Below are 54,850 nucleotides of genomic sequence, written 5' to 3'. Positions count from 1 at the left end.
ACATCACCACGCTTGAGAAAGGCGTGAGCAAGATGGTTGGCCAGTACATGCGCGATGGCCGCCCGGCGCAGCTCGATTGCACCTTGGCCTGGCTGGGCACTTGGGCGCGCGCCGACGCATTGCTGTCCACCGACTACAACCACACCGGCAAGTCGATGCGCAAATGGGCACTGGGCAGCATGAGCGGCTCGTGGCTGCGCCTGAAGTTCTCCCACTCGCAGCCGCTGGCCGCGCACCAGGCTGAAGCCGAAGTCATCGAAAAATGGTTCGCCCGCCTGGCTGAACAGACCGTGCGCGACTGGAGCGACCTGCCGCTGGAGAAGATCAACAACCACAGCTACTGGGCGGCCTGGTCGGTCATGGCGACCGCTGTCGCCACCGACCGTCGCGACCTGTTCGACTGGGCCGTGAAGGAATACAAGGTGGGCGCCAACCAGGTGGATGACCAGGGCTTTCTGCCCAACGAAATCAAGCGCAAGCAGCGCGCACTGGCCTACCACAACTATGCCCTGCCGCCACTGGCGATGATTGCCAGCTTTGCCCAGGCCAATGGCGTGGACCTGCGCAAAGAGAACAACTTCGCCCTGCAGCGTCTGGGTGAAGGCGTACTGGCCGGTGCCCGCGACCCGAGCCAGTTCAAGGCCCGCACCGGCGAGAAGCAGGACATGAAGGACCTCAAGGTCGACAGCAAGTATGCCTGGCTCGAACCCTGGTGCGAACTGTACCACTGCGTCGGCGACACCCTGCAGCGCAAGCACGGCATGCAGCCGTTCAACAGCTTCCGGCTGGGCGGCGACCTGACCCGGGTCTACGACCCGAACGCAGAGAGCAAGAAATAGATGTCGCCTGGGTTAGGGCCGCTTTGCGGCCCATCAGGAATGAAGTGACAACGGTTTCCTCCAGCTTTTTGCTGGGGGGTTTGGGGGGCGCTTTGCCCTGGATGCTGTGAACAAATTAGGAGAACCGGGATGGTCTTCTCGTCCAACGTGTTCCTGTTCCTGTTCTTGCCGATCTTCCTCGGCCTGTACTACCTGAGCGGGCAACGTTATCGCAACCTGCTGCTGCTGATCGCCAGCTACATCTTCTATGCCTGGTGGCGGGTGGACTTCCTGGCCCTGTTCGCCGGGGTCACCCTGTGGAATTACTGGATCGGCCTCAAAGTGGGTGCCGCCGGTGTGCGCACCAAGCCCGCCCAGCGCTGGCTGCTGCTTGGCGTGGGTGTCGACCTGGCGATTCTCGGCTACTTCAAGTACGCCAACTTCGGCGTCGACAGCCTCAACGCGATCATGGCCTCGTTCGGCCTTGAGCCGTTCATCCTCACCCACGTGCTGCTGCCGATCGGTATCTCGTTCTACATCTTCGAGTCGATCAGTTACATCATCGACGTCTACCGTGGCGACACCCCGGCTACTCGCAACCTGATCGACTTCGCCGCGTTCGTGGCCATCTTCCCGCACCTGATCGCAGGCCCCGTGCTGCGCTTCAAGGACCTGGTCGAGCAATTCAACAACCGCACCCACACCCTGGACAAGTTTTCCGAAGGCTGCACCCGCTTCATGCAGGGCTTCATCAAGAAAGTGTTCATCGCCGACACCCTGGCCGTGGTCGCCGACCACTGCTTCGCCCTGCAAAACCCGACCACGGGCGATGCCTGGCTGGGCGCGCTGGCGTACACCGCACAGCTGTACTTCGACTTCAGCGGCTACAGCGACATGGCCATCGGCCTGGGCCTGATGATGGGCTTCCGCTTCATGGAGAACTTCAAGCAGCCATACATCAGCCAATCGATCACCGAGTTCTGGCGGCGCTGGCACATCAGCCTGTCGACCTGGCTGCGCGACTACCTGTACATCACCCTGGGCGGTAACCGCAAAGGCACCTTCAACACCTACCGCAACCTGTTCCTGACCATGCTGCTGGGCGGCCTGTGGCACGGTGCCAACTTCACTTACATCATCTGGGGCGCCTGGCACGGCATGTGGCTGGCCATCGAACGCGCGCTGGGCATCGACACCAACCCGCAGCGCTTCAACCCGGTCAAATGGGCCTTCACCTTCCTGCTGGTGGTAGTCGGCTGGGTGATCTTCCGCGCCGAGAACCTGCACGTGGCCGGCCGCATGTACGGCGCCATGTTCAGCTTCGGCGACTGGCAGCTTTCGGAACTCAACAGTGCCCAGCTGACCGGCCTGCAGGTGGCGACCCTGGTCATCGCCTACCTCACCCTGGCGTTCTTCGGCCTACGCGACTTCTACCGCAATGCCAAACCGACGCCCAAGGCAACCCCGGTGCAGGTGAACAGCGATGGCTCGATCGGCCTGGACTGGACCCGGGTGATGACCCGCGCCCTGATTCTGCTGCTGTTCGTCGCCTCGATCCTCAAGCTTTCGGCGCAGAGCTACTCGCCGTTCCTGTACTTCCAGTTCTGAGGCCGATGACATGAACCGCACATTACGCATCACTTATTCCCTGTCGTTCCTTGGCTTGCTGGTGGGCATGGGCGTGTGGTCCACCGGTGGCCTGCAAAGCTTTCAGCGCACCGAGCAGATGACCCTGCTCAACGGCAAGCTGGCCAAGGCCGCCGAGACCCACTACGACGACGAGTTCCCGATCAAGCGTCTGGGCACGAACCTTTGGGCGGCCATGGACTTCAAGCTGTTCAACGAGGGCCGACCCGGTGTGGTACTGGGCCGCGACCAGTGGTTGTTCAGCGACGAAGAGTTCAAGCCCACCGCCGGTGCCGAACAACTGATGCAGGAAAACCTGGCGCTGATCCGTGGCGTGCGCGACACCTTGCAGCAGCACGGTAGCCAGCTGGTGCTGGCGATCATCCCGGCCAAGGCGCGCCTCTATTCGGAATACCTGGGCAAAGAGCAACCGGCCAGCCTGCACGATGACCTGTACAACCAGTTCCACGCCCAGGTACGCCAGGCCAACGTGTTCGCCCCAGACCTGCAAGCGGCCATGGAACAAGCCAAAGCCCGCGGCCAGGTATTCCTGCGCACCGACACCCACTGGACACCAATGGGCGCCGAAGTCGCCGCCCAGACGCTGGCCGAGGCGGTAAGCCGGCAGAACCTGCTCAACGGTGACCCGCAAACCTTCGTCACCGAAGCTGGCAGCACCGCGCCCTACAAAGGCGACCTGACCAACTTCCTGCCACTGGACCCTTTGTTCAGCAACCTGTTGCCGGCCCCGGACAACCTGCAGCAGCGCACCACCCGCCCGGTCGATGCCGAGGGTGACGCGGGGGACGCACTGTTCGCCGATAAGCAGATTCCGGTTGCGCTGGTGGGTACCAGCTACAGCGCCAACCCGCACTGGAACTTCCTTGGTGCCCTGCAGCAGGCCCTGAACAGCGACGTCGCCAACTACGCAGAAGACGGCCATGGCCCGCTGCTGCCAATGCTCAAGTACCTGCAAAGCGATGCCTTTAAAAACGCCGCACCGCAAGTGGTGGTGTGGGAATTCCCCGAGCGTTATCTGCCCATGAAAAACGACCTCAGCAGTTTCGATCCGCAGTGGATCGCGCAGCTGAAGAACACCCGTAAAACCGAAGAAAACCTGGCCTTGTCGTCCAACCAGACGCGCCACTGATCGATAGAGAGGAAACGCACATGACTACCAAGACTTCCATTGCCAAAGCCCTCACCCTCGCGGCCGGCCTGTCCCTTGCTTCCATGCAGGCCTTCGCCGGCGCGGATGCCGCGCTGTATGGCCCGAGCGCGCCGAAAGGCTCGACCTTCGTGCGCCTGTACAACGCGGCCAGCGCACCGGCCGCCGCCTCGGTCGGCAACACCCAGATCAAGCAGGTTGGCGCCCAGGCCAGCAGCGACTTCAGCTTCCTGCCAGGCGGCGACTACACAGCCCAGGTCGGCGGCAAGAGCGTGCCGGTCAAGCTGGCCTCGGACAAGTACTACACCCTGGTCAACAGCAGCAGCGGCAACCCGCAGTTGATCGAAGAACCACCGTTCAAGAACAAGCAGAAAGCCCTGGTGCGCGTGCAGAACCTGAGCGACCAGCAGCTGACCCTGAAAACCGCCGACGGCAAGACCGAAGTGGTCAAGCCGGTGGCCGCAAACGGCCGGGGCGAACGCGAAATCAACCCGGTCAAGGTCAACCTGGCGCTGTACCAAGGTGACAAGAAAGTGGGTGACGTGAAACCCGTCGCCCTGGAGCGCGGCGAAGCCGCCGTGCTGTATGTAACGGGTTCCGGCAACGCCTTGTCGCCGGTGTGGGTAACTCGCCCCGTGGCTAGCAACTGATCCCCCTGCCTTTAACGACTATTGGAGAAACATGATGATCCCGGTAATTCTTTCTGGTGGTAGCGGTTCGCGTCTGTGGCCTCTGTCGCGCAAGCAGTTCCCAAAACAGTTCCTGGCCCTGACCGGCGAACACACCCTGTTCCAGCAAACCATCGAGCGCCTGGCGTTCGAAGGCATGGACACACCGATCGTGGTCTGCAACAAGGACCACAAGTTCATCGTCCAGGAACAGCTGGCTGCGCTGAAGCTGGAAACCCAAGGCATCCTGATGGAGCCGTTCGGCCGTAACACCGCGCCGGCCGTGGCCATGGCCGCCATGAAACTGGTCAACGAAGGCCGCGACGAGCTGATGCTGGTACTGCCAGCCGACCACGTGATCGACGACCAGAAGGCCCTGCAGCGCGCCCTGGCCCTGGCCACCATCGCCGCCGAGCGTGGCGAGATGGTGCTGTTCGGCGTGCCGGCGACCAAGCCGGAAACCGGCTACGGCTACATCCGCTCCAGCCAGGATGCCCTGCTGCCCGAAGGCGTGGCACGCGTGGCCCAGTTTGTCGAGAAACCCGATGAGAAACGCGCCGCCGAGTTCGTCCAGGCCGGTGGCTACTTCTGGAACAGCGGCATGTTCCTGTTCCGCGCCAGCCGCTTCCTCGAAGAGCTGAAAAAGCACGACGGCGACATCTACGACACCTGCGTGCTGGCGCTGGAGCGCAGCGAGGAAGACGGCGATGTGCTGAGCATCGACGAAGCCACCTTCGCCTGCTGCCCGGACAACTCCATCGACTACGCGGTGATGGAAAAAACCCAGCGCGCCTGCGTAGTGCCGATGTCGGCCGGCTGGAGCGACGTGGGCTGCTGGTCATCGCTGTGGGAAGTGCACGAGAAGGACGACAACGGCAACGTCACCAAGGGCGACGTGGTGGTGCAGGACAGCCGCAATTGCATGATCCACGGCAACGGCAAGCTGGTGTCGGTGATCGGCCTGGAAAACATCGTGGTGGTCGAAACCAAGGACGCCATGATGATTGCCCACAAGGACAAGGTCCAGGGCGTCAAGCAGATGGTCAAGACCCTCGACGAACAGGGTCGCACTGAAACCCAGAACCACCTGGAAGTGTATCGCCCGTGGGGCTCGTACGACTCGGTGGACATGGGTGGCCGCTTCCAGGTCAAGCACATCACCGTCAAGCCGGGTGCCAGCCTGTCGCTGCAGATGCACCACCACCGCGCCGAGCATTGGATCGTGGTGTCCGGTACCGCCGAGGTCACCTGCGACGAGAACGTGTTCCTGCTGACCGAAAACCAGTCGACCTACATCCCGATCGCGTCGGTGCACCGCCTGCGCAACCCAGGCAAGATCCCGCTGGAGATCATCGAAGTGCAGTCCGGCAGTTATTTGGGCGAGGATGACATCGAGCGCTTCGAGGATGTGTATGGACGGACATCGACGCCGGTGGAGCGAGGTGTTTCGGTCAAGACGATTGCGCAGTAAGTAAACCCCTGGGGCCGCTTTGCGGCCCTTTCTCGACACGAGGGCGAAGCCCTCGCGCTTTTGAGCCCTCCCCCATTTCAGGCTACGATGGTCAGACCCCGCGCAACCAAGGTCTTCAAGCCCAATGATCATCGGTGCCTTCCTCATCCTCACCTGGCTGGTGCTGCTGTTGCGCTACCCGGCCAAGGCCTTGCCGATTTCGCTGGCCGCCGTTTGCGGCCTGGGCCTGGTAGCCCTGTTCGTTGCCTGGCAGGAAAACCGCGAAGCCTCGCAATTGGCCCGCCTGGACCTGCGCCTGAGCTACGCTCCCGAGCAGTGCCCTGCCGACCGCGCCCTGCAGGTACGCATGAAAAACGGCAACAAGGCCCCGCTCACCGAGCTTCGTTGGCGGGTAGCGGCGTATGCGCCGGGCGATACCGTGAACCTGGCCGAGAATACCTACAACGCACCGCGTTACCGTGGACCGGGTGAGTTGCAGCCGGGAGCCGAGTGGAAAGATTGCCTGCCGGTGCCGCCGCTGCGCTCCGGGTACCGGCCACAGACCCTGGAATTTCGTGCCGAGCATCTGCAAGGTACATTCGCCAATTAATCGAAGGCCTCTCCCATGCCCACTGTCCTGATCACAGGTTGTTCCAGCGGCATCGGCCGCGCCTTGGCCGATGCTTTTCGCGATGCCGGCCACCACGTCTGGGCCACTGCCCGCAAGCCTGAAGATGTCGAGCAACTGAGCGCCGCCGGCTACACCGCCCGGCAGTTGGATGTGAACGACGGCGAGGCGCTGGCCCGCTTGGCCGACGAACTGGAAAGCCTCGACATCCTGATCAACAACGCCGGATACGGCGCCATGGGCCCGTTGCTCGATGGCGGCGTGGATGCCCTGCGCCAGCAGTTCGAAACCAACGTCTTCGCCGTAGTCGGCGTTACCCGTGCGCTGTTCCCGCTGCTACGCCGCTCACGGGGCCTGGTGGTGAACATCGGCAGCGTCTCCGGTGTGCTGGTCACGCCATTCGCCGGTGCCTACTGCGCCTCGAAAGCCGCCGTGCATGCGCTGAGCGATGCCTTGCGCCTGGAGCTGGCGCCGTTCGGTGTGCAGGTAATGGAAGTGCAGCCTGGGGCAATTGCCACGCAGTTCGCCAGCCATGCCCAGCGCCAGGCCGAGCAGGTGCTGGCGGCGGATTCACCGTGGTGGCCGCTGCGCGAGCATGTGCAGGCACGGGCGCGGGCTTCGCAGGACAGGCCGACTTCGGCGGCGGTGTTTGCCCGGGGGGTGTTGGCGGCAGTCGGCAAGTCGCCGGTACCGGGGGTGGTGCGGTTGGGCAATGGCAGTACCGCGCTGCCGCTGATGGCCCGGTTGCTGCCACGGCGGTTGCTGGACTGGGCGTTACGCAAGCGCTTTGGGCTGCTGCGGCCGCTCTGAGTTTTCGGATGCCCTGGGGCTGCTGTGCAGCCCATCGCGACACAAGGCCGCTCCTACAGGCAGTCGCGGTCTCCTGTAGGAGCGGCCTTGTGTCGCGATGGGCCGCACAGCGGCCCCGCTTTCTAGGCTTTGTTCGCTGGCTGCTCATCAAACGCCTGCCAGCCACCCCCCAAGGCCTTGTACAACCCCACCAGCGCCTGCGACACCGCTGCCGAGCTGTCGATCCACTGCTCCTCGCTGGCCAGCAATGCCCCTTGCACTGTCAGCACATTGAGAAAGTCCACCGCCCCTTCCACATACTGGCGCTGGGCGGTTTCCAGGGCGATGCGGTTCTGCCGCACGGCCTCGGCCAAATGGTCGCGGCGCAACTGGCTGGCGTTGTACAGGCGTAGCACATCGTCAATTTCATGCCAGGCCCCCAGCACCACCTTGCGGTAGTTCAGCGCGGCCTCTTGCTGCTGCGCCTCGCGCAGTTCCAGGGTGCCCTTGAGCCGGCCACCCTCGAAGATCGGCAGCGACAGCTGAGGCCCGAAAGCAAACCGACGCGAATCCCAGCCACCAAAATCAGACAGCTGCATGGCCTGGAAACCGACACTGCCCGACAGCCGGATGCTCGGGTAGAAATCTGCCTTGGCCACACCGATGCTGGCGGTGGCGGCATGCAGGCGGGCCTCGGCCTGGCGGATGTCCGGGCGGCGCTCGGCCAGTTCGGACGGCAAGCCAATGGCAAACTTCTGCTGCGGCGCGGGCAGCTCGCCGCCCTGCAGCAATTCGGCCTGCAAACTGCGTGGCGGTTCGGCAGCGAGCAGGCTGAGGGCGTTGATCAGGTCATCACGGCGGGCTTCCAGGCTGGGCAGTCGCGACTCGATCGACGCGACCTGAGCGCTGGCCTGGGCCACATCCAGGCGCGTGGCAACGCCTTCGGCCTGGCGGTCTTCGGACAGCTTCAGGCTGTGCCGGGCAACCTTGAGGTTGTCCTGCGTCACATCCAGGGTGTGCTGCACCGCGCGCAGCTGGATGTAGTTGCCGGCGGTTTCCGACAGCAGGGCAAGCAGCACCCCACGGCGGTCGTTCTCAGCCACTTCGACGCTGGCATCGGCAGCCTCGACCTGGCGTCGTACGCGGCCCCAAAGGTCCAACTCCCAACCTGCCACCAGGTCGCCTTGCCAGAGGTTGTACGCCGCTTTACCCGCTTTGCCGGACGGGTCGCTGAGGCCTTCGGCGCTGTTACGCGCGCGGCTGTAGCCGGCGTTGGCGTCCACCGACGGCATTTCGTCGGCGGCCACGGTGCTGCGCAGGGCACGGCTTTGCAGCAACCGTGCGCTGGCCATCTGCAGGTCGAGGTTGCGTTCGGCGACGCGCTGGATCAAGGCACTGAGCTGGGCATCGTGAAAGGATTCCCACCAGCGCAACTCCAGCGGTTCGGCCTGCGGCTGGCTGGCCGCTGCCTCACCCTGCAGCGGCGCCCACTGTTGCGGTGCCTGGCTGTCGGGGCGCCGAAAGTCCGGGCCCATGGTGCAGCCTGCCATCAGTACGGCCAGCAATAAAGGGCTCAAGCGAAATGCCGATTTCATCGTGCACTTACCTCTTTGCCGTCCAGCTTGTCACCACGGGTGTCGATGGTCGCTTCCACCGACATGCCCACACGTAGGCGGCTGAGCAGCGGCTGCCCGTCATCGAAGACGATTTTCACCGGGATGCGCTGCACCACCTTGGTGAAGTTGCCGGTGGCGTTGTCCGGTTTCACGGCAGCGAAGGTGACGCCGGTGGCGGGAGCGATACTTTCTACATGGCCGTGCAGCTTTTCGCCGGAGAAGGTATCGACGCTGATGCTCACCGGCTGGCCCGGTTGCACGTGGGTCAGCTGGGTTTCCTGGAAATTGCCGACCACATAGGCCTGTTGCAACGGCACCACCGACAGCAGGCGGGCGCCTGGGTTGACGTAGGCGCCGACGCGCAGGGCACGCTCGCCGACCATACCGTCCACCGGTGCAGTGATGCGGGTGTAGGACAGGTCGAGCTGAGCCTTTTCCAGCCCCGCTTCGGCACGTTTGAGCTGGCCATCGGCGCTGGCCACCTGAGCGGTGAGAATGTCCACTTGCTTGCGCGCCGCCACCAGCGCCGCCTGGGCATTGGCCAGGCGAGCACGGGCCTGGTCGACACCGCTGCGCGCCTGTTGGGCGTTCTGCACGGTACCGGCGCCCTGCTCGGCCAGGCGGCTGTAGCGGTTGACTTCATGGTCGGCGAACGCCGCTTCGGCCTGGGCCGCTTTGACAGCAGCCTCGGCCTGGGCAATCAGCGCCGCCTGGCGCTCCAGGGTGGCACGGGCATCGGCGCTTTGCGCCTGGGCTACCAGCAACTGCGCCTGCGCGGCATCCAGCGCGGCCTGGTAGTCACGGGCATCGATGGTCGCCAGCAACTGGCCTGCGGTGACCTGCTGGTTGTCTTCCACCAGCACGTCCTTGATGAAACCGGCGACTTTGGGCGCGACCACGGTGTAGTCGGCGATCACATAGGCGTCATTGGTGCTCTGGCGGTGGTCACTGCCCAACATCCAGGGGCCGACGATGCCAGCCAGGACGGCCACGGCCAGCACCGAGCCGATGAACAGGGTTTTGCGGTTGTTGGTCATTTCAGCGGTTCTCGAATTCATCCAGGGTTCAGGCCACCGCACGCGGCGGATAGACCCGGGTAGGCACGAAAGGAATCAGGCAGATCAAGGCCACGGCAATGCAGGCCATGACGAGGTACATGTCGGCCGAGGTCAGGACCAACGCCTGGTCGTGGATGCGCTTGGCCAGGCCTGCAGCGCTGTCGTCGACCAGCGGCGCGTTGCCCAGGCTGTCCACCAGGTGGTTGGAATGGAAGTGCCGGCGCAGGGTGCCAAGGGCGTCCAGCAGGCCACCGGCAATCACGGCGGCCAAGCCCTTCACGGTGTTGAACCAGCTGGAGGCGAACGGGCCTTCCTGCGGGGTCATGCCATTGGTGGACAGCATCAGCAACGGCAGCACGGCCATCGGCTGGCCGAACACCTGCAGCAGGTAGAACGGGTAGAAGTCGCCACGGATCCATTCGCTGGTCAGCAGGCTGCTGCCGACACAGGACACCGCCAGCATCGCCAGGCCGATACCCAGCACCCAGCGGCAGTCCACTGCACGGATGTTGCACAGTGCCGCCGTCAGCGGCAGGGCGATCAGTTGAGGCATGGCCACCAGCATCATCAGCGGGCTGGTCTGTGCCGGGCGGTAGCCTTGGATCTGCGCCAGGTAGGCCGAAGGAATGCTGCCCACGCCCGAGAGCACGATCAGCACACCGGCCAGTGTCACCAGCGCGAAACTCAGGTTGCGCCGCTGCAACATGCGCAACTGGAAGAACGGCAGCGGTTCGGACCACTCGTTGAACATGAACAGCACCAGCAACACCAAGCCACCGCCCAGCAGCCAGCAGATCAGCGGCGAATCGAACCAGCCCCAGCGGTCGCCCAGCGACAGGCCCAGTACGATGCAACTGATGGCGGGCAGGCCGAGCAGCACGCCACGCCAGTCGAACTGCTTGAAACGTTCCAGGCGCAGCGGGTCCTGCGGCAGGCCCCAGCCGACACAGACGATGGCCAGCAGCGAGGGCAGAATGATCTGCCAGAACGCCCATTGCCAACCGACATACTCGGTCCACAGCCCCGCCAACGGCGTGCCAAGGTTGGGGCCGAAGGTGGCGGTCAGCGCATAGCAGGCCAGGCCGTAGACCTTGATGCCCGGTGGCAGGAAGCGCAGGGCCACACTCATCAGCATCGGTGGCAAGGCCCCCGAAGCAAAGCCCTGCAGCACGCGCAGCAGCATCAGGCTGTGCAGGTTGGGGGCGAACGGTTGCAGCAAGCCGAGCACGGCGAACAGGCCGATGGCGCTCATGGTGAAGCGCCGCAGCGAGAAGGTGGTGGCCAGCCACGGCGCAAAGGCCATGGCCGAGACCGAGGCGGCGCTGTACACCGCCAGCAGCCAGGCACCTTCGTCAGCACCGATGCCCATGGCACCGCGGATATCGGCGAGGGAAATCTTGGTAACCGACTCGTTTAGGCCTGCGCACAGCACGGCCAGCAACACACCGAACAGCCCCACTACCACCTGCAGGCCAAACGCCGTCTGCGCAGGCGCGGCCGGCGCGGGGGCGGCGGCCAGCGCCGCAGGGGGCGCGGTCAGGGAACTCATGGGAATACATCTCCAGCAACAATTTCAGGGCTGGAGCAAGTTTAAGAAGGTCGAATGCTGACGAAAACTGACTTGTTGGCAGTTTTATATTGCGTCAGACGCAATCAATGGCGACATCACGGGTCAATGCGCCCACACGCTTTCAACGTCTGGCGCAGCCAACGGTGTGCGGGGTCGTTGTCGAAACGCGGGTGCCACGCCTGCTTCACATTGACTTTCTCCAACGGCACCGGGATTTCGAACGAGCGCAATGGCAGCTTCAGCCGCTGCACACTGTTGAGGATGTTGGCGGGTATCGGCAGGATCAAGTCCGAATCCGGCAGTGAGAACATCGCCGAGTGAAAGCTGGTGGTGATCAGGGCCACCCGCCGCTCTACCTTGTGGTTGGCCAACGCCACATCGATCGGCCCATTGGCCCGGCCGCGCCGCGATACGCTGATCTGCGGGTAGGCAGCAAAACGCTCTGGGGTGATCGGGGCGTCGAAAATCGGGTGCCCCACACGCGCCAGGCCCACGAAGTAGGTGCTGAACAGGCTCTGCACCTTGATTTCCGGGCCAAGTTCAACGGCCGAGCTGATGATCAAATCGATATGCCCGTTGCGCAGCACCGCATCATCGTCACCGCTGCCCTCCGGGACGAAGCGCAACACCGTTCGCGGCGCCTGGGCCAGCATCATGCTCAGCAATTGGGCGCCGTACAGGGCGATGAACAGGTCATTGGTGCGTATGTTGAAGGCACGGTCCAGGTTCACCAGGTCGACATCATCACGGCTACGGAACACCTGCCCGGCTTGCTCTACCAACCCATGCACCTGCTCGCGCAGGGCCAGCGCCCGCGGCGTGGGCACAAGGCCACGGCCGGCACGCACCAGGATCGGGTCACCCATGGCTTCGCGAATGCGCCCCAGTGTCCGGCTCATGGCCGCCGGGCTCAGGTTCATTCGCTGAGCTGCGCCGACCACGCTGCCCTCGTCGAGCAGGACATCGAGGGCGACGAGCAGGTTCATGTCCGGGAGTTGCATGGCCGTTTTCCGTTACAGCTGTGGGAATGGCGATGGTAACAGGTTGCTCGATTGCACCAGACGCAATGCGCTCGTGCGTTGTGGGGCATTTATTCACTGACCGTGTTCGGCCTTAAATAGAGCATTGGCAGGATCGGCCTCTTCGCGGGCGTGCCCGCGAAAGGGCCGATCCTGCAGATACACCCGCCAGCCATTGCCAAGGATCCTACATGCCCAGCTCCGTCCTGATCGCCATCGACGCCTCCCCGGCTTCCAGTGCCCTGCTGGCCCTCGCCCGCCGCTACTGCCGCCCTGGCGAGCACGAATTGCACGTGCTGCTGGCCATCGATTCCACCTTCGCCGTGCATGAGCAACCAGCGCCCTATACCACCGAAGAGCTGGAGGAATACCCCGCCGCCTGCGAGGAACAGCAGCATGCCGACCACGCCGTGACCGAGGCCGTGCGCGAACTGCAGCAAGCCGGCTTTGCCAGCCGGGGTTGCATGGTGGCTGGGCAGCCGGTCGATGTGATCGTGACTAAGGCGCACGAACTCAATTGCGAGCTGATCATCATGGGCCACCGTCACCTGTCGCGGCTGGGACGGTTGCTCGACCCTTCCATCAGCGCGAAGGTGATTGACCAGGTGAAGGTGCCGGTGTTGGTGGGGGCGGCGGGGTAGAAATCACAGAAGATTGGACGCTTGGCTCTGAGCTTCATTTGGGCATGCAGGTGCTCGCCATGATTTTTACAGCGCCTTTGAGATCGAGCGCCGCGCGGGCGGTGCTCGATGTTCCTGACTACAAATCTCTCAAGGCGAACTCGGCTTCACCACCACCGTACACGTCGTCCCCGCCGCCAGCAAAAACCCTTCCGGCACTTCATCGATGTGAATACGCACCGGCACCCGCTGCGCCAGCCGCACCCAGTTGAACGTAGGGTTCACATCGGCAATCAGCTCGCGGCTTTGCGGGTTGTCGCGGTCGTAGATGCCACGGGCGATGCTCTCCACATGCCCCTTGATGCGCTCGCCGCTCATCATCTGCAGCTCGGCCTGGTCACCCACCTTCACGTGCGGCAGCTTGGTCTCTTCGAAGAAGCCGTACACCCAGAACGAGTTCTCATCGACCACCGCCATCACCGCCTCACCGGTACGCGCATAGTCGCCCTTGTGGATGTTCAGGTTGGTCACATAGCCATCCACCGTGGCCACGATGTGCGTGCGCTTGAGGTTCAGTTCGGCTGCGGCCAGTTCAGCAAGGGCTTGCTGGTAATCGGCTTGGGCAGCGTTGGCAATGTTGCTGGCATCGTCGCGGTTTTCCTTGGAGATCACCAGGTTGTCCATGTCGGCCCGGCGCTTGGCGTTGACCTTGCGCATTTCCCAGGTGGCCTTGCGCGAGGCGACCAGCGCCTTGGCCTGGTCGACCGCCAACTGGTAGTGCTCGGGGTCGATCTGGATCAGCAGGTCGCCCTTCTTCACCCGCTGGTTGTCCTTGACCGGTACGTCCACCACGTAGCCGGGCACGTCGGCGGCGACGTTGATGATGTCGGCACGCACGCGGCCGTCGCGGGTCCATGGGGTGGTCATGTAGTGCAACCACAACTGGCGACCGATGGCCACGGCAGCGACCAGCACCAGCAGGGTGGCGATCAGGCTGAAGAACTTTTTCATCGAAGGTTTCTCACCAGTAGACAGTAAGCGCCATGGCGCCGAACAGGCAGACGAACAGGCTCAGGCGCAGCAGCGCCGGGTGCCAGAAGAAACGGTAGCCATCATGGCTGGCGATGAACCGGTCCAGGCCCCAGGCCAGGCCCAGGGCGAACAGGAACATCAAGGTCATGGTGGGCATGTACACGCCATGGAAGGCGATTTCACGGGGCATGGTGCAATCCTTTCGCCGGTGCCAGTGGCGACTGTGGGTCCAGCAGGGAAGAACGGATGAAGTGCAGGTAGCTTTGCGCACGGCGCAGCACCGAGGTGTCGAAGTGCCGGGCGAACGGCTCGTCGGTGGCCTGCACGCGGGCGATGGCATGGTCCACGGCCACCAATGCACGCTCGTGGTTGCTGGCGCTTGGCTGCAGGAACAACCGCGCCAGGGCACGGCCCATGACGCGAATCGCCTGGCGCCACGGCTGCGACTCTGCGTAGGCCGGGTGCACCGGCGCACGGGCCTGCTCCTTGCGCAACTCGATCACGGCGTGGCCGATTTCCAGCACGGTGAACATCCAGCCCATCAACTGGCTCTGCACCTGCGGCTTGCCCGCCGCCAGGCCATAGGCCTGGTGCAACAGGTCGCGGGTGCGGCTTTCGAACGCCGTGCCGATGCCGCGCAGGCGACCACTGATGGCGAACAGCACCTGCTCACGCAGCTCCTGTTCCAGCCGGCTCCACAACCAGCGGCTGTTGGGCGGCAGGATGATCGCCCCGGCGGCGGCACAGACGAACATCCCGATCACCATGCCGATGTAGTCGTTGATGAAGGTGTAGGGGTCATACACGGTGAGGTTGTTCGGCACCGAGCCAATCGCGAAAAACACCAGCAAGCCGATGCCGTAGCCGGCATAGGCCGGGCGCGACGACAGAAACGCGCCCAACACGAACACAGGTGCCAGCACCATGCACAGCAGCGGGAAACCGTCGATCCAGGGGAACACGAAGAACGTTTCGAAGAACCCGACAAAAGCACCGATGGCCGTGCCGCAGGCCATCTGGAACGACATGCGCTTGGGGTTCGGCGACGCCGCCGAAAGGCCCACGGTGACGGTGGCGATCAGGGTCATCATGGCGCCGCTGGGCCAGTCACTGAGTAGCCAGTAGCTACCCAGCAGCAACAGCACCGCCGAGGCACGCACACCGGCGGCCAGCGACACCAGCCAGCTGGTCTGCGCCACGTAGGGCTCGTCCCACTGCTCGCGCTGGTGTGTGTGCGCGGCCAGCGAGGCATGGGTTTCGGCGTAGCTGAACATCTCGTCGACGAAGCGATACAGCAGTTCGAACGCAGTGTGAAAGTCGAGCAAGTCGGATTCACTGGGGTCGGTCGCCAGGTATTCGGCCCGCAAGCCGCGCACCTGGGCCTGCAAGCCTTCTTTGTAGGCGGCCAGCTCCAGGGTCAGGCGCAGTGCATCGGCGTCGGTCAACGCCCGCCCCACGTAGGGCTGCAGCAGCTCCACCAAGGTATTCAGGCCCGGCTCGATGGCACTGACGATCTGCAGGGGGCCACGGGCACGCAGCCGCTCCAGCAAGCGGTGCAGGGCGTTGAAGCGCGTGGTGATGGCCATGAACTCACTGTTCATCCGCACCAGCCGACCACTGCGGCGGCGCATGTGCGGGTCTTCGAAGGCGGTGACGTTGCGCAAGCTTTCAAGGCCTACGGCCTCTGCCACGAAACGCACGTTGCTGCTCTCGAAACGGTCCTTTTGGCTATCGCCACGCAGGGCCTCGACCACCACCCCGGCGAACACGCCAAAGCGCTGGTACAGGGCGTTACGCATCGCGGCGCTGGCCGACTGCGGCAGGATTGCGGCACTGACGAAGGTCGACACCAGAATCCCCAGGGCAATCTCCAGCACCCGCCATACGGCTGCCATGAACGCCTGGTCAGGGTGCTGCAGCACCGGCAGGCCGATCATCGCAGCGGTGTAACCGGCCAGCACGAAGCCATAGGCGCGGAAGGTGCGGTAGCGCATGGCACCGGCCGAGCACAGGCCCACCCACAGCGCCAGGCTGGGCAGGAACAGCTCGGTGTTTTGCGGGAAGATGGCGATCAACGCCACCATCATCGCCGAGCCGGCCAGGGTGCCGAGCACCCGGTAGAAGCTTTTGGCGAACACATGCCCGCTTTGCGGCTGCATGACGATGAACACGGTGATCATGGCCGTGCGTGGTTGCGGCAGCTCAAGGCGCATGGCCAGCCACAACGTGATGAACGCGGCGGCCAGCACCTTGAAGATGTACACCCAGGTCACGCCGTCGGTGCGTGCCCAGGCAAAGAAGCCCCGGCGCCATTCCAGGCTTTGCAGCCAGCGCACGGGCAAACTGGAAGTGCTCATTCGGCGTTATCCGGCTTCTTGTCGAAAATGGCCAGGGTAGCCGGGGTTTTCGGCGCAGCCTGGCGTTCCTCCTTCGGCACATCCTGGCCGGCCTGCAGGCCGCCGCCCAGGGCGGTGACCAGCTCGGCATGGGCGACCAGGCGGGCGGCCTGCACCTGTTGCTGCACCTGCTGCTGGCGGAACAGCAATGTCTGCGCATTGAGCACGTTCAGGTAGTCGGTAAGGCCGCGCTGGAAGGCGACCATGGCGATGTCGTAGGTTTTCTGAGCTGCGGCGACGGACTCGGCCGCGAAGTGCGACTGCTCTTTCATCGACTCGCGGCGGATCAACTGGTCGGAAATGTTCTTCAGCGCACCAATCACGGTCTGGTTGTAGCGCGCCACCGCTACGTCGTACCCCGCCGAGGCCACGCCCAGCTCCGAACGCAGGCGGCCACCGTCGAAGATCGGCAAGCTGATCGCCGGGCCGACGTTGTAGTTGAACTTGCGCCCGGTCAGGAACTCCAGCGGGCCACCACCGGTAGCCATGAAGCCCAGGCTGCCGACCAGGTCGACGTTGGGGAAGAAGCCGGCATGGGCAACATCGATGCCACGCGCTTGAGCGGCCACCTGCCAGCGGCTGGCGACCACATCGGGGCGCTGGCCGACCAGTTCGGCAGGCAGGTTCGAGGGCAGCTTCAGCGGCGCGGCCAGGGCCAGGGTCGGGCGCTGCAACTGTGCGCCCTCCCCCGGGCCTTTGCCAGCCAACGCCGCCAGCTGGTTGCGGGTCAGGGCAATTTCTTCGTCGAGGCTGTCGAGCTGACGGTGGGTTTCCGGCAGCGGCGCTTCGGCCTGGCTGACTTCGAAGTGAGTGCCGATGCCGGCATCCAGGCGACGCTTGGCCAGCGCCAGGATCTGCTCCTGCTGCTCCAGTTCGGCCTTGACGATATCGCGCTGGGCAAAGTGCAGGCTCAGCTGGATGTAGGCGCGCACCACGTTGTTCTGCAGCTCCAGTTGCGCCTGGCGGGCTTCGGCCACGCTCATGTGCGCCTGGTCCACGGCCTGCTCACTGGCGTTGCGCTCGCGCCCCCACAGGTCGAGGGCGTAGCTGAAGCCAATGGCAGCGTTGTTGTCCCAGGTGTTGGCGCCCGACAGCGCGCCAGGGCCGTAGAACTGGTCTTCAGGCCAGTTGTGGCGCTTGAGCGTGGCCTGGCCGTTGGCCTGGAGCTTTTCCGCCGACTCGACCACGCCAGCCATGGCCTTGGCTTCGCGCACCCGCGCCGCGGCCATGGCCAGGCTTGGGCTGCCGGCCACGGCCAGGGCAATCCAGCGGTCCAGCTGCGGGTCGCCATAGGCGTGCCACCACTGCTGGTCAGGCCAATGGGCGTCGGTCGCGGCTTCGCGTATGGCCGCGTCGGTGGTCAAGGTATTGGCTTGCAGCGTCTTGCTTTGCGGGGCGATGCCCCAGGTTCCGATACAGCCACTCAAGGTGAGGGCAAGGGCACAGGCACTGAACGCATTGAGCGTTCTGATGATGCGACGCGGCACAGCTGCGATTTCCCGAGGAAGAGGTGAAGGGGCCGGGCAATTCTAGGGGGCGACAGCACTGGCGATAAGCGCAGATTCCTGCGAATCTTTGTTACCAAAACAGCGATAATCCGCCTTTGGTCGAAGGTAACTTTTCAGCTTTTTTGCGTTACTTCGTGACACAATTTTGTCCTCTACATCGAGAGTGACCCATGGACACCCTGCAAAACATGCGTGCTTTCAGTTGCGTAGCCCAGCTTGGCAGCTTTACCGCTGCTGCCGCGCAACTGGATACGACCACCGCGAACGTGTCGCGGGCGGTCTCCAACCTGGAAGCCCATCTGCAAACAAGGCTGCTCAACCGTACCACCCGCCGCATTGCGCTGACCGAGGCCGGCAAGCGTTACCTGATGCGTTGCGAACAGATTCTTACCTATGTGGAAGAAGCCGAAGCCGAAGCCAGCGATGCCCACGCCCGCCCGGCCGGGCAGTTGAAGGTGCACTCGATGACCGGGGTGGGCCAGCACTTCGTGGTCGATGCCATCGCCCGCTACCGCGAGTCGCACCCGGACGTCACCTTCGACCTGACCATGGCCAACCGCGTGCCCGACCTGCTCGACGAGGGTTATGACGTGTCCATCGTGCTGGCCACCGAACTGCCCGATTCGGGGTTCGTGTCACAGCGCCTTGGCATCACCTACAGCATCGTCTGCGCCTCGCCCGGCTACATCGCCCGCCACGGCACTGCGCACAAGCCCGCCGACCTGCTCAAGCATGCCTGCCTTCGCATGGTCAGCCCGGTGATCCCGCTGGAAAAGTGGCTGTTCGACGGACCGGAAGGCCAGGAGATGGTCAACATCACCAGCTCGCCGTTCATGGTCAACACCGCCGATGCCATGAAGACCGCGATCCGCAGCGGCATGGGCGTAGGCGTGCTGCCGATCTATTCGGCCATCGACGGCCTGCGTGACGGTAGCCTGGTGCGAGTGTTGCCCGAGTACCGCCTGCAGGAACTGAACCTGTACGCCATCTACCCATCGCGGCAGTACCTGGATGCCAAGATCAAGACCTGGGTCGAGTACCTGCGCAACTCGCTGCCAGAGATTCTCGCGGCCCATGAGGCGGACCTGAAAACCCATCAAGTGCTCATCGCCAACTAAAAAGCTGCTGCATGGCGGGGGTGGACAATGGTAGGTTGCTAACCAATGTCCACCCCCGCCTTGCAGAGAAGTTGCCCGATGAAAAAGACTGTCCTGGCCTTCAGCCGTATCACCCCGGCCATGGCCGAGCGCCTGCAGCAAGACTTCAACGTGATTCTGCCCAACCCCAAGCTCGGCGACATCAACGCCCAGTTCAACGAAGCCCTGCCCGAGGCCCACGGCCTGATCGGCGTTGGCCGCAAGCTGGGCCGTGCACAGCTTGAAGGCGCGGCCAAGCTGGAGGTGGTGTCCAGTGTTTCGGTCGGCTATGACAACTACGACTTGGACTACTTCAACGAACGCGGCATCGCCCTGACCAACACCCCCGACGTGCTCACCGAAAGCACCGCCGACCTGGGCTTCTCGCTGATCATGGGCTGTGCCCGCCGCACCGCCGAACTGGATGCCTGGACCAAGGCCGGCAACTGGCAGGCCACCGTAGGCCCGGCCCATTTCGGCAGCGATGTGCATGGCAAGACGCTGGGTATCGTCGGCATGGGCAACATCGGCGCTGCCATTGCCCGCCGCGGCCGGTTCGGTTTCAACATGTCGGTCATCTACGCTGGCAACAGCCGCAAGACCGCGCTGGAGCAAGAACTTGGGGCGCAGTTGCGCAGCCTGGAGCAGTTGCTGGCCGAAGCGGACTTCGTGGTCATTGTGGTGCCGTTGTCCGACGCCACCCGCAAGCTGATTGGCGCCCGCGAGCTGAAACTGATGAAGCCGAGTGCCTTCCTGATCAACATCGCTCGCGGGCCGGTGGTGGATGAAGCGGCGCTGATCGAAGCCCTGCAGAACGGTACCCTTCGTGGGGCTGGTCTGGATGTGTACGAGAAGGAGCCGCTGAGCGATTCGCCGCTGTTCAAGCTGCCCAATGCGCTGACCTTGCCGCACATTGGTTCGGCCACTGCCGAAACCCGATTGGCCATGGCCAATCGGGCGATGGACAACCTGCGCGCGGCGCTGCTGGGCGAGCGGCCGCGGGACCTGGTGAACCCGCAGGTGTGGAAGGGCTGATAGCGCTCTATTGCCTGCACCGGCCCTTTCGCGGGTAAACCCGCTCCCACAGGTCCAGAACGCTGTGGGAGCGGGCTTACCCGCGAAAGGGCCGGTGCAGGCAACGCATGTCCTATTTGGCCACCACAACACCCCCAGCCACCCGGACCCGAGGCTTGCGAAACACCAGCACATTCCCCGCCATCACCGCCACCAGCCCCAACAAGGCCGGTGCCGTCCACTGATACCCCTCGGCCACCGCCGACACATTCAACGCCACCAACGGAAACAGCACCGTGCAGTAGGCCGCGCGCTCTGGCCCCATGCGGCCGACCAGGGTCAGGTAGGCGGTGAAACCGATCACCGAACCCGGAATTACCAGGTACATCAGCGAACCGATGTAGCGGGTGTTCCACTCCATGTTGAAAGGAATGCCGCTGACCAGGCAATAAACCATCAGCATGGCCGCCCCGTAGACCATGCCCCAGGCATTGGTGGTCATGGGCTTGAGCCCGGCCTTCTGCTGCATGCTCGACAGCATGTTGCCCGCCGAGAAGCACAGCGTGCCGAGCAGCGCCAGGCCAAGGCCGTACAGGGTTTCACGGCTGGCCGCATGATGGGACAGCTCGGGCCAGAACAGCAGCCCCAGCCCAAGCAGGCCCAGGGCACCACCGCCCAGTACATTGGCGGCGATTTTCTGGCCGAAGAAGACCCGCGCATTAAGTGCGTTCCACAGGGTTGCAGTGGAGAACACCACGGCGATCAGACCACTGGCGATCCACTGGCTGGCAGTGAGAAAGCACATGAAATTGACGCAGAACAGGCAAAAGCCCTGTGCCAGACAGATCTGGTGGCCACGCCGGTTCATCGGCTGCAGGCGGCGGGTGAGCAGCAGGATGGCGAACAGAATCAGGCCAGCCAGGGCGAAGCGATAGACGATCGAGACCGGGATGGCGACCACGCCCAGCTGGAGCTTCAAGGCGATCCAGGTAGTGCCCCAGATCAGGACGGTGAGCAGGTAGAGTGACAGGTTCATGGCGGCAGTTCCTTGGGCCTTTCAGGATCGGTGCCCGGCGCTTCGCGGGTAAACCCGCTCCCACAGGGGTCACCAGTGTTCGCTAGATGGGCCTTTACCGGCTTGCACAAACTTGCGCTTTTCTTGCGCCAGTAGATGTCACGCTGTGCAGGGCGCAGTAGGATGACTGGCAAGAGGAACCCGCCATGACGCCACTCACCCAGTTGCAAGTGTTCAACGCCATGCATGCCTCGCCCCACGCCCGGCTGGAGCTGAGCGCGCACCTGGGCGACGGGCTGGCGGCGGCGTTGTGGAGCAACCGTGACGATGCTCGTGATTACCAGGCACCGACCCATCACACCCTGTCGTGCTACATCGCCGACGGCACCGGCACCTTCCGCCGCCAACGCCCGGCCGACAAGGGCGCACCCGGCAAGCTGTGCGTGATGCCGGCCGGGCAGGAATCGAACTGGGTGGTCAATGGCGCGATCCGGCTGGCACACCTGTATGTCAGCGAGGCGCAGTTCGCCCTGGGCTGCGTGCGCCTGCTCGACCGTGAGCCACGGGAGCTGCAACTGCAGGAGGCGACCTTTCTGGACGATCCACAGCAGGCGGCACGCTTTCGCCAACTGATCCAGCTGGACTGGGACGAGCCCGGCGAACGCCTGCTGGCCAGCAGCCTGGCACACGAAATCGTCGACCATGCGCTGCTCAACCAGGTCGGGCTGCGCCAAGGCCTGCGCCTGAAAGGTGGGCTGGCGCCGAACCTGCGCCGGCAGTTGGTCGAGTACATCGAAGCGCACCTGGACCAGCCGATTACCCTGGGTGAACTGGCCTTGCGCTGCAACTTGTCCGAATACCACTTCGCACGCATGTTCCGCGCCAGTTTCGGGTTACCGCCGCACCAGTACTTGCTGGCCAGGCGGCTGCAGCGGGCTTGCGAGTTGTTGCGACTGGGGGAAATGCCGCTGGGCGAAATTGCCCTGTTGTGCGGGTTTGCCAGTGCCAGCCATTTCAGTAACCGCTTCCGGCAGGCCCTTGGCGCAACGCCTGGGGAATATCGCTCGGCCATTCGCGGCTAAAGCCGCTCCCACAGAGTAACGCGATCCCTGTAGGAGCGGCTTTAGCCGCGAAGAGGCCGGCACAGGCTGTACTTAAAACTCAAAGGTACTCGACAAACTCACCTGCCGCGCATCTCCAATCGCCACAAAGTACTGGTTCACCGCCGAGCTGTAGTAAACCTTGTCGAACAGGTTCTTCACGTTGAGCTGCAGGCGCACGTTGTGTTCATCGAGCTTGGTCTCGTAGCTGGCGAATGCATCCGCCACGGTGTAGGACGGCAGGTCGAAGGTGTTGGTCGAGTTACCCGACCGCTCGCCCACGTAGCGCGCACCCGCACCTACCCTCAGCTTGTCGCCACCGAACAGGCTGCCGAAGTCGTACACAGCCGACAACGAACCACTGTGCTTGGCTACGTTCTGCAGGCGGTTGCCTTGCAGGTCCGGGTCCTTGGTAACCTTGGCATCCGTGTAGGCATAGCTGCCAATCAAGCTCCAGCGATCAGTCAGCTGGCCGGTCAGGTCAAGTTCCACGCCTCGTGAATTGACTTCACCCGCGTTGCTGTAGACCGTCTCGCTAGTGCTGGCGTCGAAGTTCGAAACCAGGACGTTGCGTTTGGTGATATCGAACAGCGCCAGGGTGCCCGTGATGCGGCCCGGCATATCGAGCTTGGCCCCCAGCTCCCACGACTTGCCCTCTTCCGGGGCTACCGACGAGTCGAGCACGATATTGCCGGTCAGTGGCGCAATGGTGGAGTTTGGCTTGAACGATTCGCTGTAGCTGCCATAGAACGACAGCTGGTCATCGACCTTGTAGACAATGCCGGCGTGAGGCACCCAGGCCTGGCCACTGATGTCGGTATTGACGTGGAACGGGCGGCCGCGACCGGCGTACTGGTCGTACTGCTGGAAGCGCGCGCCGGCCACCAGGATCCAGTGCTCGTCCAGGTGCAAGGCGTCCTGCACGAACAGCGCATCGGTGCGCAGCTTGTCGGTCTGGTCGCTGTCACTGGCGCGCACCGTGCTGCCTTCCACTTCCTGACCGTAGACTGGGTCCACATAGCTGAACGTGGACTTGGCCGTCTGGCGAATCAGATCACCCCGGAAAATCTTGCGGTCTTCGTGGTCGATGCCGAACAGCAAGTCGTGCTGCATGCCGGCCACTTCCACGTTGCCTGCCAGGCTGACGGTCGCGAACTGGTCACGGCTCATGGCGTTGTGGGTGCCGTCGATGCTGCGTGTCAGCGTGCCTTTTGCTTCGTTGACGGCCGTCACCCGCACCTGGCTGGCATCGTAGGTTTCACGGTTGAAGCTGTAGCCGAAGTGCAGCTTCCAGTCATCGGCCAACTGATGGTCGACTTCCAGGCGATACAAGTCGGAGCGCCCTTCCATGTCGTTGAAGGGCTCGTCCAGACGACGCGTGGCGGGGATGTTCAGTGGGTGGCCGTTGTTGCCGAACGCGGTACCCCGATCGAACGGGTAGAGAAACTCGCGGTGCTCGTAAGCCACCACCACCTGGGTATCTTCGCCCAGCCAGGCCAGCGACGGCGCCACCAGCGATTCGCGGTGCACGCCGTAGTTACGCCAGTAGTCTTCGTCCTCGTGGTCGACGACCAAGCGGTAGGCGAAGTTGCTGTCGCCCAGCGCGCCAGTGCTGTCGAGCCCGCCGCCACTGCCGTTCTTACCACTGCCGTAGGTCGAGCCACGCACGGTCAGGGCGTTGTACTGCTGCAGTTGCGGGCGCTTGCTGACCACGTTGATCACCCCACCCGGGTCCTGAATGCCGTACAGCAGCGAAGCCGGGCCCTTGAGCACTTCGACCCGCTCGGTGCTGGCGTTGAGGCTGCGGCCCTGCACGATGGGCATGCCATCGCGCATGATCGAGCCATCGCGGTTGTCGCCGAAACCACGCTTCATCACCGTGTCGGACGTGCCACCGAAGTTATTGCCCTGGGTAATGCCGCTGACATTGGCCAGGGCGTCATCGAGGTTACGCGGCGCCTGATCACGGATGACCTGCGCCGGTACCACGTTGATCGCCTGGGGGATGTCCTGGTTAGGGCCCTGCCCGCGCATGATCGAGGCGCTAGCCGGGGGCTGATAGCTGTAGTCATCCAGTTGCGAGGTCACCGTTGTGGCCTGCAGGTTGAGGGCACCGGAGGTGTCGGCGGCTTCGAGGGTGAAGGTGCGTGCATCGACGCGGCGCCAGGCCAGCCCGGAAGTACCCAGCAGCTGTTGCAGGGCCTGTTCGGCGCTGTACCGGCCATTTAGCGCAGGCGCCTGCACGCCTGGTAGCTCAAGGGTGTAGACCACGCTCTGGCCGGTGGTACGACTGAAAGCGTTGAGTGCCTGGGCCAAGGGCTGGGCTGGCTGGGCGAAGGCGTAGGCCTGCTGTTGCTCGGCGGCGCAGGCCAGGGGGGCGACAGCGATGGCAGGCAGCGTAGCAAGGCCTAGCCAGAGAGGGACGCAACGCGGGGAGAACTTCATGGACGCTGACCTGTGAGAGGGATATTACTGCGAATGAATCGCACTTCCACTCATTACACGGATGCCACGTCCTGTTACCTCACCCGCTATCTGAAAAATATTTTCCTGTGCCGACCGCTTCGCCGACAACTACCGAATCAGGGTCAAACGCCCCAACACCGTCTGCCGCGAAAAGCCCATCACATTGCCCAACGAATCCAGCGCCAGCAACGGCTCGGCCACCGGGAAACTGCCGCTGACCTTGCGCTGCCCCAGTTCGCCATCCAGCAGCAGGATGCGCCCTGGGTAATAGCGCCCAAGGTCCTCGAGCACCTGCGCCAGCGGCACCTGGTAGTAGTTCAGCCAGCCTTCCCGCCAGGCCAGGCGGTTATCACTGTCCACCGCCAACGTGTCGCCCGCGCGCCCTGCGCGATAGGCCACCTGCTGGTTGGCAGTCAGTTCACGCACCAACGCGCCCGGAACAGGGCTAACCCCCACGCGCCCACTGCGCACCGTGACCAGCGCCCCCTCACCCTGCTCGCGCACCTCGAACTGGGTACCGAGGACTCGCACCTCGCCACCGGCAGCTTCGACCATGAAAGGCTCGCCGGTATGGGTCACCTGGAAGAAGGCTGCGCCATGCAGCAGCCGCACACGGCGCTCGCCCTGGGCGAAATCGACCGCAATGGCGCTACCTGCATCAAGCGTGATCTGCGACTGGTCAGCCAAGGTCACCTGGCGCACCTGCCCGTTATTGCTGTAGTCCGCTTGCAGGTCCTGCAACCAGTAACCCGGGTGCCAACCACCTGCAATACCTAGGGCCAGTACCATGCAGGCTGCCATCGCCAGTGCTGCCACCCGCCGCCACCGGCCACGGGGCGCTGGCCTGGCCATGGCATCGAGGTAGCGGTGCAGGGCTTGCTGTTCTTCGTCGGCCAACCGCTGCGCCGGGGCGGCACTTTTCTGCCACAGCGCCTGCGCCTGCCGGTAGGCTGCACGGTGCCCTGGGTCGGCCAACAACCAGCGCTTGAACGCCGCCCCTTCGGCTTGTGCGGGCTGCTCGTTGATGCGGCTGAGCCATTGCAGGGCGGCCTGGGATTGCGCCTCGGTGATGGGGGGCATGCTGCTCATCGACGGGCGCTCCCTGGCCGGCGTGGGGTGGGCGCGGGTTCGGCAATACTTGCCTTGCACGCTTCAAGGGCGCGCATCATATGCTTTTCCACAGCACTCTGGGACAGTTGCATGGCTTTGGCGATCTCGCCGTACTTGCAGCCGTGAATGCGGTTGAGCAAAAAGATCTGCCGGGTGCGCTCGGGCAAGGCACGCAAGGCGGCTTCGATTCGCTGCAAGTCGTGGTCGATCTCCACCGCCTGCTCCGGGGCATGGCCCATGGCCGCTTCATCCACCTGCAGAGCAACTTCGGCCACGCGTTCGCGGCTACCCTCGCTGCGCAGGTGGTCGATGGCCAGGTTACCGGCGCACCGCAGCAAGTAGGTGTCCAACGCTTCGACCTTGACCTCGGGGCGGCGCCAGAAGCGTAGAAAAAGCTCCTGGACCAGGTCCGAAGCGGTAGCTCGGCAGCCGACCCTGCGGCTGACCAGCGCCTCCATGCGCGCGCGCTGGGCCTGGAACACCTGGACGAAACGAGCACGCGCGCCTGCGCTGTCGGCGTCAGGCTCTATGCTATCGCTCTGCTCGCTCACAGCGTCACACGGCAAACACGGCAAGCAACGGGCCCAGCACCCCACTGGCGGCGGCCAGGCCCAACAGCAGGCGCGGCTGGTATGGCAGGCCAAACACCCACAGCGTCACCCCGGCCATCGTCACCGCCGTCCACTCCACCAGGCCATGAGCCCAGCCACGCAGGTGCACGCTGAGGGCCAACGACAGCATCAGCAGCAGCCAACCCACGACACGCAACAGGCGCAGCTGCCCTGGGCGCGGCTTGCGCCCAAGCAGGTCGCTAAAGTGCTTTTCCATGGCCAGGCAGAGGGCGACGAAGCCTGCAAATGCGATCAGTGCGTTACCCAGCATCAGCTCGCCTCCGCCGTTTCAGTGCTCGGCTTTTTTGCCGCACGAGCGGCGCGCTTGGCTACGGGCTTGGGGCTGCGCAGCATCTTGCTGGCCAGCCAGGCCAGGAACAGGCCAGTGCCCAGCGCAGTCAGGTCGAAGCCGGCCATGGCCCAGTCACCTTCCGGCAGTGAATGGTTCAAACCCCGGTCGGTCGTCAGGCCATTGAGCAGCGGCAACAAGGTAAAGGCCAGCGCGCCCAACGCCAGTTGCTCGCCCCAGGCTCTGCGCCCACTGCGCAAAACGGCGTGCACCAGCGACAGCCCCCAGGCGATGAAGAATGCATTGACCTCCCAGTCCGACCTGCCTTCGACACCCATGGGCATCAGCCGGTTGGCCCAGAAAAAGCCCGCCACTGCCAGTAACAGGCCGCTCATGCTGGCAATATTGAGCACCTCGACCAGGCGTAGCTCGCCTGGCATGTGCTCGCTTTTGGCGTGCTTGAGCTGGCGCTTGCCCAACCACATCACCAGCCCGGTGCCGATCACCGCAGTACCGGCCACGCCAAAGAAGAAGTACAACCAGCGCAGCCAGGGCCCGGCGAAGTTACCCATGTGCAACCCGGCGAAACTGAACGCGGTCATCATTGCCCCGCTCTCCGGCTTGCCCTGGCTCAGCAGCGCACCACTGGCGCCATCGAAAGTCCAGTTGGCGCTGCGCCGATAAGCCACGTGGTCGGCGGCCGATTGCGTGAAGGTGACGCGGGCATTGCTGTCGCCTGGGTTCTGCACCTGGATGTTGCCAATGCGCGCCCCCGGCTGCAGTGCCTGCACCTTGGCGTACAAACTCGGCAGCGCTACCAGAGGTGTAGCCACCTGGGCAGCCTTGGGCGCATCGTTACGGCCGAACAGGTCATTGAAGTATTTGTCGGTGTCATTGCCGTAACTGGCCATGATGCCTGCCGGCATCACCATGTACATGAACAGCACCAGGCTGCTGTAGCTGATCATCAGGTGAAACGGCAGCACCAATACGCCAATAGCATTGTGCCCATCCAGCCAGGAGCGCTGGCCCTTGCCCGGGCGGAAGGTGAAGAACTCCTTGAAGATCTTCTTGTGGGTGATGATGCCGGTGACCAGCCCCAGCAGCATGATGAAAGCGCAGAACGTCGACAGCCAACGGCCAAACGGATGAGGCATCTGCAGCTGGAAATGGAAGCGGTAGAAGAACTCACCACCGCGGCTGTCGCGTGCCTCCACCGGCTGGCCGGTCTGGGTATCGAGGGTTTTGCTGACAAAGCCACGCGGCCCGCCATTGGGGTCGCGGTAGCCCACGCTCAGGGCCGCTTCACGCGCATTGGGCATACGGATGAACCAGGTACCCGAATGCCCGGCATTGTCCTGCAGGTAACGTTGCGCCACCCCCAGGCTGTTGACCGGGTCCAGGGCGTGGCTGCGCACTTCGGGCTGCGACCAGTGAGTGATTTCTTCCTTGAAATACGACAGCGTGCCGGTGAGGAAGATGGCGAACAACAGCCAGCCGAAGATCAAGCCTGTCCAGGTGTGCAGCCAGGCCATGGCCTGGCGGAAGCCTTCTTTCATGGGTTCTGCATCCAGTAGGCAACGCCGCTGATCATGCCCAGCAACAGGCTTGGCGCCAGCACGCCCAACCACGCACGCCAAGCGCTGCGGCAGGCAAAGCACCAGATGAACGCCAGCAGGTAGAAGACGAACGACAGCAGCAGGCCGGTGAGCGTGGCATCCACCTTTGGCATTGGTGCCAGCAAGGCAATGCAGACGCTCGCCAGGGACGCCAGCAAGTAGCCGCCCAGCAGCGCGGCGAGGCTGCGAGAGGTCACGGCCAGGCGATAGCTGAGCGGGAGGCCGGCGGTTTTGCGCGTCATGGCGAAGGTCCGGGCGTTTTCGGGGCTGCAATAATAATGATTTCAATTCTCATAAGCAAAGCCCCAAGACGAGTGACGATTGCCGAGTAGCGCGACCGTCCATATAATGCGAACAATTCTTACTACCAGTTGCGCGATCGAGCGCCGGAGTATCACGGTGCCCAGCGCGCTCTCTTCCACGGTCGAAGGCCTTTACCACGCCCATCACAACTGGCTCACCAGCTGGTTGCGCCGCCGCCTGGGCTGCCCGCAGAGTGCCGCCGACCTGGCCCAGGACACCTACCTGCGCCTGCTGCAGGCCCGCGAAACACCGCAACTGATCGAACCTCGCGCATTTCTCGCCACCGTGGCCAAGCGTGTGTTGTGCAACCACTTCCGCCGCCAGGAGCTGGAGCGCGCTTACTTGCAGGCCCTGGCCCAAATACCGGAAGAAGTGGCACCCAGTGAGGAGCAGAAGGCGATCATCTTCGAGACCCTGCTGGAACTCGACCGCCTGCTGGACGGCCTGCCTCCATTGGTCAAACGTGCCTTCCTGTTGGCCCAGGTCGACGGCCTTGGCCAAGGCGAAATCGCCCGTGAGCTGGGCATTTCCCTGGCCACGGTAAAACGCTACCTGAGCAAGGCAGCCATGCGCTGTTACTTTGCCCTGTGAACGCCTCGTTCTCTGCGCAGGTTGCGGAGCAGGCCGTGCACTGGCTGATCGAATCTCAGGGCGATGACTTCGGCCAGGTACAGCAACTGGCGCTTGAGCATTGGCTCCAGGCCAACCAGGAGCACCAGCGAGCCTGGGCCCATATCCAGCAGGTCAACCAGCGGCTGCGCGGTGTGTCGTCGCCCGTGGTGCATGCAACGCTGCAAGCCCCGCCTTCGCCGGCCAGGCGCCGGGCACTCAAGGCGTTGCTGTTGGTCGGTGTGGCGAGTGCCACCGGGCTTGGCCTGCAACAGCACAATCCGCTGCCTGGGTTGATGGCCGACTACCGTAGCCCGCTCGGCCAGCGTCGGCGCATGCAGCTGGTTGATGGCAGCGTGCTGCAACTCAATACCCGCAGTGCCGCAGACGCGCGCTTCGACAGCCAGCAGCGACTGCTGCGTCTGTTCGAAGGTGAACTGGCGTTGCAAGTGGCCAGCGATGCACGGCCATTGCTGTTGCGCACCGCTGAAGGGGCGCTGCGCCTGGACAGCGGGCGCTTCAACGTGCGCCAGTTCGACGGTTACAGCCTGGTATCGGTATTCCAGGGGGCTGCCAGCGCGGCTGGGCAGCCACTGCGGGCCGGGCAACAGGCCCGCTTCACCGGCGCCTGGCGATCGGTGACGCCGCTCGACCCTAATGTCGGGGCCTGGGTAGACGGCATGCTGGTGGCGTCGCAGATGCGCCTGGCGGACTTTCTTGCCGAACTTGGGCGCTATCGCCATGGGCAGTTGGGGTGTAGCGAGCAGGTTGCCGACTTGCGTATTTCTGGATCGTATCCGCTGGATGACAGTGAACGCATCCTGCAGATGCTGGAGGTGGCGCTACCGGTGCGGGTGCGACGGTTCACCCGGTACTGGGTGACGGTCGAGCCGAAGATCGGGTAGAGCCGTACGTACATTTTTTCAATCAAGTGAGCCATTTTTCCAACTTCGCGTGACAGACATGGCAGAACCCCTCTTTCAGGACCCGACCCATGCCGTTGCGCCACAGCCCGTTCGTCCACGCCCTGCTGTTCACCACCACCCTCGGCCTGGCCACGCCTGCCGCCTATGCCGAAACCCGCAGCTACCATATCGCCGCCGGCTCGCTTGAAGACGCCCTCAACCAGTTTGGCCGCGAAAGCGGGGCGCTGATCTCGTTCGGCTCGCAACTGACCCAAGGCATCCACACTCAAGGCCTGGACGGCCAGTACGACGTGCGACAGGGCCTCGATGCACTGCTGCGCGGCAGCGGCCTGCAGGTGCGGCAGGAAACCGACAACGCCTTCAGCCTGCAGCCCATCGATACCCCCGCTGCGGGTGCGCCGGTCGAGCTCGGTGCGTCCACCGTGGTCGGCGACTGGCTGGCCGAGGCCCAGCAGGACAATGTGTTCGAGCACCCCGGTGCCCGCGACGTAGTGCGTCGCGAGGAATTCGAGCGCAACGGCGCCACCACCGCTCGCGAAGTGCTCAACCGTATCCCCGGTGTCAACGCCCCCGACAACAACGGCACCGGTAGCCACGACCTGGCGCTGAACTTCGGCATCCGTGGCCTCAACCCACGCCTGGCATCGCGCTCCACCGTGCTGATGGACGGCATCCCGGTGCCCTTCGCCCCGTACGGCCAGCCGCAGCTGTCGCTGGCACCACTGAGCATGGGCAACATGGACGCCGTGGATGTGGTGCGCGGTGGCGGCGCGGTGCGCTACGGCCCGCAGAACGTTGGCGGCATCGTCAACTTCGTCACTCGGGCGATCCCTGAACAGGCCACGTTCAAGGCCGCCATGCAGAACCAGATCAGCCCGTCTTCCAGCCACGATGGCTTCAAGAACAGCGCCAACCTGCTGGTCGGCGGCACCAATGCCAACGGCCTGGGCGGCGCCCTGCTGTATTCTGGCACCCGTGGCGGTGACTGGCGCGAACACAGCGACACGCAAATCGACGACCTGATCCTCAAGGGCAAGCTGCAACTGGACGAAGCCAACAGCCTGCACGCCATGGCCCAGTACTACGAGGGTGAAGCCGACATGCCCGGCGGCCTGAGCACTGCCGATTTCGCTGCCGACCCGTACCAGTCGACGCGCCTGAAGGACAAGTTCTGGGGCCGCCGCACCCTGTTCAACTTCGGCTACGACTACAAGCAGGACGACCGCCAGTTCAGCGTCAACAGCTTCTTCACCAAGACCCTGCGCAGCGGTTACCTGGACCAGGGCAGCTTCGTCTCGCTGTCGCCACGCGAGTACTGGGTACGCGGCATCGAAACCCGCTTCTCGCAGGGCCTGGCCCTTGGCGACAGCTGGCACGAGCTGGGCATCGGCTACCGTTACGTCAACGAAGCCGGCCACGAACTGCGCTTCCGCGAGCCGGTCAATGGCAGCCTGCCGACCACCGCCAGCCGCAATGACCGCGACACCCGTGGCAGCACCGAAGCCCACGCCATCTACCTGGATGACCGCATCGACATCGGCCGCTGGACCATCACCCCCGGTGTGCGCTACGAGATGATCGACTCCGAGCAAAGCAACAAGCTCAACGGCCAGCGCTACCAAGGCAGCTACAACACCGCGCTGCCGGCGCTGAACGTGATGTACCACCTGACCGACAGCTGGAACTTGTACGCCAACACCGAGGGCTCGTTCGGCAGCGTGCAGTACAGCCAGATGCCCAACCGGGTCAGTAGCGGCGAAGTGAAACCGGAAAAGGCGCGCACCTGGGAAGTGGGTACCCGTTATGACAATGGTGACCTGCAGGCCGAGATTGGCGCGTTCCTGATCAACTTCGACAACCAGTACGAAAGCAACCAGACCAACGACTCGGTGATCGCCCGCGGCGAAACTCGCCACCAGGGCATCGAGACCAGCGTGCGCTACGCGCTCGACGGCCTGAGCCCCGCCCTGGCCGGTTTCGATGTGCATGCCAGCTATGCGTTCGTCGACGCCACTATCCGCGAGGACGGGCCGAACAAAGGCAACCAGGTGCCGTTCTCGTCACGCCACAAGGGCAACCTGGGCGTGGGCTACACCGATGGCCCTTGGCAGCTGAACCTGGACGGCAGCTTCCAGAGCAGCCAGTACGCAGACAACGCCAACACCAGCACCGAAAGCGCCGACGGCAGCACCGGGCGCATTCCGGGCTACATGCTGGTCAGCACCCGCGCCGGGTACGACTTTGGCCCGCAGCTGTCGAACCTGAAAGTGGCGGTTGGGGTGAAGAATCTGTTCAACCGCGAGTACTACACGCGCTCTTACGATGACAACAACAAAGGGAAGTACGTGGGTGAGCCGCGTACCTTGTATGTGCAGACGTCGGTGGAATTCTGATCGACTGCAAATGGGGGGCCGCTTTGCCGCCCCATTTGCAACAAGACATTTATTTTCAAAAAGGGCTTGAATTCGTTTCGTGGTTGCCTGACCTTAGAGTCAAGAGGCGCAGAAATTCCAAGGGTCTCAAGGGCCTAGGCGCGCCTCCATGCGAGCAAGCTGAATAAGGATTGAATCATGCAAATCCAGGTCAACAGCAGCAACCATTTCGAAGGCAATGCCCGGCTTGATCAGTGGGTCCGCAGCACACTGCAGAACTCGCTGGAACGTTACGAAGAAGACCTCACCCGCATCGAGGTTCACCTGCGCGACGAGAACGGCGCCAAGCCCGGACCGCATGACAAACGCTGCCAGATGGAGGCTCGCCCCAAAGGCCACCAACCGATTTCGGTGACCCACACCGCCACGTCGCTGGACCAGGCAGTGGACGGTGCAGCCACCAAGCTCAGCCACGCGCTGGAACACTTCTACGGCAAGCTGCGCAGCAAGCGCGGCGCCCTGGAACTGAGTGACCCAGACGCCTGATTGGCAATGCAAAACGCCCGGCCTAGAGCCGGGCGTTTTTATTTGCAGCGATCAACGGCACTGAACCAACCCGCCGTTTTGCCAGTCAACTTCTGCACTCATTCGCTGCAGAAGCCTGAACATGAACAACCCATTCGAACTCATCAGTGCCGCATTTGCCCCCGAATACCGGGTCAACCTGAGCATCGAAAACCTCGATGGCAGCATCATGCTGACCCTGTCCGACGACGCAGGCGTGGTCGCCAAGCGCCTCATCACCCAGGCCCAGCGCAACGACCCGGTGCGCCTGCAACGGGTAATCGACAGCATCCGCCTGGGCCTGGCCATCGAACTCAGCCAGAACCCCATGCAGGTGCTGGCCGCATTGACCCGCGATGCCCGCCACCACCCACGCCATGTCGTGGCCAACTGAAGGCTACTTGCCCTCCTCCACTTCCTTGCCGTTGGCATCCAGCACCTTGGTCGAGGGGTAGCGGTACGAGGCGTAGCGCACCACCAGAATCGAGAAGGCCAGCAACAAGATGCCGCCGCACAGGTACAACAGCCCTTCGTCCGGCGCCTTGTGGTGCGAGACATCGCCGATCAGCAGACGGGTCAGCGCGGTAATCGCCACGTACAACAGGAAGCGGATCGGCATGTGGTTGGTCTTGAAGTAGATACCGACCATCGCCCCCAGCTCCAGGTAGATGAACAGCAGCAGGATGTCATCGACACTGACCCCACCCTTGCCAAGCATGTCCAGGAAGGTCACCACTGCCGCATAGGCGGTAATCGCGCCAATGCCGAACAGCGCCAGGTAATGGAAGGCCTCGACGCACAGGTTGCCCAGCGAGTCCGCCGAGCCGTGCAGGCCCTTGCGCAGCTTTTCTGCCCACTTGATGTTCACGATGTTCCATTCCCCGATACGTCTTTAAGGATGATGCGTCACCGATGTGACGCTTGTGCCATGCAGTTAAAGGGCCAGGCCCTTGGCTTGGAAGGCGACCGATTGCCGCAAGGCACCTGTGTACTAGGCTTTTGCCGTGAGAATCTGGTTGCGTGGTGATGGCAAATGCCATTACTGTATATAGATACAGTAACCAGCAACACAACCAGCAAAAAGGCATAGAGGTGATGAATGGCCGTCGAAGTGGTGTACCGCAGCAGCCGCGACCCGGAGCGCTTGTTCATGGATAAGGCCGAAGCAGACCGTCACGACAAGATGCTCGAACTGGCCGAGCGCCTGGCCGAAGTGCTGCACAAGGCAGTGCCGTCGCTGAGCGAGCAACAGGTCGAGGAAGCCGGTATCTACATGGCCAAGAACCGCGATGTGTTCGCTCGGGCCTTCAAAAGCCAGCCGGATGCCCTGGCCGAGTTGCTAGAGGGTGGCGCTGCCGAGTGATAGCGACGTTGCTGCTTCGCGGGTAAACCCGCGAAGAGGCCAGTAGAGCCAACATCAACAGTCAGCCGTAGAGCAACCGCTCCGCCAACATCTGCGCCACCCGCGCCGGCGAACGTTTTTCCGCCTGCGCATGGCCAAACACTTCGGTCAGCCGTGACGGTATCCGCGCCAGGTGCGCGGTGATGGTGCCCAGGTCCTCGCCACGATGGGTCAGCGCCACGTAGATCAGCCCACCGGCATTGATAACGTAGTCAGGCGCATACAGTATCCCCCGCGACTCCAGCTGGTCTGCCACCTGCAAGGTGGTCAGCTGGTTGTTGGCCGCCCCCGCCACTGCCGCGCAACGCAGTTGCATCACGCTCTGCCCGTTCAGCACCGGCCCCACACCGCAGGGGGCGAAGATGTCGCAAGGGGTACTGATCAGTGCATCGTTGGTCACAGGCTTGGCATCGAACTGTTCCATCGCCAGCCGCACCCGCCCGGGGTCCAGGTCGCTGACCAGCAGTTCCGCGCCCACCGCATGCAGTTGCTCGGCCAGTGCATAACCGACATTACCCAACCCCTGCACCGCCACCCGCAGGCCCCTGAGGTCATCGCTGCCCAGGCGGAACGAGGTCGTGGCGCGGATGCCAGCGAACACCCCCATCGCCGCATGCGGCGAAGGGTCGCCCGAGGCAGTGGTGCTGGTCACATGGGGAGTACTCTGGGCGATGCAGTCCATGTCCAGGGTCGAGGTGCCGCTGTCCACGGCGATGATGAAGCGCCCATGCAAGGTATCGATGAAGCGGCCAAAGGCCTCGAACAGCGCGGCACGGTTTTCCACGTGCGGGTTGCGCATGATCACCGCCTTGCCGCCACCTAGCGGCAAGCCGGCCAATGCCGCCTTGTAGCTCATGCCTTGGGCCAGGCGAATGGCGTCGGTCATGGCACTTTCGTCATCGGCGTAAGGCAGGTAGCGGCAACCGCCCATGGCCGGGCCCAGGTGCTCACTGTGGATCGCCACCACCGCCTTAAGGCCCGTAGGTGGGTCGTTGAACAAATGCAGTGACTGGGTCCGGGTACTTTGCATCAGTGCGAACATCGACAGGCTCCCCCACGAGGTGCTCCTTCCAGTATAGGCACGGCCCCGGCATTGACGCCGCTGCCGGACCACTGGACGAAACCACGCGTCACAGCTAATACTCAAACGTGTGTGGAGATGCCCCATGAAGCCACGTCAAGCCTGCCTGGCCTGCCTGGAACGCGAGCCTGTCGCCCTGCTGGAAGCCGCATTGTGGATTGCCGCCGAGCACGATCGTAGTGTCGAGCCCGCGGCCAGCCTTGCCACCCTGAACGAGCTGCAGCGCGAGATAAGCGCCAACCTGCCGATGCTGCCAGTGTGCGAACTGGCCCAGCCACTGCTGCGCCAACTGATTGCGCTGGGCTTTCAGCAGGATGAATACCACCCGTTACGCCCGCATGCGGCGATGATGGACAAAGTACTGCAGCGCCGCCGCGGCCAACCGCTGACCCTGGCCATTCTTTCCCTGGAGCTGGCCCGGCGCTTGTCCATACCGCTGGAGGGCGTGGGCTTTCCTGGCCATTTCCTGCTGCGCGTGCCGGGTGCCGACCACCTGCTCGACCCCTGTGGCGGTCGGCGCTTGTACCCGAGTGACTGCCGCGAACTGCTGGCACGCCAGTTTGGCCCACATGTGGCGCTGACGGCAGAGCACATGCGCAGCGCTACGCCGCTGCAGATGCTGCAACGCCTGTCGCGCAACCTGCGTCAACTGCACATCAGCAACGATGACCACCTGGCCGCGCTGATCGACGCCGAGCGGGTCATGCAGTTGGGCCCGGTGCAAGTCAGCGATTACGTGACCCGCGCTTCGCTCTACCAACAACTGGATTGCCCGCAGGCCGAGCGCTTCGACCTGGAGCATGCGTTGCTGCTGACGGAAGACCCGGTCCAGCGCCTGAAGCTGTCCGAGCGAATCGGCAAGCTTCCGGCGGCGAACCGTTCACTTCACTGAGCCGGGCTGTCCGGCTGCTGGGCGGGGTGGGCCTTGGCGAACGCCGGGTGCGCGGCCGCCAGTGCGGCAACCCGCAGGATGCGCGGGAAGCTGTCGAGGTCGATGTTGAAGCGCTCGGCCGCATACAACTGCGGGATCAGGTACACATCCGCCAACCCAGGCGTATCGCCAAAGCAGAAGCCGTGATCGCCAATCAGTCGCTCCACTGCTGCCAGCCCCTGGCTTATCCAGTGACCGATCCACTGATTGACCTGCCCTTCGTCCTGACCCGCCTGGCGCAGCCGGTTGAGCACGCTGACGTTGTGCAACGGGTGAATGTCGCAGCCGATGATTGCCGCCACACCACGCACCTTTGCCCTTTCCACGGCCGTGGTCGGTAGCAACGCAGGTTGTGGATAAACCTCTTCCAGGTACTCGATGATGGCTGGCGACTGCACCAGCAACTCACCGCCGTCAGTGCGCAAGGCTGGCACGCGGCCCTGCGGGTTGACGGCGGTATAGTCCGCACCGCGCTGCTCCCCCTGCAGCAGGTTGACTGGCAGGGACTGGTAAGCCAGCCCCTTCAATGCCAAGGCAATGCGCACCCGGTAGGACGAGGTGGAACGGTAATAGGTGTACAGCTCCATGCCCCTGCCTCCTTAGTTGGCCGCGATGACCGTGCCACGGCATTCGCCGAAGCCGATGCTGGCTACGCCGTCACGCGTGCAGCGGGCACGCAGGATAATTTCGTCGCCGTCTTCGAGGAACTTGCGCACCTCGCCGCTGGCCAGCTCAATCGGCAGCTTGCCGCCTTCGGTGATCTCCAGCAGGCTGCCGAACGAACCCGGCGTAGCACCCGACAGCGTGCCCGAACCGAACAGGTCGCCCGGCTGCAGCTGGCAGCCGTTGACGCTGTGGTGCGCCACCAACTGCGCCACGGTCCAGTACATGCTGCGGGTGTTGCTCAGGGTCAGGCGGTGCGGGGCAACACCTTGCTCGCGCATGCGCTCGGTCAGCAGCAACACTTCGAGTTCAATATCGAATGCACCGGCGGCCTGGTCACGCTTGTCCAGCAGGTACGACAGCGGCTGCGGGTCGCCTTCCGGGCGTGCAGGCTGGGCGCAGCGGAACGGCTCCAGCGCTTCGGCGGTAACCACCCAGGGCGATATGCTGGTGATGAAACTCTTGGACAGGAACGGCCCCAATGGCTGGTATTCCCATGCCTGGATATCGCGCGCCGACCAGTCGTTGAGCAGGCACAGGCCCGCTACGTGTTCGGCGGCATCGCCAACCGGGATCGCCTGGCCCATGTCATTGCCCTGGCCAATCCAGATGCCCAGTTCCAGTTCGTAGTCCAGGCGTGCGCATGGGCCGAAACTTGGCTCGGTGTGCCCAGCCGGGAGGGTCTGGCCTTTTGGCCGGCGTACATCGGTGCCGGACGGGCGAATGGTCGAGGCACGGCCGTGATAACCGATCGGCACATATTTGTAGTTGGGCAGCAGCGGGTTGTCGGGGCGGAAAAGCTTGCCCACGTTCTTGGCGTGCTCGATGCCTACGTAGAAGTCGGTGTAGTCCCCGACCTGCGCTGGCACATGCAGTTGGCAGTCGCTGGCTGGATACAGTGCCGGCTGCAGAGCAGCCTGGTGCTCGCTGTGCTCGCCAAGCAGCACCTGCAGACGCTCGCGCAGGGCGACACGGGCGCTGCGGCCCAATGCGAAGTAAGCGTTCAGTGCCCCACCCCGAGTAGCCTCGACGGCGGCCTTGGCTTCCCCCGCGAACAGGCCGGCGGCCAACACCGCTTCCAGGTCGAGGATCGCGTCGCCGATGGCCACGCCACAGCGCCGGGCTTCACCCGGCCGGCTGAAGATGCCCAATGGCAGGTTCTGCAGCGGGAAGTCGCTGTGCCCGTTGGCGTGCTCGACCCAGCTACGGGCATTGGCAGTGTGGTTCATCGGTTATCTCCGGTTCGGGTTGAAGGTGCTTGGCAAGGTTGCCCAGCAACTATCGTAGTCGGCCTGCAATTGCGGGCATTCAAGGGCTTGCAGGCTCGGGCGCAGCACCTGGCTGGTCTCGAACATGAAGGCCATGGTGTTGTCGATCTTGTGCGGCGCCAGGTCGGCGGCAATGGCTTTTTCGCAGGTTTCGGCGTCGGGGCCGTGGGCGCTCATCACGCCGTGCAGCGAGGCACCGCCAGGCAGGAAGCCCTCGGCCTTGGCGTCGTAGGCACCATTGATCAAGCCCATGAACTCGTTCATCAGGTTGCGGTGGAACCATGGCGGGCGGAAGGTGTTCTCGGCCACCATCCAGCGTGGCGGGAAGATCACGAAGTCCATGTTGGCCAGGCCATGCACGCTGGTCGGCGAGGTCAGCACGGTAAAGATCGAAGGGTCCGGGTGGTCGAAACTGACCGTGCCGATGGTATTGAAGCGGCGCAGGTCGTATTTGTACGGCACGTTGCTGCCGTGCCAGGCCACCACGTCCAGCGGCGAGTGCTGCAGCTCGCAAGCCCAGTGTTCGCCCAGGAATTTCTGCACCAGTTGCACCGGCGCTTCGGCCTCTTCGTAGTGCGCCACCGGGGTGAGGAAATCGCGTGGGTTGGCCAGGCCATTGCTGCCGATCGGGCCCAGGTCTGGAATACGCAGCGGCGCGCCGTGGTTTTCGGCGATGTAGCCACGGGCCTGGCCGTCGAGCAGTTCCACACGGAACTTCATGCCACGCGGGATCACCGCAATTTCAAGCGGCTCGACTTCCATTACGCCCAGTTCAGTGGCAATGCGCAGGCGGCCCTGTTCCGGTACCAGCAAAAGTTCACCGTCGGCGTTGAAGAACACCCGCTCCATGGAACGGTTGGCGCGGTAGATGTAGATGCTCACGCCAGCCGGTTTTTCCGCTGCGGCGTTGGCCACCATGGGCAACCAGCCCTCGATGAAATCGGTCGGTTCGGCGGGAATCGGCTGTGGGCTCCAACGCAGGCGGTTGGGGTTGATGCCCCCCAGCGGCCCGCTCAGCGGCTGACGCGCCAGGCGCTCGAAACGAGGGTGCAAGGCAGACGGGCGAATGCGATACAGCCAGGTGCGACGCAGCTCGCTGCGGGCCATGGTGAACGCCGTGCCCGAGAGCAGCTCGGCATACAGCCCATAGGGTGCCTTCTGTGGCGAGTTCTGCCCGACCGGCAAGGCCCCTGGCAGCGCTTCGCTGGCAAACTCGTTGCCGAAGCCGCTGAGGTAGTGAAGGTCGGGTGAGGTGTCGCGATTCATCGATGCCTCCGGGCTCTGGCCGAGCCGTTGCGGGCAGCTGGCTGCTGGCCCGATGTGGGGTGGCAGCGCGTCTGCATTGTTTTTATCGTAATCAGATTACGAATAACGTAATTTGCTCCACGCATGGCGTCAAGCTATAAAGGCCCGACTTGAAGAATCCAGAAGAAGATGTCCATGACCAAAGCCAGCTCCCCCGCCGACAACGGCAAGCAGAAAGTCCGCTCGGCGGAGGTCGGCACCGACATCCTCAAGGCCCTTGCCGAGTTGTCCCCGTCCACCTCGCTGTCACGCCTGGCGGAACATGTGCAAATGCCGGCAAGCAAAGTGCACCGTTACCTGCAAGCGCTGATCGCCAGCGGCTTTGCCGAACAGGATGCCGCCACCAACCATTACGGCCTGGGACGCGAGGCATTGCGGGTGGGGCTGGCGGCGCTGGGCAGCATCGATGTGCTGAAAACTGCCGCACTGCCGCTGTCGCAACTGCGCGACGAACTTAACGAGAGCTGCTTCATTGCCGTGTGGGGCAACCAGGGCGCGACCGTGGTCAGCATTGAACCGGCGGTGCGTGCAGTTACCGTGGTGACGCAGATGGGCTCGGTGCTGCCGCTGCTCACCTCCTCCACCGGCCTGGTGTTCGCCGCCTACCTGCCCGAGCGCGAAACCGTCGAGTTGCGTGACCGCGAACTGGCCGCCCTGCAGCACCACGCCGATGATTACCAGCCGGTGCTGGCAGGCATTCGCGAACGTGGCCTGCACCATGTGCACGGCCTGCTGATGCCGGGCGTGGATGCCCTTTCGGCGCCGGTGTTCAATGCCATGGGGCAGGTGGCGGCGGTGATGACCGTGGTCGGGCCGACTTCGATCTTCCACGCCGACGAACATGGCCCAGCGGCGCAACGGCTACTGGCGGCAGCGCGGGAAACCAGCTGGCGCATGGGCTATTCTCCCGCTACCTGAGCGCTAGCGACACTATTGCCCGATACGTAAAGGTGAATGTCATAAGCAGCTATTTTTCCCAGCGGATCAAGCGCTTATTCTTAACTCACTGGCCGGCATGAAGGGCTCTCCCCCCCGCCTTTCAGGCCTGCGAGGTTCACCGACGTAGATTTTGAAGCTCCTTGATCTAACGTCTCGATTGGCCGCTGCGGCTTGCAGCGGCCTTTTTTATTTGAGCGGATAAATCTTCAGCCCAGCGGGTATTTCTGCAGGTTCGCCATCATCTGCTGCAATGCCTGCAAACTGTCCTGAGGATGCACCGCCCCGTCAAAGTCGCCGATTTGCGCCCAGTGCTCCGCCACCTGCTCCGGGGTAAACCCCTCGCGCGGATCAAAACCCACTCCCAGGCTGCGCTCCCAACGCACCTTGCCCACCCAGCCGCCGCCCACCTCGAACAGCTCCCCCGTGCCCTGGCACTGCTCGCTGCCCAGGTAAACCACCAGTGGGCTGACCAGCTCGGGCTTGAGCCGCTCGAATACCTGGGGTGGGATCAGCCCCTCGGTCATGCGGGTACCGCCCGTGGGAGCAATGGCGTTGACCAGGATGCCGTGCTTGCGCCCTTCGATGGCCAGCGTGCGGGTCAACCCGTACAGGCCCAGCTTGGCCATGCCGTAATTGGCCTGCCCAAAGTTGCCGTAGATACCCGAGGTGGAAGCCGTGAAGATCACCCGCCCCCAGTTTTGCTCGCGCAAGTGTGGCCAGGCGGCGCGGGTGACTTTGAAGGCCCCTTCGACATGCACCTGGTACACCTGCTCCCAATCGCTGTCGTCCATCTTGTGAAAGGTCTTGTCGCGCAGGATGCCAGCGTTGTTCACCAGCACATCGACCCGGCCGAACGTGTCCAGCGCCTGCTCGACGATACGTGCACCGTGGCTGACCGAGTCATGGTTGGCGATGGCGCTGCCACCGGCGGCGCGGATCTCCTCCACCACCCGGTCGGCGGCCGAGGCGCTGGCACCTTCCCCGTGGGTAGAACCGCCAAGGTCGTTGACCACCACCCTGGCACCCCGCGCGGCGAACAGCAGCGCGTGGGCGCGGCCCAGGCCGCCACCGGCGCCGGTGACGATCACCACGCGATCTTGCAAATGGACGGGCTCGCTCATGCTCATGGCTCCAGGCAGGTTCAGGTCAGCCGAGTGTCCGCCGCCAGCGGCAGGCGGACAATCAAGCTCACGCAGGCTGAATGCCTGGCAATAACGCAGGGCGATGAGGCCCCGTCAGGACCACGCCACTTTCGGCTGGTAGTAGCTGGACGGTTGTTCGCGAAAGGCCAGGTAGTGGCGCAGCACCTGCATCGGCGCTTCGGTATGGGGGTAATGGCCAATGCCGTGCAGCTGCACGGTGTCCGGCTCCGGCACCAGTTGCCGGTAACGCTCGAGCATGTGCCCGCCGGACAGTGGGTCGACCACGCCATTGATGAAGCGCAGTGGTACGCCTTTGCGCTGCATCGCCCCGACCCAGCGTTCACGGTGCAACCTGCGCTCGGGCATGTAGCCCACCAACTTGTGCAGGATGCGTGTACCCCGGTTGGTAGCGATCAGGCTCCAGAAGTCATCCAGCGCGCTCTCACTGGGGTGAGTGCAGGGGCCATAGACCTGGGTCACATTGCGCACCAGGTCGTCACGCCCGAACGAACGCCCCACCAGCCAGCCAAAGCGGCTGAGCAGCAGCTTCTGGATCAGCAGCATGCGGCAGCTTTCGGGGAACAGCCCGCTGTTGAGGAACACGCAACTGGCGATGTCGGCGCGCTGCTCATGATGGCGCGCCAACAATTCCTGGGCCACGCTGCCGCCATAGTCATGGGCCAGCAGATGCACCGGCTGCTTGACCTGCAGGTGGGCAAGCAAGGCCTGCTGCAGGTCCGCTTGCTCCATCAGGCTGTAGGCATGATCAACCGGTTTGGCCGAATCGCCAAAACCGAGCATGTCGCACGCGATCACCCGGAAACGTTGGGTCAAAGGCCCCCACAGGTAGTGCCAATCCCAGCTGGCAGTGGGAAAACCGTGTAACAGAAGCAGGGGCTCTCCTTGCCCTGCGGTCCAGTAGCGGATGCTCTGGCCCCGGAAGATGAAACTCTGTCCCCGGGTACGCCAGACGCACAATGGAATTTCGGCCATAGGCATCAGAGCGGTCCCGGAGAAGTGGTGTTGACGGAATAGGGCAAGGCTGCGGTCATTGCATGTCACCTCGGCACATACATGTGCTCTCTATGTCGAGGCAGAGTCTAGCCAGCAGCCCGTTGGCTGGAACTTGCGTTGCCAGCCAGCTTGATGACTGAGCGAGTCAGTGGCACGAACGGTCAGAGCAGCATGGCCAGCAGCGGCGCTGCGAACAGGTTGAGCAGCCCAGTCAGGACCATGACCAGGCCGGCCACCGAGCCTTCTTCGCGGCCCACCTCCTGCGCCCGGCTGACCCCGGCGCCATGCGCGCCAACACCAAACAGCGCACCCCGTGCCAGCGGTGTACGCAGCGGCAACCAGCGCAGCAGCACGCCGCCGAACATGGCGCCGAGCACGCCAGTGAACATCACGAACACCGCCGTCAGTTCCGGCACGCCACCCAGGTCGTGGGCCAGCGGCATGGCGAAGGGCGTGGTGATCGAACGCGGCACCAGCGACAGGCTGGTTGCGCTGTCCAGCGCCAGCAGGTGCGCCAAGCCCCAGGAGCTGGCAATCGAGGCACAGCTACCAGCCACCATGCCCACCATCAGGGCTGGCCAATGGCGCGCCAGCATGGCCCGCTGCTGCCAGATCGGCACCGCGAAAGCCACGGTCACTGGGCCGAGCACGCTCATCAACCAGTGGGTGTTGCGGGCATACTCGGCATAGGCTGTATGCAGCGGCACGGCCACCGCCAGCAGCAAAACCGGCACCAGGATCAATGGCGACAGCAGGTAGCGCTTGCTGCGCCGGTACAGCCAGCGGCTACCCAGGTAGGCCAGCAAGGTCAGCGCCAGCCAGAACAGCGGCATGGGTTCAAGGCTCATGGCGTAACCTCCAACGGCACACCAGTTCCACGGTCAATGCCGTCACCACCATCACCATCAACGTGCTCACAGCGATTACCAGCAAGATGCGCCAGCCCTCTTCACGGATCAGCGAGCCGTAGTCCAACAGGCTCATCAGCGCCGGGATGAAGAACAGCAGCATCTCGGCCATCAGCCAGCCGGCGCCCAATTGCAACATGGCCGGCTTGAGCACACCCGAAGCGAACAGTATCAACAGCAGGGCCAGGCCCATCACGCCGCCGGGAATCGGCCAGCCCAACCAATTGGCGAGCTGGCCGCCGAGCAGGAACAGGGCACAGAGGATCGCCAACTCGATGAGCAGGCGCAGGGCTTTTTTCAATAAGGCGGGTTTCATGGCGGGTTTCCTCGACAGGCCCTCATTTTAAGATTCGACTGCCTAGGCCAGAAGCGAATTGTTAGACTGATCGCCATTCCATAATGGAATCCAAGCATGGAATTCAAACAACTGCGCAGCTTTATCGAAGTGGTCCACCGGGGCGGTTTTACCCAGGCCGCACAGACGCTGCACATCAGCCAGTCGGCGGTGAGCAAGCAGGTAGCCCAGCTGGAGCAAGATGTGGGCCAGCCGCTGCTGGAGCGTCAGGCCTCGCAACTGCACCTGACCGCTGCCGGGCGCATCGTGCTGGAGCGTGGCGAAGCCCTGCTGCGTCAGCGTCAGGCGTTGCTCAACGAACTGGACGATCTCAGCCTGATGGAGCGTGGCGAACTGCGCTTGGGTTTACCGATGCTAGGCAGCGACGCCTTGTTCGCCGGCCTGTTCGCCGAGTACCGACGGCGCCACCCGAACATCGCCATCCAACTGCTCGAAGGCGGTAGCCGCAGCGTCGAACAGGCTGTCAGAAGCGGCGAGCTGGAACTGGGCGGCAGCTTGACGCCCAGTGACGAGGCATTCGACTACCAGCCGTTCTGCAACGAACCCCTGGACGCCTTGCTGCCGGCTGGGCATGCCTTGTCGGGCTTGGCCGGAGTGGACCTGGGGCAACTGGCCGATACGCCGTTCTTGCTGTACCAGCGCAGCTTCGTGCTTAACGATCGGCTGTTGAAGGCGTGTCAGCAGCAGGGCTTTACCCCGAAAGAAGGCGGGCGCAGTGGCCAGGCAGATTTTTTGGCGGCGCTGGTGGCGGCGGGCCAGGGTGTGGTGTTGCTGCCCCGGGTAGTGGCAAAAGCGCTGGAGCGCCCCGGGGTGGTGCGTGTGCCGCTGCGTTCGCCGGAAGACCTGCGGTGGGATATTGCGTTCATCTGGCGACGCGGGGCCTATCTGTCACGGGCGGCTCAGGCGTGGCTGGCCTTGTTGCGCGAGCTCAACGCCTGACACTGCCCCTGTAGGAGCGGCTCTACCTTCGGACTCAGGCTTTGAAGGCACTCGCCAACTCAGCCAACCACGGCTCGGCATCTGCCTCCGGGGTCACTGTCTCGCTCGCATCCAGGCGCAGCATCGGCTGCACTTCGCGCACGCCCAGCTCGGCAAACAGCTCGCGCATCTGCTCGCCACCACCACAGTAGGTGTCACCATAGCTGGAATCGCCCAGCGCAATCACTGCGCCCGGCAGGCCGCGCCAGGCCGCAGGCAGGGTGTCACGAATGGCGCTGTACAGCGGCATGAGGTTGTCCGGCAGCTCGCCCATGCCGGTGGTCGAGGTCACGGCCAGCAAGGCGTCGGGGGCAAAGCCTTGAAGATCCTGAAGGGTGGCGCGGGCCGCATGCCAGGCCTCCAGCCCCGCTGCCTTGAGCAGCGATTCAGCGTGACGTGCGACTTCTTCGGCGGTGCCGTAGACCGATCCGGAAATAATGACGACTTTCATCGGGAAGAGGATTCCGAAACTGAGTGAAAACGTAGGATACTAGCATCCAGCGATGGCAAAAGGCCGCCTCTACCAAAGTCGCCGCCTTCAGCCCTGCTTCGCCCCTTCTTGCTCAATGGCCCGAACATGATCAACGCGCAATTGCTGCAATCGATGGTCGATGCGTCCAATGACGGGATCGTGGTCGCCGAACAGGAAGGCGACGACACTATCCTGATCTACGTGAACGCCGCCTTCGAACGCCTGACTGGCTACAGCCGCGACGAAGTCCTCTATCAGGATTGTCGCTTTCTGCAGGCCGACGACCGTGACCAGCTTGGCCGCGCGCGCATCCGCAAGGCCCTGGCCGAAGGCCGCCCGTGCCGCGAAGTGCTGCGCAACTACCGCAAGGATGGCAGCGCCTTCTGGAACGAACTGTCGATCACGCCGGTGAGAAGCGACGCCGACCAGCGCACCTACTTCATCGGCATCCAGAAAGACGTCAGCCGCCAGGTCGAACTGGAACGGGAACTGGCCAAGATGTGCGCTCGTCCGAAAACCGACGAACGCGCCTGAACCAAGTACGCCACGCACGGTCAACCCCGTTGAAGAAATCGCCACCACCGAGTTCGATCATGCAAGCAGACGTGCTCCTGACCCAGGACGAGCTGGACTTCATACAGAACATGCAACACTCGCCGCAATTGAACCTGGCCGACTCCATGTCGAGCCTGCTGGTCAATGGCGACCGCCGCATCCAGAACTTGCTCACCCAGCTGGTGGCCAACGAGCAAGTGACCTTGCAGGCCCAGTTCAATAACCAGCAGATCAGTTTCCCGCTGCAACTGGTCGAGGACGAGTTTCACGCCCTGCACTTGCAACTGGGCTCACCGGAAATCTACGAAGATGGCCCCATGCTGCGCCCTTGGCGTCTGTCGATGGACCAGCCGAGCGCACTGCTTGATGCCCATGACCAGACCAGCGGCCTGTGGGTGCGTGATATTTCCTTCAAAGGTGTGTTGCTGGAAATCCGTGATCTGCCAGCGGCACCCGCCCGCTTCGAGCTTCGCTTCGCCCCAGGCGGCATCAGCCCGATCGAACTGCATGGCGTATTGGGCCGGCGCATCGGTCCAAACCTGGCGGCCTACGACCTCAGCCAAAGCCCGGCCGAAGAAATCGAACGGTTGCGGGACTACATCCTCCAGGCCCATCGCCAGGCCCATCCCGAGCTGCACACTCAGGTATCGAGCTGACCGGCCAGGAACTGCCGCAAACGCTGGCGCATCACACTACCTTGCGCCCCCAGGCAAGCGACAAGGCTGCCAGCCAAGCTCTCCTGTGCCACTTCCGCCGCTTCGCCGGCCAGCAACAACGGGCATTCCAGCATCGCCGCCAGGCGCGTAACGTGCCGGGTAGTTTCTGCTGTCGGTGCCTGATGAGAAAACAGCACCAGAGCGTCCGGCCTCAGACGTTCGCAGACCAACGCCAGTTCTCGCAGCGGCTGCCCGCTCGCCAGTAGGGTCACACCTGTTTCCTCGCTGCTCAGGAGCAGGCTGGTTACCAGCAACTCAAGTTCATGACACTGCCCCGGCAATGGCGCCAACAACACGTTACGGCTGCGCGGCACATGGGCAAGCTGCAGACGGGCGAACACCCGACCGCGCAGGAACTGGTCAAGGAACAGCCATTCACTGGTCTGCCCGTAGCCGCCTTGCCGCACGGCCATGTCGTGCCACACAGGCATGAACACTTCGGCGAAAACCTGATCCAGGGTGCTGGCGGCAAATACCATCTCGTAAAGGCGATCCAGGCCTGCCAGATCGAAGCTCTGCACCGCTAGACGAATCTGGTGCTGCCAACGCTGCCAGGCATCTGTCGCGCCACCCGCCTGCCCGGCAAGGGCATGGCCTCGCGCGAGAATACTACCCACCTTGCTGACCGACACACCGCGCTCCAGCCAGCCAAGGATACGGCGGACCTCGTCGATGTCGGCCTGTGAGTACAGGCGGTGGCCACTGTCGGTGCGAATTGGCTGGATCAGGCCATAGCGGCGCTCCCAGGCACGCAGGGTCACGGCGTTGACGCCAGTCAGGCGGGAAACTTCACGAATCGGAAACAGCTCCTGCTGCTCGAAGCTGGCATCGATAACCGGACTACGTCCCTGTTCGTTCATCTGCACGGTGTACCCTGGGTGCGGAAGTTGAACACATAGTCTACTACGACAGCACCCGCCGCAGGGTGCAGCCATTTGCCGGCTGACATTTGCCGGTGATCGCAACTGCGCGATAATCCGCGCCCGATTCTTGCATGCACGCCTGCGTCGCCCACCACCCCGGGCCACGCAGCCAAAGGGGCCAGCTACCCGCCAGCCCCGTTGCCAGGAGATACACGATGTCTACCCCACCCGTCACCTTGATGGTGTCGCGCCGCGCCGCCCATGGCCGCTACCAGGACCTGCTGGCCTGGCTGCACGAAGGCGAGCAGCTGGCCACCGACTTCCCCGGTTACCTCGGCTCGGGCATCCTCGCCCCGCCACGCGATGGCGACGAATTCCAGATCATCTTCCGTTTCAGCGACGAGCCCACCTTGCATGCCTGGGAACATTCCGCTTCGCGGCGGGCTTGGCTGCAGCGCGGCAACGGCCTGTTCGAGCGCCCCAAAGAGGCGCGCGTAAGCGGCATCGATGACTGGTTTGGCACCAACATGGTGCAAAAACCACCGCGCTGGAAGCAGGCCGTGGCCATCTGGCTGGCGTTCTTCCCGGTATCGCTGGCATTCAACCTGCTGTTCGGCCACTGGTTGTCGGCACTCGACCTGATACCCCGCGTACTGCTCAGCACGTTGGCCCTGACGCCGCTGATGGTGTACCTGTTCATCCCGTTGTCCACCCGCTTGCTAGCCAGTTGGCTGCTGGCCTCCCCGGCCACCACTGGCGCCTTGCGCAGCCGCTGAGGCCAGGCCATACAACAGGGAAACAGTTCGGGTATGCTGGGTGGCAACCAAAGGACAGACAAGTTGACCGCCCCGAACATGAACAGCCCCATTCTCGTTACCGGAGCCAGCCAGCGCGTCGGGCTGGCCCTGGCCCTTGAACTGGCACAGGCCGGCCATACGGTGGTCAGTGCCAGCCGCAGCATCCAGCCACAGGCGGCCCACCCGAACATCGTGCAGTTCCAGGCCGACCTGTGCCAGCCAGCCGACCGCCAGGCCCTGATCGACCACCTGCACACCCATTACGACGGCTTGCGCGCCATCATCCATAACGCCTCGCTGTGGCTCGACGATGGCCTCGACAACCTCGACACCATGTTCCGCCTGCACGTCGAAGCGCCCTACCACCTCAACCTGGCCCTGGGCGACCTGCTGGCCAAGGTGGAAAAGGCCGACATCATCCACATCTGCGACGAAACCTCTTCGCGCGGCAGTAAAAGCCACATCGGCTACGCCGCCACCAAGGCCGCGCTGCAGAACATGGTGCTGTCATTTGCCGAAAAATATGCGCCCAAGGTGCACGTGAACGGTATCCTGCCCGGGCTGCTGATCCTCAAGGAAGGGGGTGACGAAGCCTACCGCCAGCAAACCCTGAAAAAGGCCCTGCTGGAATTCGAACCCGGCGCCGGCCCGCTGATCGAGACAGTCAAGTACCTGCTCGCCAGCCAGTACAGCACCGGCAGCCAGGTGGTCATCAACGGTGGCCGCCACCTGAAGAACCGCATGACTTGAGAGACACCCATGACGCCACAACAACAGCTCGAACTTGAGGCCGCCGCGTTCCGCCGCCTGGTCGAACACCTGCAAAAGCGCACCGATGTACAGAACATCGACCTGATGAACCTGTCCGGTTTCTGCCGCAACTGCCTGTCCAAGTGGTACAAGGCCGCGGCTGACGAGCGCCAGCTCGACCTGAGCCTGGATGATGCCCGCGAAGCGGTGTACGGCATGCCCTACGCCGAGTGGAAAGCCCAACACCAGAAAGAAGCCAGCGCCGAACAACAAGCGGCGTTCGAAAAAGGAAAACCTCGTGACTGATCTGAACACCCTGCGCGCCAGCCTGGCCAGCGGCCAACATGTCTTTGCCGATACCCTGGCGTTCATTGCCGACAACTACAGCTACCAGCCTCAGGCGTTCAACAATGGCGGCGTGGAGAATGCGGCCGGGCAAAACGAAGGTTCGTGCAAAACCCTGGGCCTGGCTTTGCTGGAAGGGCTGAGCGACCAGGAAGCGCTGCTGGCCTTTGGCGAGCACTACCGTGACGTGGTGGCCACGCCCGAGGGCAGCGACCATGGCAATATCCGCGCGCTGATCAAGCAGGGTCTGGCGGGCGTGAAATTTGCCGGGCAGCCCCTGTCGCGCAAGGCTTGAGATAGCCCGGGCCACTCCCATAAGGGGCGCATACCTCCTGTGGGAGCGGCCTTGTGTCGCGATGGGCTGCAAAGCAGCCCCAAAATATCGATCCCACCCTCAATCCATGATGGTTCCAGGCCCCCCTTCTTTCAGCTCTCCCTGCTGCAGCCACTGCAAGGCCACCGGCCACAAGCTTTCGCGAAACCGGTCATGGAAAAACGCGAAATGGCCAATTTCGTCGACCGAGATATCCACAGGCGCGATACGCAGGTGCCGGGCACCCTGTAGATAACCCAACAATCGCTCGGTCGCCGCCACGGTGCCAAACGGGTCGTCAGTGAGGCTGATGGCCAGCGTCGCCGCCCGCACCTGAACGAACGGAAGCGTCGCCAGCGCCCGAGCGCTGGGGCGATGCTCGTAACGTGGGGTACGTGTGGTCCAGTCGTGCACCACGCCGGATGGCGTGTCTTCAAGCCAACCCAGGCGTTTGCCGGGGAAGTAGCCGAATATCCGGGTCAGTAGCGGCATTACCACATGCCACTTGCCGAGCAGCTGCCAGCGCTGGCCGACCGCGTAGTCGCGCCAATAGGCAAACTGCGCGCCCACCATCACTACCCGGCGTACCTGGCCTGCCGACGCGGCCAGCCCTACTGCGCAGCCGCCGAAACTGTGCCCCACCACGTCTACTGGCTGACCGGGGAAATGCTCTGCCGCATGCGCCAGCATCGCTTCGAAATCCAGCCTGCCCCAATCGCTCCACGAGGCCTGGAAGCCGCGCAACGAAGCTGGGCGGGACTCGCCGATGCCACGGTAATCGTAGGTCAGCACATCGCAGCCCTGGGCAAACAGGTAGTCGGCAAAGCGGGAGTAATAGCGGCAGCGTACCGAAGTGGCAGCGTTGATGATCACCAGCGGACGCTGGGGGTCAGGGCGAGCGTGGCGCCAGCAGAAGCCGCCGAGGCTGTAACCGTCGGCTGTGGCCTGGCGAAAGGGGGCGGCGGGTTGGGTGAGGCTACTCATGGCGCATTCCCTGTTGTTGTGCGCCAAAGCTAGCAAAGATTTTATAGCCTGTACCGGCCTCTTCGCGGGTTTACCCGCAAAAGGGCCGGTGCAGGTTAACTACGGTTACAGCTCGATGCAGTCGAACTTGACATCGGTGGCCACGTCTTCGTCGTAGTTGACGTCAGCGCGCTCGAAACCGAACAGGTTGAGGAACTGCTTCTTGTAACCGGCGTAGTCGGTCAGCTCGAACAGGTTCTCGGTGGTCACTTGTGGCCACAGGGCCTTGCAGGCGGTCTGAACGTCGTCGCGCAGTTCCCAGTCGTCCAGGCGCAGACGGCCCTTCTCGTCAACGTCGGCCGGCGCACCGTCGGCACGGTACATACGGTCGCGGTACATGCGGTCGAGCTGGTTCTGAGTACCTTCGTGAATGCCTTTCTCCTGCATGATCTTGAAGACCATCGACAGGTACAGCGGCATCACCGGGATGGCCGAGCTGGCCTGGGTCACCACCGACTTGAGCACGGCCACGTTGGCGCCGCCTTTCACTTCATCGGCCAGTTTCTGGTCCAGACGCAGGGCGGTTTCGTCCAGGTCCTGCTTGGCCTGGCCCAGGGCACCGTGCCAGTAGATCGGCCAGGTGATATCGCTGCCGATGTAGCTGAAGGCCACGGTGCGAGCGCCTTCGGCCAGCACGTTGGCGCCTGCCAGGGCATCGATCCACAGCTGCCAGTCCTGGCCACCCATGACGGTGACGGTGTCGGCGATTTCCTGCTCCGTGGCCGGCTCGATGCTGGCCTCGATGATGGTGTCCTTGTTGGTGTCGATGGCGGTCGACTTGTACGGCTCGCCGATCGGCTTGAGTGCCGAGCGAATCACTTCACCGGTCTGCGGCAGCTTGCGCACAGGCGATGCCAGCGAGTAGATGACCAGGTCGACCTTGCCACCCATTTCGTTCTTGATCAGTTCGATGACCTTGGCACGGGCTTCGTCAGAGAAGGCGTCACCGTTGATCGACTTGCTGTACAGGCCTTCGGCCTTGGCAAACTTGTCGAAGGCTGCAGAGTTGTACCAGCCAGCGGTGCCGGCCTTGGTCTCAGTGCCAGGCTTTTCGAAGAACACACCCAGGGTGTCGGCCTTGAAGCCGAACGCCGCGGTGATGCGAGCTGCCAGGCCGTAGCCGCTGGAAGCGCCAATGACCAGGACCTTCTTCGGGCCATCCTCGCGCACGCCCAGCTTGCGGGTGGCTTCGATCTGGTCACGGACGTTGAGCTCGCAGCCCTTCGGGTGAGTCGTGGTGCAGATGAAACCGCGAACCTTAGGATGAATGATGGCCAATGTCTGTACCTCGTCAGGTTTATGCCGGGGAAGCGCCGCTTGGGGCGATTCCGATTGATCAGAGGGTGAGACTACCCCCGCAGGTTATCCGACACATATTACGGGGTGATCATGGGGATGCAAAACCGAGGTTCTTGCGTGCCGGCATCAATCCAAGGCCAACGCGGCTCTCAACCAGTCCAGAAACTGCCGGGCCAGCGGATCCTCCTGACTCTCCCGATGCACCAGGCAAGCCCACGCAGGCCCCCGCACCCGCTGCGCCGACAACGCCTGCAAACGCCCCTCTTGCACGGCCCGACGCGCCAGCAACTGGCTGACCAACGCCACCCCCAACCCCTCGCTCGCCGCATCCAGCAACAGCCCCGGGTCGGAAAAATTCAGCCCCTTGCCCTGCTGCCCAACATCCTCGCCGCCCTCCAGTTGCCAATGGCTCCAGTCCATCTCCCGTTCGCCGTGCAAGGTCGTACGCGCGGTTGCAGTCGCCAGGGAAGGATGGCAAGCCGGGTACAGCTGGTCCTGATGCAGCACGCTGAAGCTGCACTCAGCCTGGGCACTGAGATCATCGCGGATAGCCAGGTCGATGGTCTCGGTGGCCATGTCCGGCACCTCGAAACTGGTAAACAACCACAAGTCGACCTGCGGACAGCGCTGGTGAAAGTCCGCCAGCCGCGGCAGCAGCCAGTGCCTGGCAAAAGCCGGGCTGGTGTTCACCACCAGCTGATTGGGCTTGCGGTACTGGTCTAGCCGGCGAATGCCTACGGCCAGGTGCTGCAACAGCGATTGCGTGGTGCTGAGCAGGTCGTGCCCGGCGTCGGTCAGGCTCACGCTACGGCCACTGCGATGAAACAGCGGCTGCTCCAGGTAGGTTTCCAGGCTGCGAATTTGTTGGCTGATGGCCGACTGGGTCAGGTTCAACGCCTCGGCGGCCTTGTGGAAGCTGCCTAGCCGCGCAGCGGCCTCGAAGCCGCGCAGGGCATTAAGGGGTGGCCAGTGTTTGAGCATGATTGATAAGACCCGCTAATCAGATATGCGCTAAATCTATCGTTTGTCGCCAGCCAAACCTAGCCATAGCATGGACACCAACACCCGCGACGGCGGGCTTCGTTGATAAAAATCCTTAATAGATCGGAGTTCACTATGCACCTGTCCCTCAACAGCGGCTGGCGTATGCCTGCCGAATGGGCCCGCCACGCGGCAACCTGGATGGTCTGGCCACACAACCAGGCCGTATGGGAAAGCGGCTGGCACGTGCGCCTGGCCGATGTACAACAGGACTACGCCCGTGTCGCAGCGGCCATCGCCCGTTTCGAACCGGTAAAGATGGTGGTCGACCCCTCCGCCATGGCCAGCGCCCGCGCCTTGTGCGGCGCCAATATCGAGCTGATCGAACTGGCCGTGGACGACAGCTGGTGCCGTGACAGCGGCCCAAGCTTCGTCTGCCACCCACAGCATGGCCTGGCCGGCCTGAGCTGGCGTTTCAATGCCTGGGGCGGCAAGTCGCACCACAGCCTGGACCGCAGCCTTGGCCGACGCATGCTCGACCAGCTGGGCCTGGACGGTTTCAGCACGTCCCTGTGCAACGAAGGTGGGGCGATCCATGTGGATGGCGAAGGCACACTGATCACCACCGAATCGGTGCTGCTCAACCCTAACCGTAACCCAGGCATCAGCAAGGCTGAATTCGAGGCCTGTTTCGCCCGCTACCTGGGCATCAGCAAGACCATCTGGCTGCCGGGTGACCCGCAGTACGTCACCAGTGACATGACCGACGGCCACGTCGATGGCGTATGCGCCTTCGCCCGCCCAGGCGTGCTGCTGGTCGACGCCACCCATGAGCAACACTCGGTGTACGCCGAGGTGGTGCGGGAAAACCGCCGCGCCCTGGAACTGGCCACCGACGCCCAAGGCCGCCATTTCGAACTGCTCGACCTGTACGAGGCCAGCGCCGCCGTCGATCAGAATGCCGAGGTGTTCTGCGCGTCCTACACCAACTTCTACATCGCCAACGGCGCGATCATCATGCCGGCCTATGGCATCGCTGCCGACCAGGAGGCCGCTGCGCAGCTGGGCCACGCCTTCCCAGGCCGGGAGATCGTGCCGGTGCGCATTGACCACATCGCCTACGGCGGTGGCGGCATTCATTGCATCACCCAGCAGCAGCCCGAGGTGCAGCCATGAGCCAGTTGCGTATCGCCACCACGCAGATGCCGTGCAGTTGGAACCTGCCCGACAACCTCGACCGCGCCGAGCAACTGGTACGCCAGGCCGCTGCCAAGGGCGCCCAGGTGATCCTGCTGCAGGAGTTGTTCGCTACCCCGTACTTCTGCATCGAGCAGAATCACCAGCACCAGGCCCTTGCCCAGCCCTACCCCGACAGCCCGATCCTGCAGCGCTTCGCCGCGCTGGCCGGCGAGCTGGGCGTGGTTCTGCCGCTGAGCTGGTACGAGCGCGCCGGCAATGCCTTCTTCAATTCGCTGACCGTGGCCGACGCCGATGGCCGCCTGCTCGGTGTGTACCGCAAGACCCACATCCCCAACGCCATCGGCTACCAGGAGAAGGAATACTTCAGCCCTGGCGACACCGGCTTCAAGGTCTGGGATACCGCCTTCGGGCGCTTGGGCATCGGTATCTGCTGGGATCAGTGGTTCCCCG

The 54,850-nt window shown here is 63.5% G+C and carries 57 protein-coding genes (2 of these 57 only partly in view); 28 read left to right on the top strand and 29 right to left on the bottom strand.

Annotation, left to right across the window (positions count from 1 at the left end; translation table 11 throughout):
* The 7 genes from Q9451_RS03930 to Q9451_RS03900 all read left to right on the top strand — a co-directional run.
* Positions 1-839, top strand: partial view of a mannuronate-specific alginate lyase gene (locus Q9451_RS03930; protein WP_012274107.1) — the 3' portion only. It extends 265 nt beyond the left edge of the window; only the last 839 of its 1,104 coding nucleotides appear in the window; the start codon falls outside the window, past its left edge; it ends in the stop codon at positions 837-839.
* A 129-nt stretch (positions 840-968) separates the two neighbouring features.
* The gene (locus Q9451_RS03925) at positions 969-2,426 is read left to right on the top strand and encodes an MBOAT family protein (protein WP_012274108.1); all 1,458 of its coding nucleotides are present in this window, start codon (positions 969-971) and stop codon (positions 2,424-2,426) included.
* Between the two features lie 10 nt (positions 2,427-2,436).
* Positions 2,437-3,594, top strand: coding sequence for an alginate O-acetyltransferase (locus tag Q9451_RS03920; RefSeq protein ID WP_012274109.1), 1,158 nt, complete (start codon positions 2,437-2,439; stop codon positions 3,592-3,594).
* Between the two features lie 20 nt (positions 3,595-3,614).
* Positions 3,615-4,262, top strand: a complete 648-nt coding sequence (locus Q9451_RS03915; RefSeq protein WP_012274110.1) for an alginate O-acetyltransferase AlgF — start codon at positions 3,615-3,617, stop codon at positions 4,260-4,262.
* A gap of 34 nt (positions 4,263-4,296) precedes the next feature.
* The gene (locus Q9451_RS03910) at positions 4,297-5,751 is read left to right on the top strand and encodes a mannose-1-phosphate guanylyltransferase/mannose-6-phosphate isomerase (RefSeq protein WP_041166587.1); all 1,455 of its coding nucleotides are present in this window, start codon (positions 4,297-4,299) and stop codon (positions 5,749-5,751) included.
* A gap of 124 nt (positions 5,752-5,875) precedes the next feature.
* Positions 5,876-6,340 (top strand): hypothetical protein, encoded by a 465-nt coding sequence (locus Q9451_RS03905; RefSeq protein ID WP_012274112.1) that lies wholly within the window; start codon positions 5,876-5,878, stop codon positions 6,338-6,340.
* Between the two features lie 15 nt (positions 6,341-6,355).
* Positions 6,356-7,168, top strand: coding sequence for an SDR family oxidoreductase (locus tag Q9451_RS03900; protein WP_012274113.1), 813 nt, complete (start codon positions 6,356-6,358; stop codon positions 7,166-7,168).
* A gap of 122 nt (positions 7,169-7,290) precedes the next feature.
* Here Q9451_RS03900 and Q9451_RS03895 read toward each other — a convergent pair whose 3' ends face one another.
* From Q9451_RS03895 to Q9451_RS03880, 4 genes are all read right to left on the bottom strand, one after another.
* Positions 7,291-8,742, bottom strand: coding sequence for an efflux transporter outer membrane subunit (locus tag Q9451_RS03895; protein WP_012274114.1), 1,452 nt, complete (start codon positions 8,740-8,742; stop codon positions 7,291-7,293).
* Positions 8,739-9,800: an HlyD family secretion protein gene (locus Q9451_RS03890; RefSeq protein ID WP_012274115.1), complete on the bottom strand. Its 1,062-nt coding sequence runs from the start codon at positions 9,798-9,800 to the stop codon at positions 8,739-8,741. Before Q9451_RS03890 ends, Q9451_RS03895 begins: the two co-directional genes overlap by 4 nt.
* A 28-nt stretch (positions 9,801-9,828) precedes the next feature.
* Positions 9,829-11,370 carry an MFS transporter gene (locus Q9451_RS03885; RefSeq protein WP_012274116.1) on the bottom strand — a complete coding sequence of 514 codons (1,542 nt, stop codon included), beginning with the start codon at positions 11,368-11,370 and terminating at the stop codon, positions 9,829-9,831.
* 116 nt (positions 11,371-11,486) lie between these two features.
* Positions 11,487-12,392, bottom strand: a complete 906-nt coding sequence (locus Q9451_RS03880) for a LysR family transcriptional regulator (protein WP_012274117.1) — start codon at positions 12,390-12,392, stop codon at positions 11,487-11,489.
* A 209-nt stretch (positions 12,393-12,601) separates the two neighbouring features.
* Between Q9451_RS03880 and Q9451_RS03875 the strand changes: the two genes are divergently transcribed.
* Entirely contained in the window at positions 12,602-13,051 is a 450-nt protein-coding gene (locus Q9451_RS03875) for a universal stress protein (protein WP_012274118.1), read from the top strand.
* Between the two features lie 129 nt (positions 13,052-13,180).
* On the opposite strand, the gene Q9451_RS03870 is transcribed toward Q9451_RS03875, so the two are convergent.
* Genes Q9451_RS03870 through Q9451_RS03855 form a run of 4 tightly spaced genes read right to left on the bottom strand, consistent with a single transcriptional unit; the run spans position 13,181 to position 17,945 of the window.
* Entirely contained in the window at positions 13,181-14,041 is an 861-nt protein-coding gene (locus Q9451_RS03870; protein ID WP_012274119.1) for an HlyD family secretion protein, read from the bottom strand.
* Positions 14,042-14,051: 10 nt separating this feature from the next.
* Positions 14,052-14,252 (bottom strand): DUF1656 domain-containing protein, encoded by a 201-nt coding sequence (locus Q9451_RS03865; protein WP_009685040.1) that lies wholly within the window; start codon positions 14,250-14,252, stop codon positions 14,052-14,054.
* Positions 14,242-16,419 carry an FUSC family protein gene (locus Q9451_RS03860; RefSeq protein WP_012274120.1) on the bottom strand — a complete coding sequence of 726 codons (2,178 nt, stop codon included), beginning with the start codon at positions 16,417-16,419 and terminating at the stop codon, positions 14,242-14,244. The genes Q9451_RS03865 and Q9451_RS03860 overlap by 11 nt, the downstream gene beginning before the upstream one ends.
* Positions 16,416-17,945 carry an efflux transporter outer membrane subunit gene (locus tag Q9451_RS03855; RefSeq protein WP_012274121.1) on the bottom strand — a complete coding sequence of 510 codons (1,530 nt, stop codon included), beginning with the start codon at positions 17,943-17,945 and terminating at the stop codon, positions 16,416-16,418. Before Q9451_RS03855 ends, Q9451_RS03860 begins: the two co-directional genes overlap by 4 nt.
* A gap of 191 nt (positions 17,946-18,136) precedes the next feature.
* On the opposite strand from Q9451_RS03855, the gene Q9451_RS03850 reads away from it, so the two are divergent.
* Positions 18,137-19,084 (top strand): LysR family transcriptional regulator, encoded by a 948-nt coding sequence (locus tag Q9451_RS03850; protein ID WP_012274122.1) that lies wholly within the window; start codon positions 18,137-18,139, stop codon positions 19,082-19,084.
* A gap of 78 nt (positions 19,085-19,162) precedes the next feature.
* Positions 19,163-20,137, top strand: a complete 975-nt coding sequence (locus Q9451_RS03845; protein ID WP_012274123.1) for a D-glycerate dehydrogenase — start codon at positions 19,163-19,165, stop codon at positions 20,135-20,137.
* A 112-nt stretch (positions 20,138-20,249) separates the two neighbouring features.
* Here the strand turns inward: Q9451_RS03845 and Q9451_RS03840 are convergent, their stop codons facing one another.
* Positions 20,250-21,152: a DMT family transporter gene (locus Q9451_RS03840; RefSeq protein WP_012274124.1), complete on the bottom strand. Its 903-nt coding sequence runs from the start codon at positions 21,150-21,152 to the stop codon at positions 20,250-20,252.
* A gap of 185 nt (positions 21,153-21,337) precedes the next feature.
* Here Q9451_RS03840 and Q9451_RS03835 point away from each other — a divergent pair, with 185 nt between their 5' ends.
* Complete coding sequence (locus Q9451_RS03835) at positions 21,338-22,213, top strand: AraC family transcriptional regulator (protein ID WP_012274125.1); 876 nt, start codon at positions 21,338-21,340, stop codon at positions 22,211-22,213.
* 72 nt (positions 22,214-22,285) lie between these two features.
* Here the strand turns inward: Q9451_RS03835 and Q9451_RS03830 are convergent, their stop codons facing one another.
* The 6 genes from Q9451_RS03830 to Q9451_RS03805 form a co-directional block, all read right to left on the bottom strand.
* A complete protein-coding gene (locus Q9451_RS03830; protein WP_012274126.1) occupies positions 22,286-24,676 on the bottom strand; it encodes a TonB-dependent receptor in 2,391 nt (796 codons plus the stop codon).
* A gap of 129 nt (positions 24,677-24,805) precedes the next feature.
* Positions 24,806-25,786, bottom strand: a complete 981-nt coding sequence (locus tag Q9451_RS03825) for a FecR family protein (RefSeq protein ID WP_345960894.1) — start codon at positions 25,784-25,786, stop codon at positions 24,806-24,808.
* Positions 25,783-26,358 (bottom strand): RNA polymerase sigma factor, encoded by a 576-nt coding sequence (locus Q9451_RS03820; protein WP_012274128.1) that lies wholly within the window; start codon positions 26,356-26,358, stop codon positions 25,783-25,785. Before Q9451_RS03820 ends, Q9451_RS03825 begins: the two co-directional genes overlap by 4 nt.
* Positions 26,359-26,362: 4 nt before the next feature.
* Positions 26,363-26,689 (bottom strand): DUF3325 domain-containing protein, encoded by a 327-nt coding sequence (locus tag Q9451_RS03815; protein WP_012274129.1) that lies wholly within the window; start codon positions 26,687-26,689, stop codon positions 26,363-26,365.
* Complete coding sequence (locus Q9451_RS03810) at positions 26,689-28,266, bottom strand: PepSY-associated TM helix domain-containing protein (RefSeq protein WP_012274130.1); 1,578 nt, start codon at positions 28,264-28,266, stop codon at positions 26,689-26,691. The genes Q9451_RS03815 and Q9451_RS03810 overlap by 1 nt, the downstream gene beginning before the upstream one ends.
* Positions 28,263-28,568, bottom strand: coding sequence for a DUF3649 domain-containing protein (locus Q9451_RS03805; protein WP_012274131.1), 306 nt, complete (start codon positions 28,566-28,568; stop codon positions 28,263-28,265). The genes Q9451_RS03810 and Q9451_RS03805 overlap by 4 nt, the downstream gene beginning before the upstream one ends.
* Positions 28,569-28,674: 106 nt before the next feature.
* Here Q9451_RS03805 and Q9451_RS03800 point away from each other — a divergent pair, with 106 nt between their 5' ends.
* The 5 genes from Q9451_RS03800 (at position 28,675) to Q9451_RS03780 (ending at position 33,494) form a co-directional block, all read left to right on the top strand.
* Positions 28,675-29,220, top strand: coding sequence for a sigma-70 family RNA polymerase sigma factor (locus Q9451_RS03800; RefSeq protein ID WP_171577219.1), 546 nt, complete (start codon positions 28,675-28,677; stop codon positions 29,218-29,220).
* Positions 29,217-30,143, top strand: a complete 927-nt coding sequence (locus tag Q9451_RS03795) for a FecR domain-containing protein (RefSeq protein WP_012274133.1) — start codon at positions 29,217-29,219, stop codon at positions 30,141-30,143. Before Q9451_RS03800 ends, Q9451_RS03795 begins: the two co-directional genes overlap by 4 nt.
* 89 nt (positions 30,144-30,232) lie before the next feature.
* A complete protein-coding gene (gene fecA / locus Q9451_RS03790) occupies positions 30,233-32,557 on the top strand; it encodes a TonB-dependent Fe(3+) dicitrate receptor FecA (RefSeq protein WP_012274134.1) in 2,325 nt (774 codons plus the stop codon).
* Between the two features lie 177 nt (positions 32,558-32,734).
* Positions 32,735-33,082 (top strand): HPF/RaiA family ribosome-associated protein, encoded by a 348-nt coding sequence (locus Q9451_RS03785; protein ID WP_012274135.1) that lies wholly within the window; start codon positions 32,735-32,737, stop codon positions 33,080-33,082.
* 121 nt (positions 33,083-33,203) lie between these two features.
* Positions 33,204-33,494, top strand: coding sequence for a DUF3509 domain-containing protein (locus Q9451_RS03780; RefSeq protein ID WP_012274136.1), 291 nt, complete (start codon positions 33,204-33,206; stop codon positions 33,492-33,494).
* 3 nt (positions 33,495-33,497) lie between these two features.
* Here Q9451_RS03780 and Q9451_RS03775 read toward each other — a convergent pair whose 3' ends face one another.
* Positions 33,498-33,968 (bottom strand): phosphate-starvation-inducible PsiE family protein, encoded by a 471-nt coding sequence (locus Q9451_RS03775; RefSeq protein ID WP_012274137.1) that lies wholly within the window; start codon positions 33,966-33,968, stop codon positions 33,498-33,500.
* A 231-nt stretch (positions 33,969-34,199) separates the two neighbouring features.
* Between Q9451_RS03775 and Q9451_RS03770 the strand changes: the two genes are divergently transcribed.
* Entirely contained in the window at positions 34,200-34,463 is a 264-nt protein-coding gene (locus tag Q9451_RS03770; RefSeq protein WP_012274138.1) for a YebG family protein, read from the top strand.
* Positions 34,464-34,524: 61 nt separating this feature from the next.
* On the opposite strand, the gene Q9451_RS03765 is transcribed toward Q9451_RS03770, so the two are convergent.
* Complete coding sequence (locus Q9451_RS03765; RefSeq protein WP_012274139.1) at positions 34,525-35,544, bottom strand: Glu/Leu/Phe/Val dehydrogenase dimerization domain-containing protein; 1,020 nt, start codon at positions 35,542-35,544, stop codon at positions 34,525-34,527.
* A gap of 124 nt (positions 35,545-35,668) precedes the next feature.
* Between Q9451_RS03765 and Q9451_RS03760 the strand changes: the two genes are divergently transcribed.
* Positions 35,669-36,475 carry a tetratricopeptide repeat protein gene (locus tag Q9451_RS03760; protein ID WP_012274140.1) on the top strand — a complete coding sequence of 269 codons (807 nt, stop codon included), beginning with the start codon at positions 35,669-35,671 and terminating at the stop codon, positions 36,473-36,475.
* Here Q9451_RS03760 and maiA read toward each other — a convergent pair.
* From maiA to hmgA, 3 genes are read right to left on the bottom strand one after another with little or no spacing between them, the layout of a single operon-like run.
* Positions 36,469-37,101, bottom strand: a complete 633-nt coding sequence (gene maiA, locus Q9451_RS03755) for a maleylacetoacetate isomerase (RefSeq protein WP_012274141.1) — start codon at positions 37,099-37,101, stop codon at positions 36,469-36,471. The genes Q9451_RS03760 and maiA overlap by 7 nt on opposite strands.
* Before the next feature lie 12 nt (positions 37,102-37,113).
* On the bottom strand, positions 37,114-38,406 hold the full coding sequence (gene fahA, locus Q9451_RS03750) for a fumarylacetoacetase (RefSeq protein WP_012274142.1): 1,293 nt from the start codon (positions 38,404-38,406) through the stop codon (positions 37,114-37,116).
* 3 nt (positions 38,407-38,409) lie between these two features.
* The gene (gene hmgA, locus Q9451_RS03745) at positions 38,410-39,711 is read right to left on the bottom strand and encodes a homogentisate 1,2-dioxygenase (RefSeq protein WP_012274143.1); all 1,302 of its coding nucleotides are present in this window, start codon (positions 39,709-39,711) and stop codon (positions 38,410-38,412) included.
* Between the two features lie 174 nt (positions 39,712-39,885).
* Between hmgA and Q9451_RS03740 the strand changes: the two genes are divergently transcribed.
* Positions 39,886-40,668, top strand: a complete 783-nt coding sequence (locus tag Q9451_RS03740; RefSeq protein WP_041166588.1) for an IclR family transcriptional regulator — start codon at positions 39,886-39,888, stop codon at positions 40,666-40,668.
* 227 nt (positions 40,669-40,895) lie between these two features.
* On the opposite strand, the gene Q9451_RS03735 is transcribed toward Q9451_RS03740, so the two are convergent.
* From Q9451_RS03735 to Q9451_RS03720, 4 genes are all read right to left on the bottom strand, one after another.
* Positions 40,896-41,810: an SDR family oxidoreductase gene (locus tag Q9451_RS03735; protein WP_012274145.1), complete on the bottom strand. Its 915-nt coding sequence runs from the start codon at positions 41,808-41,810 to the stop codon at positions 40,896-40,898.
* A 114-nt stretch (positions 41,811-41,924) separates the two neighbouring features.
* Complete coding sequence (locus Q9451_RS03730; protein WP_012274146.1) at positions 41,925-42,830, bottom strand: alpha/beta hydrolase; 906 nt, start codon at positions 42,828-42,830, stop codon at positions 41,925-41,927.
* 176 nt (positions 42,831-43,006) lie between these two features.
* Complete coding sequence (locus tag Q9451_RS03725; protein WP_012274147.1) at positions 43,007-43,693, bottom strand: LrgB family protein; 687 nt, start codon at positions 43,691-43,693, stop codon at positions 43,007-43,009.
* Positions 43,683-44,069, bottom strand: coding sequence for a CidA/LrgA family protein (locus Q9451_RS03720; protein WP_012274148.1), 387 nt, complete (start codon positions 44,067-44,069; stop codon positions 43,683-43,685). The genes Q9451_RS03725 and Q9451_RS03720 overlap by 11 nt, the downstream gene beginning before the upstream one ends.
* 96 nt (positions 44,070-44,165) lie before the next feature.
* Here Q9451_RS03720 and Q9451_RS03715 point away from each other — a divergent pair, with 96 nt between their 5' ends.
* A complete protein-coding gene (locus tag Q9451_RS03715) occupies positions 44,166-45,047 on the top strand; it encodes a LysR family transcriptional regulator (RefSeq protein ID WP_012274149.1) in 882 nt (293 codons plus the stop codon).
* A 34-nt stretch (positions 45,048-45,081) separates the two neighbouring features.
* Here the strand turns inward: Q9451_RS03715 and Q9451_RS03710 are convergent, their stop codons facing one another.
* Complete coding sequence (locus Q9451_RS03710) at positions 45,082-45,537, bottom strand: flavodoxin (protein WP_012274150.1); 456 nt, start codon at positions 45,535-45,537, stop codon at positions 45,082-45,084.
* Between the two features lie 126 nt (positions 45,538-45,663).
* On the opposite strand from Q9451_RS03710, the gene Q9451_RS03705 reads away from it, so the two are divergent.
* Positions 45,664-46,092, top strand: a complete 429-nt coding sequence (locus Q9451_RS03705) for a PAS domain S-box protein (RefSeq protein WP_012274151.1) — start codon at positions 45,664-45,666, stop codon at positions 46,090-46,092.
* A gap of 59 nt (positions 46,093-46,151) precedes the next feature.
* Entirely contained in the window at positions 46,152-46,769 is a 618-nt protein-coding gene (locus Q9451_RS03700; RefSeq protein ID WP_012274152.1) for a hypothetical protein, read from the top strand.
* On the opposite strand, the gene Q9451_RS03695 is transcribed toward Q9451_RS03700, so the two are convergent.
* A complete protein-coding gene (locus Q9451_RS03695) occupies positions 46,754-47,689 on the bottom strand; it encodes a MerR family transcriptional regulator (RefSeq protein ID WP_012274153.1) in 936 nt (311 codons plus the stop codon). The genes Q9451_RS03700 and Q9451_RS03695 overlap by 16 nt on opposite strands.
* Before the next feature lie 218 nt (positions 47,690-47,907).
* Between Q9451_RS03695 and Q9451_RS03690 the strand changes: the two genes are divergently transcribed.
* From Q9451_RS03690 to Q9451_RS03675, 4 genes are read left to right on the top strand one after another with little or no spacing between them, the layout of a single operon-like run.
* Positions 47,908-48,468, top strand: coding sequence for an antibiotic biosynthesis monooxygenase (locus Q9451_RS03690; protein ID WP_012274154.1), 561 nt, complete (start codon positions 47,908-47,910; stop codon positions 48,466-48,468).
* Positions 48,469-48,501: 33 nt separating this feature from the next.
* On the top strand, positions 48,502-49,239 hold the full coding sequence (gene folM, locus Q9451_RS03685; protein ID WP_012274155.1) for a dihydromonapterin reductase: 738 nt from the start codon (positions 48,502-48,504) through the stop codon (positions 49,237-49,239).
* 9 nt (positions 49,240-49,248) lie between these two features.
* Positions 49,249-49,545, top strand: a complete 297-nt coding sequence (locus Q9451_RS03680) for a DUF1244 domain-containing protein (protein WP_012274156.1) — start codon at positions 49,249-49,251, stop codon at positions 49,543-49,545.
* On the top strand, positions 49,538-49,879 hold the full coding sequence (locus Q9451_RS03675; RefSeq protein WP_012274157.1) for a HopJ type III effector protein: 342 nt from the start codon (positions 49,538-49,540) through the stop codon (positions 49,877-49,879). Before Q9451_RS03680 ends, Q9451_RS03675 begins: the two co-directional genes overlap by 8 nt.
* Positions 49,880-49,978: 99 nt before the next feature.
* Here the strand turns inward: Q9451_RS03675 and Q9451_RS03670 are convergent, their stop codons facing one another.
* The 3 genes from Q9451_RS03670 to Q9451_RS03660 all read right to left on the bottom strand — a co-directional run bounded on the left by Q9451_RS03670 (position 49,979) and on the right by Q9451_RS03660 (position 53,200).
* Positions 49,979-50,881 (bottom strand): alpha/beta fold hydrolase, encoded by a 903-nt coding sequence (locus tag Q9451_RS03670; protein WP_012274158.1) that lies wholly within the window; start codon positions 50,879-50,881, stop codon positions 49,979-49,981.
* A 105-nt stretch (positions 50,882-50,986) separates the two neighbouring features.
* The gene (fabV, locus tag Q9451_RS03665; RefSeq protein WP_012274159.1) at positions 50,987-52,198 is read right to left on the bottom strand and encodes an enoyl-ACP reductase FabV; all 1,212 of its coding nucleotides are present in this window, start codon (positions 52,196-52,198) and stop codon (positions 50,987-50,989) included.
* A 147-nt stretch (positions 52,199-52,345) separates the two neighbouring features.
* On the bottom strand, positions 52,346-53,200 hold the full coding sequence (locus Q9451_RS03660; RefSeq protein WP_012274160.1) for a LysR substrate-binding domain-containing protein: 855 nt from the start codon (positions 53,198-53,200) through the stop codon (positions 52,346-52,348).
* A 135-nt stretch (positions 53,201-53,335) separates the two neighbouring features.
* Between Q9451_RS03660 and Q9451_RS03655 the strand changes: the two genes are divergently transcribed.
* The gene (locus Q9451_RS03655; protein WP_012274161.1) at positions 53,336-54,376 is read left to right on the top strand and encodes an agmatine deiminase family protein; all 1,041 of its coding nucleotides are present in this window, start codon (positions 53,336-53,338) and stop codon (positions 54,374-54,376) included.
* On the top strand, positions 54,373-54,850 hold the 5' portion of the coding sequence (aguB, locus tag Q9451_RS03650) for an N-carbamoylputrescine amidase (RefSeq protein ID WP_012274162.1). 419 nt of this gene lie beyond the right edge of the window; only the first 478 of its 897 coding nucleotides appear in the window; it begins with the start codon at positions 54,373-54,375; its stop codon lies beyond the right edge, outside the window. The genes Q9451_RS03655 and aguB overlap by 4 nt, the downstream gene beginning before the upstream one ends.

The sequence above is a fragment of the Pseudomonas sp. NY8896 genome (assembly GCF_039634505.1).
Note: the sequence above shows the minus strand (reverse complement) of the source record. Positions and strands in the feature narration are given on the sequence as shown.

Excerpts from the sequence above, each read along its gene's own strand:
- Q9451_RS03860 (WP_012274120.1), bottom strand. The coding sequence starts at position 16,419 with ATGAGCACTTCCAGTTTGCCCGTGCGCTGGCTGCAAAGCCTGGAATGG.
- Q9451_RS03700 (WP_012274152.1), top strand. The coding sequence starts at position 46,152 with ATGCAAGCAGACGTGCTCCTGACCCAGGACGAGCTGGACTTCATACAG.
- Q9451_RS03925 (WP_012274108.1), top strand. The coding sequence starts at position 969 with ATGGTCTTCTCGTCCAACGTGTTCCTGTTCCTGTTCTTGCCGATCTTC.
- Q9451_RS03825 (WP_345960894.1), bottom strand. The coding sequence starts at position 25,786 with ATGAGCAGCATGCCCCCCATCACCGAGGCGCAATCCCAGGCCGCCCTG.
- Q9451_RS03715 (WP_012274149.1), top strand. The coding sequence starts at position 44,166 with ATGGAATTCAAACAACTGCGCAGCTTTATCGAAGTGGTCCACCGGGGC.
- Q9451_RS03765 (WP_012274139.1), bottom strand. The coding sequence starts at position 35,544 with ATGTTCGCACTGATGCAAAGTACCCGGACCCAGTCACTGCATTTGTTC.
- Q9451_RS03695 (WP_012274153.1), bottom strand. The coding sequence starts at position 47,689 with ATGAACGAACAGGGACGTAGTCCGGTTATCGATGCCAGCTTCGAGCAG.
- Q9451_RS03905 (WP_012274112.1), top strand. The coding sequence starts at position 5,876 with ATGATCATCGGTGCCTTCCTCATCCTCACCTGGCTGGTGCTGCTGTTG.
- Q9451_RS03800 (WP_171577219.1), top strand. The coding sequence starts at position 28,675 with ATGCGAACAATTCTTACTACCAGTTGCGCGATCGAGCGCCGGAGTATC.
- folM (WP_012274155.1), top strand. The coding sequence starts at position 48,502 with ATGCTGGGTGGCAACCAAAGGACAGACAAGTTGACCGCCCCGAACATG.
- Q9451_RS03920 (WP_012274109.1), top strand. The coding sequence starts at position 2,437 with ATGAACCGCACATTACGCATCACTTATTCCCTGTCGTTCCTTGGCTTG.
- Q9451_RS03690 (WP_012274154.1), top strand. The coding sequence starts at position 47,908 with ATGTCTACCCCACCCGTCACCTTGATGGTGTCGCGCCGCGCCGCCCAT.
- Q9451_RS03705 (WP_012274151.1), top strand. The coding sequence starts at position 45,664 with ATGATCAACGCGCAATTGCTGCAATCGATGGTCGATGCGTCCAATGAC.
- Q9451_RS03900 (WP_012274113.1), top strand. The coding sequence starts at position 6,356 with ATGCCCACTGTCCTGATCACAGGTTGTTCCAGCGGCATCGGCCGCGCC.
- Q9451_RS03710 (WP_012274150.1), bottom strand. The coding sequence starts at position 45,537 with ATGAAAGTCGTCATTATTTCCGGATCGGTCTACGGCACCGCCGAAGAA.
- Q9451_RS03730 (WP_012274146.1), bottom strand. The coding sequence starts at position 42,830 with ATGCCTATGGCCGAAATTCCATTGTGCGTCTGGCGTACCCGGGGACAG.
- Q9451_RS03785 (WP_012274135.1), top strand. The coding sequence starts at position 32,735 with ATGCAAATCCAGGTCAACAGCAGCAACCATTTCGAAGGCAATGCCCGG.
- Q9451_RS03805 (WP_012274131.1), bottom strand. The coding sequence starts at position 28,568 with ATGACGCGCAAAACCGCCGGCCTCCCGCTCAGCTATCGCCTGGCCGTG.
- Q9451_RS03895 (WP_012274114.1), bottom strand. The coding sequence starts at position 8,742 with ATGAAATCGGCATTTCGCTTGAGCCCTTTATTGCTGGCCGTACTGATG.
- maiA (WP_012274141.1), bottom strand. The coding sequence starts at position 37,101 with ATGGAGCTGTACACCTATTACCGTTCCACCTCGTCCTACCGGGTGCGC.
- Q9451_RS03810 (WP_012274130.1), bottom strand. The coding sequence starts at position 28,266 with ATGAAAGAAGGCTTCCGCCAGGCCATGGCCTGGCTGCACACCTGGACA.
- Q9451_RS03830 (WP_012274126.1), bottom strand. The coding sequence starts at position 24,676 with ATGAAGTTCTCCCCGCGTTGCGTCCCTCTCTGGCTAGGCCTTGCTACG.
- Q9451_RS03870 (WP_012274119.1), bottom strand. The coding sequence starts at position 14,041 with ATGAAAAAGTTCTTCAGCCTGATCGCCACCCTGCTGGTGCTGGTCGCT.
- Q9451_RS03720 (WP_012274148.1), bottom strand. The coding sequence starts at position 44,069 with ATGAAACCCGCCTTATTGAAAAAAGCCCTGCGCCTGCTCATCGAGTTG.
- Q9451_RS03850 (WP_012274122.1), top strand. The coding sequence starts at position 18,137 with ATGGACACCCTGCAAAACATGCGTGCTTTCAGTTGCGTAGCCCAGCTT.
- Q9451_RS03880 (WP_012274117.1), bottom strand. The coding sequence starts at position 12,392 with ATGCAACTCCCGGACATGAACCTGCTCGTCGCCCTCGATGTCCTGCTC.
- Q9451_RS03885 (WP_012274116.1), bottom strand. The coding sequence starts at position 11,370 with ATGAGTTCCCTGACCGCGCCCCCTGCGGCGCTGGCCGCCGCCCCCGCG.
- fahA (WP_012274142.1), bottom strand. The coding sequence starts at position 38,406 with ATGAACCACACTGCCAATGCCCGTAGCTGGGTCGAGCACGCCAACGGG.
- Q9451_RS03845 (WP_012274123.1), top strand. The coding sequence starts at position 19,163 with ATGAAAAAGACTGTCCTGGCCTTCAGCCGTATCACCCCGGCCATGGCC.
- Q9451_RS03760 (WP_012274140.1), top strand. The coding sequence starts at position 35,669 with ATGAAGCCACGTCAAGCCTGCCTGGCCTGCCTGGAACGCGAGCCTGTC.
- Q9451_RS03680 (WP_012274156.1), top strand. The coding sequence starts at position 49,249 with ATGACGCCACAACAACAGCTCGAACTTGAGGCCGCCGCGTTCCGCCGC.
- Q9451_RS03670 (WP_012274158.1), bottom strand. The coding sequence starts at position 50,881 with ATGAGTAGCCTCACCCAACCCGCCGCCCCCTTTCGCCAGGCCACAGCC.
- Q9451_RS03770 (WP_012274138.1), top strand. The coding sequence starts at position 34,200 with ATGGCCGTCGAAGTGGTGTACCGCAGCAGCCGCGACCCGGAGCGCTTG.
- Q9451_RS03915 (WP_012274110.1), top strand. The coding sequence starts at position 3,615 with ATGACTACCAAGACTTCCATTGCCAAAGCCCTCACCCTCGCGGCCGGC.
- fecA (WP_012274134.1), top strand. The coding sequence starts at position 30,233 with ATGCCGTTGCGCCACAGCCCGTTCGTCCACGCCCTGCTGTTCACCACC.
- Q9451_RS03660 (WP_012274160.1), bottom strand. The coding sequence starts at position 53,200 with ATGCTCAAACACTGGCCACCCCTTAATGCCCTGCGCGGCTTCGAGGCC.
- Q9451_RS03740 (WP_041166588.1), top strand. The coding sequence starts at position 39,886 with ATGACCAAAGCCAGCTCCCCCGCCGACAACGGCAAGCAGAAAGTCCGC.
- Q9451_RS03815 (WP_012274129.1), bottom strand. The coding sequence starts at position 26,689 with ATGCTGGGTAACGCACTGATCGCATTTGCAGGCTTCGTCGCCCTCTGC.
- Q9451_RS03890 (WP_012274115.1), bottom strand. The coding sequence starts at position 9,800 with ATGACCAACAACCGCAAAACCCTGTTCATCGGCTCGGTGCTGGCCGTG.
- Q9451_RS03840 (WP_012274124.1), bottom strand. The coding sequence starts at position 21,152 with ATGAACCTGTCACTCTACCTGCTCACCGTCCTGATCTGGGGCACTACC.
- Q9451_RS03655 (WP_012274161.1), top strand. The coding sequence starts at position 53,336 with ATGCACCTGTCCCTCAACAGCGGCTGGCGTATGCCTGCCGAATGGGCC.
- Q9451_RS03780 (WP_012274136.1), top strand. The coding sequence starts at position 33,204 with ATGAACAACCCATTCGAACTCATCAGTGCCGCATTTGCCCCCGAATAC.
- Q9451_RS03835 (WP_012274125.1), top strand. The coding sequence starts at position 21,338 with ATGACGCCACTCACCCAGTTGCAAGTGTTCAACGCCATGCATGCCTCG.
- Q9451_RS03910 (WP_041166587.1), top strand. The coding sequence starts at position 4,297 with ATGATCCCGGTAATTCTTTCTGGTGGTAGCGGTTCGCGTCTGTGGCCT.
- hmgA (WP_012274143.1), bottom strand. The coding sequence starts at position 39,711 with ATGAATCGCGACACCTCACCCGACCTTCACTACCTCAGCGGCTTCGGC.
- Q9451_RS03865 (WP_009685040.1), bottom strand. The coding sequence starts at position 14,252 with ATGCCCCGTGAAATCGCCTTCCATGGCGTGTACATGCCCACCATGACC.
- Q9451_RS03875 (WP_012274118.1), top strand. The coding sequence starts at position 12,602 with ATGCCCAGCTCCGTCCTGATCGCCATCGACGCCTCCCCGGCTTCCAGT.
- Q9451_RS03735 (WP_012274145.1), bottom strand. The coding sequence starts at position 41,810 with ATGAGCGAGCCCGTCCATTTGCAAGATCGCGTGGTGATCGTCACCGGC.
- Q9451_RS03725 (WP_012274147.1), bottom strand. The coding sequence starts at position 43,693 with ATGAGCCTTGAACCCATGCCGCTGTTCTGGCTGGCGCTGACCTTGCTG.